Below are 57,671 nucleotides of genomic sequence, written 5' to 3' on the forward strand. Positions count from 1 at the left end.
TAGAAGTTGGGATATAAATACAAAGAACCTAAATTTAGCATCTTTTAGACAAGGTTTAATAAAAGTAGCAAAAGAGAAAAAACCTATTGTATCTATTGAATTAGGAGAGAGATTAAATATCAAAGCTATTTCTCCTATAATTGAAAACAATGAATATTTAGGTTCAGTTGAAGCTATTATAGATTTTGATTATTTATCACATGAACTTGCTAAAAAAGGTTATGAGCTATTTGTATTATTAGATAAAGAATACTTAAATATTGCAAGTGAATTAAAAAATAAAAAAAGAATAAAAGACTATATTCTTATAAATAAAGCTAATATTCATCACTTAAATAATTTAGATTTAGATAATATTAAAGATTATGGATATATTTCAAATGAAAATTACTCCTTTGCTTATTTCTCATATTATGGTTTAGATAATAAGCATTTAGGATATATTTTCACAGGAATTGATAATAATAAGCATTTAGATATCAGTAATGATTATAAATATGAAACTATATATATCAACTCTAAGGTTAAAATTAAATGAGACTTTTACTGCTAGAAGATAATTTAGATTATAAAGATACTATTAAAGAGTATTTAGAATCCTTAGGATATCAAATTGATGATTTTGAAGATGGCGAAGATGCATTAAATGCTATTTATATAAATAAATACCATTTATTAATTTTGGATATAAAAGTTCCATCTTTAAGTGGATATGAACTAGTAAAAACAATTAGAGAAGATAATAACAATACTCCTGTAATTTATATAACTTCTCTTACTGATATAAATAATCTAAGCTTAGGATATGAATTAGGTTGTAATGACTATATAAAAAAACCTTTTTCACCTAAAGAATTAAAATATAGAATTGAACAACTTATAAAACTATTTTATACTGATGAAAGTTCTGATCAAATCAAATTAAAACCTAATTTTACATATAACATTTTAAAAAGAGAACTTTTTATAAATAATACTTTGATTAACTTAACAAAAAAAGAAAAAAGAGTAGTTTTTTGTTTAGTATCAAATAAGAATCAATTTGTAAGTATAGATAAACTAAGAAATGACGTATGGGAAGATAAGTATATTTGTGAAGCAGATATTAGAGTTTGTATTAAAAAAATTAGAGATAAAACTTCAAAAGAATTTATTATAAACCAAAGAGGCATAGGATATAAAATTGATAGAGAAAAGTAAAAACTTTATTCTAAAAATTTCTATTTTTTATACTGGAATATTTTTTATATTTATTGCTATTCCTACATACTTTTATACTAATTTAGAATTAGAAAATTATAAAAATACTCAAAATAGACTATTAATAGAGCATGCTCAAATAATACAAAGAGCAATTTATGACTTCTCAAACTCTAAAAGTGATACTTTTATTTTTCCAAAATCTTTTAAATTTGAAGCAACTTTATTAACAAAAGATAAAAAAGTAATATATCAAACAAGAAATCTAAATGTAAATAGTAACTTGAAAATGTCTATAGAAGTAGAGCTCTCAAATAATAGATTAAATTCAAAATATCTTCAACTTAGCAAAAAAATCTCTTTTGATGAAGTATATTTCAAAATTCTTATCTTAAGTCTTGGTATTGGGCTTTTTATTTTCATTTCTATTTATTTTGTTATAAAAGCAAGTGTTGAACCTTATAAAAAAGCAAATGAATATTTAGATGCTTTTTTCAATGATGCAATGCATGAACTAAAAACCCCACTTGGAATCATACAACTAAATCTTGAAATACTTGAAAATAAGCAAAAAAAAGCAAAAGAACTTGAGCGTTCAATAAATGCTACAAAAAATCTTTTTTTAGTCTATGAAGATATTGAATATTTAATAAAACAAAAAAGAGTTCAATACAATAAAGAAGATATAGATTTTACAAATATATTAAAACAAAGATTAGATCAATTTGAAAGCTTAGCAAGTCCCAAAAGTATTAAATTCAATGTAAATATAGAAGAGAATATAAATTTAATAATAAATAGAACACATATTCTAAGAATTATTGATAATACACTTTCAAATGCAATAAAATATTCATTTAAAGAAACTATAATCACAATTAATTTAATAAAAAAAGAAAACCATATTATTTTCAGTGTCCATAATTATTCAAATCCAATAAAAAATAAGAAAAATATTTTTATGAGATATGAAAAAGAAAACCATATAAAAGGTGGTTTTGGAATAGGACTAAATATTATAAAAAATATTTGTCAAGAAAATAATATTAATATATTTTTAGATTCTACAGAAAAAGATGGAACAACTTTCAAATATATTTTTTTTAAATAAGACTTATTTTATACTTAATTATAACTTAAAACATACACTTTAAAATATACACTAAAGTAACTCTTTAAATGTAAAATAATTTTATATAAAAAGGAGTTACTGTGAAACTTAACAAAAAAAGATTAATTCTTATTTCAACTTTATTGACAACTGTTTTTTCTTCAAGTGTTTTTGCTTTTGATAAAAAAGAGTTACAAAAAAGAAGTGATAGAGGATTTGAACAACCTAAAATGGAATATGTAGTTCCAGATATGAAAGATTTACCTGATAATCAATATGGGAAATTAGTTAAATATGGTAAAGAACTTATTGTTCATACATATAAATATATAGGACCTGAAGTTGAAGATGCAAGTATGAGATATACAGGAAATAATAATGCATGTCAAAACTGTCACTTAGATGCAGGAACAAAAAAGTATTCTGCTCCTTTTGTAGGAACTTTTGGTGCATTTCCTCAATATAGACCAAGAGAAGATGGTATTGGAACTTTAAGTGCAAGAATAAATGGATGTATGCAAAGAAGTATGAATGGATACTCTTTACCAACAGAAGGTAAAGAAATGAAAGCCATGAAAGCTTATATGCATTGGTTAAGTCAAGCTTATCCTGTAGGAGGAGCAAAACTTGAAGGTAGAAGATTAACTAAAATTGATAGAGAAATGGTGAAAACTACTAAGGCAGATGTTGTAAATGGTGAAAAAGTTTATTCACAAAATTGTGCATCATGTCATGGAGCAAATGGTGAAGGAATTAAAAATCCTGGACGTGCAAATGGTTATATGTTCCCAAAATTATGGGGAAGTGACGATACTTACAATAAAGGTGCAGGAATGTATAGATTATTAAAATCTGCTGACTTTATTAAAGCAAATATGCCTCTAGGTGCAACAAAAGAAAACCCTATATTAACAGATAAAGAAGCATATGATGTTGCTGCATTTATGAATCAAGATAGTCATTATAGACCAGAAAAAATCAATAGAACTTCTGATTTTCCAGATGATATTGTAAAAGCTCCTGATGTTTATAGACCAAATATGGAAACTATAGAACATCAATTTGGACCTTTTGGTAAACTAATGAAATAAATAAAATAGCCAAGAAAATAGAAAAAACTATGAAAGTAAAATAGTTTTTCTATTTTTTGCTAAACTTCTTAAAATATTTACTAAAAAGTATTTCTCTCTAAATCATTTTCAATCTTAAAAAAATAATAAGTAATCATAAAATTCTCTAGAATAACTGTTGATAAATATATCTTTCTAGAAAGTTAGTTTTAAGTTAATAGATGTTACATTTAATTATATCTTTCTAGAAAGACAGTATTCAAAGGACGTAAATTCTATATTACAGCTTTTGCAGTTAAATATTATCAATTGTGGCTGTACTTTTAGGAATATACATGTTCTTTAATCCAGATTTTCAATTTGAAAATCCAAAAACAATAATTACTGAATATATATTTTCAGTGATAAATTAAAAAAGATTTAAAGTAAAAAAGGAACGAAGATGAAAATAAATACACTATCAATAGTAGTAGCACTATTAGTATCAGGAAGTGCAGTTTATGGACAAAGTGATGTAAATCAAGACCAAACAATTTATCAAATTGCAAAAAGATTAAATAATTATACTCGCCCTATAACTTTTACTCCTACAAAAGCAATAGCAGTAAATGGTTCAATTACAGAAAATATTGTTACAACAACACAAAATATAGTAAATAAAGAAGCACCTTTTCTTAAAAAAGGTATCGTAAAACCAGTAGGTGAGGATCAATTTAGTGCATGGGAAGCTGTAAGTGATGAAAGGGGAGCAGGTCATAATCAAACTGCTCCAAATCCTTTGACTTATTATGCAGCAGGATCAGCTTCAAGTTTATTAACTCAAGTTGAAAGAGCTATTCAAGTTATGGGTTTAGATGTGAAAGATGTAAAAGTAGAATCAGAAATATTTTTTAGATGGTCTGATACTATGAGTGATAAATGGTCTGGATACACAGATAAAGTTGTATCAAATATATTAATTTCAAGTAATGAACCAGCTTCAAAAATAAAAGAATTAAAACAAATGGCAATTAAAGCATGGGCAGTGGGAGAAGGTTTAGCAAATAAATCTACTATTGATGTAGGTATTCAAGTAAATACGGATAATTGGGCAGGATTACAAGCACACCTAGGAAAAGTAGGAACTCCACTATCAAAAGATAATGGTCAAATAATCACTAACATCACACCTGATTTAAATAATGTACTTCAAACAATTAAAGTTAAAGATGATTTCTCTATAGATATGCATAAATTTCCAAGTTCAATGGCATTTAGTGAAATTGTAATTGCGCAATCTGCAAATGATAAAACAAGACCATTTATGCATAAAATTAGAGCAAAATCATTAACTGAAAACTATGCAACTTGGGAACTTTATACTGATGATAGTCGTGGATATGAAGGAATAGATAAAGCACCAACGTCAAGAGATTACTTTACTTTAGGAACATCTTTTTGTTTAATGAGTCAATTAACTGCAGCTAAGGGTTACTATCATCAAAAAGGGATTAATATAGATAACTATAGAGTTGAACATCAATTTGATTATGTTCAAGATAATTTTATGACCCCTTCTATGAATGGTCATCTTGATAATGTTATTACAAAAGTTATTGTGACAAGTGATGCAAAAAAAGAAGAGTTAGTTAAATATGCTAAACAAGCACTTAGTATGTGTTTTGCAGGAGAAGGTATCCAAAATGAAACTGAGATGGAAACGAGTGTTTATTTAAATGGAAAAGTTGTCAAATAAATGAATAAAATATTAGATAACAAAACACTAAAAAAGATTTTTGTAATGATTGGGATGATGAGTCTAATAGGAGGTACTTTTATTGCTATTATGACTTATGCCAATATTGGATTTTCGAATAAGTTCTTCTTCACATGGTATAGCTCACTATTTTTTGCAATACTTGTAATGATGCCACTTGGTGCAATCATAATGATTATTTCAAATAAAATAGTTAAAATAAGTATCCCTAATCAAAAAGAAATTTTACAAAATATAGCCATTGGAATTCTTATGGCTTTATCAATGGAAGCAATAATGGCAGTAGTGACAACTATAAATATACATGGATACTCAGATTTCAATCTGTTTTCATCTTTTTGGTTAAAGAGTTATTTACTGGCACTTCCATTTGCTTTAGTAATGTCTCCAATGATGACCATTCTTGTTAAACCAAAATTAGATGCGTATTTAGCTAAATAAAAAATAAATATTAGGAGAAAGAATGAAAGGTAATTTATATAAGTTTACAATTGAGCATTTAGAAGATGCAAAAGGCAATGATCTTGAAGCAAATCCTTTAGTATTTGAAACAAAAAATCATGATGATATTTTTAAAATTGTAGAACAAATGGAAGGCAAGATGCAACTTGATAATCAAGATACAAAAGCATTACTTATTGGTTTAAAATTGTTTAGTGAAGTTATGTTGAAAAATAAGGATTCCAAACCTTTTAAAGAACTACTTCCCCACTTCAAAAACTTTATGAAAGAATTAAAAAAGAAATAAAAGGACAAATATATAATTATGCTCTTATGAAACTATAAGTGTATATGTACAAAAAAAATGGAAAAGTTATCAAATAAATTAAAATAAGAAGATAAAACTATCTTCTTATTATTAAGATAAAAAAGAATTAATCTTTCTAAAATATTTTTCAATTCCTACAAAAGAATGATTCCCACCCTCTTCTATTATCAAATTTGTTTCTTCAAGCTTTTCAGCGGCTTCTTCATAATCTAAAATTTCATCTTCATCTTGAAGTAAAGTTAAAAAGTTTTCAGGATTTTTGATAATCAAAACTTCATAATTTCGTAAAGATTGAGAATGAGAATGATTAAATTCAAACTTTGAATTATCATAATAAGATGTTGCTAATTCATATTCATCTTTTCTATAATTTTCTAATGTAATCCAAGGATAAACAGCAGGATTTATTAATACAGCTTTTAGATTATATTTATTTGCAAGATATAAACTATAAAAACCACCTAATGAAGAACCTATCAAAGATACCTTTTCACCTCTATTCAAAAAAGCCTCTATCAGCTGTTCTAGTGTAGCTATTGCTAAATTTGGTATTGTTGGAAGTGTTGGTGTAATTATCTCATCTTCAAAGTATTCTAAGAATTTTTGGGCTTTTACTCCAAAACCTGCACTTGCGAAACCATGTAAGTAAATTATCATTTAATTTTTTCCTAATTGTTTTATTATATAATTTTTCAATATTACTACAAAAAGGTTAAATATGAAATTATATACTTATTTTTTTATTGCAATTTTATTTTCAATAAACTTATATGCACAAACATTTACAATAAATTTAGAAAATGATGTCGTAGATGGAGATGACAATCATTATACAAATGGTACTTCATTTATGTATTTAAGCAATAAAGATACAAATGATTTAGAAAAATATGATAGTAAATTTTTTAAATACATTACTTCAATACCCACTTTTACACAAGATACAAAATACCAATCTTTTGGTATCGCCTATTCACAACTTGCATTTACTCCAGATGATTTAAAAAGAAGTGACAAAATAGTTGGAGATGTACCCTATGCAGGTGTTATAACTTTAGATTTTGCACTTTTTAAATGGAATGAAAATTTATTTCATCAATATATGTTAACAATAGGAATGGTAGGACCTAGTACAAAAACAGCAGAGTTTCAAAAAGGCTATCATGATATAACAGGAAATACAAAACCTGAAGGTTGGGATAATCAATTAAAAGATAATTTTTTATATAACTTTGCCTATTCATTTGGATATAAAAACTTCAAAAAAAGTTTTAGCTATGGAAAAATGGATATAATAAGTAGTGTTAGAATAGATCTTGGGAATTATAATAGAGCAGCAATGGTTGGAACTATGTTGAGATATGGGAATAACTATCCAGATACATTTAATACAGTAGGAAGACTTATAGGATCTAATGAGAATAATCTTTTAAATATAGACTCAAAAACAAATAAAGACTTTGGATGGGCGTTATCTTATGGTTTAGGGTACACATATACTGATTATTTTTATATAAATGATTATGATAAATCATATGAACTAGACAAAATAGAAGGTACACTTACACAACTAATTTCAATTGATACTTTTTATGATGATTTTTTATTATCATTCAATTTTAAAACTTCAAAATTAATTTTTACAAATGAAAATAGTACAAGAGAAAATTGGGGTGGAGTTAGCTTAACTTATATTTTTTAAATTTTATATACAAGGATAAATATTGAATACCAAAAGTAAATCATTTATTGAAGATACTTTAATTTTACTAGTAATAGGAGCTTTATTATATGGCTTATACTCTTTCTTTTTTGGATCTGAAGATATTACAGATAACTCATTTGAGAATCAAACTACTATTGAAAAGAAAATTGACATAAAGAAAAAAGAACCTGTAATAATAAATGAAGAACAAAAAATTATTACTACTACAGAAGATGAAAATCAAGAAGTAGAAGAAATAAAAACAATAAAATCTCTAGAAAATCTTCCAAAAGAAATAAAAGAGAAAGTAAAAGAAGTTCAAGAAGAAGTAATAATAGAGAAACTTCCAGAAGAAATCAAAGAAGAAATCTCAACTCCAATAACTATAGGAGAATTTTATAAATCAATAGAAGACAAAATCTATTCAAATATATCAAGAGATGTAGATAAAAGCCTAATAAACAATATAAGTGAAGTAAATATAAGATTAACTATCTTAAAAAATGGGAAATATCAACAATTAAAATATATGGATGGAAACAAACAATACTACAACTTGATTAAACCATCAATTTTAAAAGTATTTCCTCTTGAGATTGATGATTCATTAAAATATAAATTTCCAAGATATTTCAGAATGAAAGTAAAACCTTAAGTTTTACTCTCACCCCGTAAAGCAGTTCTAGCTGCTTTATCTACGATATTAAATACCTCATCAATATCATTTTTTAAGCTATTTTTTTTATGCCCTTTTACCTTAATAAACTCACAATTATATTTTTCTAAAAGCTTGAAAAAATCTCTATAAAGTTCACTATTGTTCAAAAGCTTACCCGAACTAGAATGATAATCCAAAGCTTGTAATTTTTCTTTTCTATGCAAAAGCCCAATAATATTTTGACAATCAGTATAAATCTCAATAGTAGAATCAATGATATTTATATCACTCAAAGCCCAAAGAAGTGTTTGTATTTCCAATTTTGTTGAAGAAGTATTTTCAAATCTTTTTAAAATAACATTTGATTTTAAATCATCTAAATTTTTCAAATTATCATCTGTAAGTAAAAGATAAGCACCAAAACCTATTTTTTTCTGAGGATTTACACTTCCATCTGTAAAGAGTTTTATTTTTTTCATATTATATATTATCCAATGTATTTAAATATTGTTTATTTGAAATTAGAGGAACAATTATAAGAAGGTTAATATATAGAAAAGAACTTTGGAGGAGTCGAACCTCCCTCTAGAATTACTTACAATTAATTTCTTAGTTCCCCGAAGCATAAAAGTTCATTATAAATTTAGTGCTTTATACCTTATTCTATCTAATACTTTTTGTTGTAAGATTAAAACATGTGATAATGCTTTATTATATCGTTTATATTCTTTAGTATTATTATTCATCTCTATTAACATATAACTAATTTTAATTTCTGCATTACTTAATAATATATGAATAGAATCATATTTTTTGATTTTCCCATATAATTTAACTAGCTTATCATATAAGTGTACAGATGTAGGATTATTTGCTGTAGCTAATAACAATATTTCAATTGAATCCTCCACTGAAATATTCTTTGTAAGTTGGTTTAATATTTCTATACTTTTTGATTTATGAAATTTTACATTTGATGCAAAACTCATGTTACTTCCAATATTTTTCTTTTTAGGTAAATGATCTTTACATATAATTTTATGATGAATAATACCATTTTTTTTATTTACAATTAATTGATTACCATTAGGCAAATATAAAAAAATAAACTTTTTTACTTTTTCACTTATAAAATTTGTATTCATTAGTTGCCAAATACTTAATCCAATTACAGATGAAAAACTAATTAAAAAAATTCTACGAGGTAAAATAGTTTTTAAGTTACAATATTTTTTAAATGAATTTTCTTTTTTAAATTGTAAAATAACATTCTTATTGACTAAAATAATAATCAATGTAGTAACTATTATTCCAATTGATGTAACTATTGAATTAACTGAATCTATAAAATCGTAAATTATCATATTGAATAAACAATATTTTTCATAGTATTATCTTCATAATGATTATTTCCTTTAATATAATTGTTCTAAATTTCTAAGTATCTGATAATAGCTATTTAATCTTCAATCTTGATTATTCCTTTTTTGTCTATTTACATTTCTTGCACTTATTATTTTAATAATTTCTTCGCCATCATCTGTAAAAAATAGATTAACAATGTCAATCATTAAAAATATTACATATTGAAATATTTTTAGATACATAAAAATATATTAGATATTATTTTAGTAAACCTTTTTTCATGAAATAACTAGGTAAATAATCTAAAGTCTTTTACTATCATTACCTATACAGTAAAAGAATTAAACAAAAATGATATAAAATCACCTTTAGATTTTTAAGGAAAATAAATGGCAAAGAAAAAAACATCACTATTTGAATGTCAACACTGTGGAGAACAAGCTACAAAATGGTTAGGAAAATGTCCTAGTTGTGGTTCTTGGGATTCTTTTATTGAGTTAAATCAAGACCAACAAGAAGTGATAAAACAAACTTCAAAAGTAAGAGATACAAAAACAAAAGCAACTCCAATTACTCAAATCAAACAAGATAATGTAGTTAGATTTTCTTCTAACAACGATGAGTTTGATTTAGTTTTAGGTGGAGGAATAGTTCCAGGAAGTCTTACTTTGATTGGGGGAAGTCCTGGGGTTGGTAAGTCTACTTTACTTTTAAAAGTTGCAGGTTCTATAGCAGCTGGTGGGAAAAAAGTTTTATATGTATCAGGTGAAGAAAGTGCTGGTCAGATAAAACTACGAGCTAATAGACTTGATGCAAATCACGATGATGTATATTTATTAAGTGAGATTAAACTAGAAGAGATACAAGACGAGCTTTTAAGAGTAGATTATGAAGTTGTGATTATTGATTCTATTCAAACAATTTATTCTTCAAATCTTACATCTGCACCAGGAAGTGTTTCGCAAGTGCGAGAGATTACTTTTGAGCTTATGAGAAAAGCAAAAGAATCAGATATTGCAATGTTTATAATAGGTCATATCACAAAAGATGGAAGTATAGCAGGACCTAGGGTTTTAGAACATATGGTTGATACTGTTTTATATTTTGAAGGTGAATCTTCAAAAGAGTTACGAATGCTTCGAGGTTTCAAAAATAGATTTGGTTCAACTTCTGAAATTGGTATTTTTGAAATGACAGCTGAGGGTTTAATATCTGCAAAAGATATTGCTTCAAAGTTTTTTGATAAATCAAAAGCTCAAAGTGGTTCAGCTTTGACAATTACTATGGAAGGAAGTCGTGCTTTAATACTTGAAGTTCAAGCTTTAGTAACAGAAAGTACCTATCCAAATCCAAAAAGAAGCGCAACAGGATTTGATGCAAATAGATTAAATATGCTTTTAGCCCTACTTGAAAAGAAAATTGATTTACCTCTAAATACTTATGATGTATTTATAAATATTTCAGGTGGTATAAAAATCAAAGAAAGTTCTGCGGATTTAGCTGTTGTTGCTGCTATTATTTCATCATTTAGAGATAGACCTATTTCAAAAGAGTCTGTATTTATTGGTGAAGTTTCACTAACTGGTGAGATTAAAGATGTTTATTCTATTGATATGAGATTAAAAGAAGCACAAGCACAAGGAATCAAAAAAGCAGTAATTGCTCAAAAAACAAAACTAAAACTTAATCTAAAAGAGTTTCCAGTAGATGAAGTTACAAAAATGATAGAACTATTTTAAAATAGTTCTATTATTTATTTTTAACTCTAATTTAACGTTTCTATTCTCTTTTTAGCACCACTCATTAGTCTTTCATTTGAAACTATTGCACGTGTATGAGTTCCTGTACCTACTTTTCCAGCTGAATCAACTACTTCAATAGAAAACTTATAAAGTTTTCCTTCCATTCCTTCAAATGTAGCAGTTGAAATTGCAGTATCACCCTCAAGTGTTGGTGCTAAATGTATAATATTTACTCCAACTCCAACAGATAATTCACCCTCTTTTAAAAAAGGAATTAATATTTTTGCAGCTGAACACTCCATAAGTGCCACCATTCTTGCAGTTGCAAAAACATCAGGAAAACCATCATCTGGTGATATATTTAAATTACTTGCTAAATCTGATTGTTTTACTTTAAATTCTATTTTATCTTGTGTTCCAATTTCTAAAGCCATAAAAAATCCTTTTAATTTATTTTGATAATTCTAACATATATTTAACATTAAATAAACTTAATCTAATTTTTTACTTAATCTACTAATATATAAAACTTTGCTACAATCGCGTAAATTAAAAGGTAAATAATGATTGATATTGAAAATAACACCTCTTTTGATGTACCAACATCGCTTATTGAAGATATAGCTTCATCTTTAACACAAAAAGATATTGAACTTATTATTGTACATAATGATGAAATTCGAGAATTAAATAGTGAGCATAGAAATATTAATAAAGCTACAGATGTTTTATCTTTTCCATTAGAATTTGATATGCCAAATATGCCTTTGGGTTCCATTGTAATTTCTTTAGATTTTGTAGAAGAAAAAGCAAAAGAGTATAAACATACAGACAAAGAAGAGTTTTGCCTTCTATTTATTCATGGTATATTGCATCTTTTAGGATATGACCACGAAGTTGATAATGGCGAACATAGAACAAAAGAAGAAGAATTAATCAAACAATTTAATTTACCAGATAGCTTAATAGTAAGGAACTCATAAAATGGACATTTTTATATTTATTGTTTCAATGGCTGCACTTATTTATGGTGCGGATTTTATCATTGAACAAAGTGAAAAGATTGCATTACATTATAAGATTTCAAGTTTTGTAATTGGTGCTACATTAGTTGCACTTGGAACTTCTCTACCTGAAATGGCAGTTTCAATGTCTGCTTCAATAAAAGGTAGTGGAGATATTGCAGTTGCAAATGTTATTGGTAGTACTATTTTCAATATTTCTTTAGTCCTTGGAGTTGTATTTTTAATTGCTAAAAATGTAAAACCAACAAGAGATTTATTTGCAAAAGATTCAGCTTGGTCTTTATTCCCTATTTTTGCATTTATTCTAATGGGGATAGATGGTGAAATAAACTTTGTTGATGGTCTTTTATTTCTAGCACTTATGGCTGGATATTTAATGTTCTTAATCTCTAGTAATGCAATGGAAGAAATAGATGAAGATATAGCAAAAGAAAAGTTTGCATGGGGAAAAACTGCCTTACTATTAGCAGTTGGATTTATTTTTGTTGTTGTAGGTGCTGATTTTGCAATAGATAGTGCTTCAAATATTGCAAGAAGTTTTGGTATTTCAGAATGGGTTATTGGATTATTTTTAATTGCATTTGGTACATCATTACCTGAACTTACTATTTCGATTAAATCAGCTCTTAACAATAACACTGATTTAGCAATTGGTAATATTATTGGTTCAAATGTTGCGAACTTTACTATGGTTTTAGGATTATCGTCATTGATAAATCCATTAAATGTTGATTTATCTGCTAACTTATTTGATATTACAGCTGCTGTTATTGCTTCTGTTATGCTTGTATTTATAACAGCTAATAAACTTTATAATAAATCTGCAGGAATTGCTTTAATGGTGATTTTAGCCTTAGTAGTACAAAATAGCCTAGCTTAAAAGCTAGACTATTTTTTTACTTATTACAGTGAGAACAAAGCCCTGTTAAAACTAAATTTGTTGAATCTATTTTAAACTTACTTAAAGAGTTAACCTCTTCTAATACACTACTTACATTCAAAGTTATATCTTCAATATTTCCACACGATGAACAAACTAAATGAGCATGTTCTGTTTTAACTAATTCAAAAACTGATTTAGTATTTGGAATTTTTACTTCTGAAAGAAAAACCTTTTCAAGCATTGCATTTATATTTTTATATATAGTTGCAAGTGAAATAGAAGGAAACTTTGTAAGTAACTTTTTGTATAAATCATCAATATTCATATGACCATTTAAATAAAGTTCTTCAACAATAGCAACTCTTTGAGGTGTTACTTTTAGATCATATTCCTTTAATAAACCTGTATAATTCGATATCATTACCTTTCCTTTCGTGAAATAATACAATATGTTATATTTAATTCACTAATATTTATTCTGGAATTATAGCATATATTTTATTAAAGGAAAATAATTTTCCTTTAAGTTTCTATATATTATAATTATCTATTGGAAAAAGATTTTCTATAACTAAATATTATTGTTAATAAACCGCCTTACTTAGGCTAGTTTAAGAGCAGTTTTATATGAATATCAATAGAATAAACATTAAAATTAAGAGGATTAAATATGAGACAATACGAAACGTACAGATGTAATAAATGTGGTAACGAAGTTGAAGTTCAAAAAGTTGGTGGTGGAGAATTACACTGCTGTGGTGAAGCTATGGAAATGATTACAGAAGATTTAACAGCAGTTAATTTAATGAAAGCATTTGCAGGCGAATCAATGGCTAGAAACAAGTATGAATATTATGCTAAAGTTGCACAAAAAGAAGGTTATAGAGATATTGCTGAACACTTCCAAAGAGCTGCTAATAATGAAAAAATGCATGCTAAACTTGAACTTAAAATGCATAATCAAATTGTATCAGGTAAAGAACTTGGAAATACTATTGAAAACCTTAATGATGCGATTAATGGTGAATCATATGAAAATGTAACAATGTATCCAGATTTTGCAGCTATTGCAAAAGAAGAAGAACATAAAGATGTTGCAAGAATTCTTGCAGGAATTGGTAAAATTGAAGTTGAACATGAAAAGATGTATAGAATGCTTCTTGAAAGACTTGAATCAGGGAAAGAACACGAAAGTGATGAAGAAGAAGAGTGGATCTGTGAAGTATGTGGACATATTCATAGAGGGAAAAAAGCTTTAAAAGTTTGTCCTGTATGTAAACACCCACAAGAGTACCAATCAAGATTAAATTCTAAAAAGTAATTAAAAAAAAGGATATCTTTGGTAATATAAGAAAAATTACCGGAGATAGCCTTGATTAAACTATTATTATTAACACTTTTTGCTTTATGTATTTATGCAAAAGATTTTACAATTGCATCTTATAATGCAGAAAATTTATTTGATTTAAAAAAACAAAATAGCGAATATAAAGAGTTTATACCCAACACTTCTTCAAAATGGAATCAAAAAAATTTCAATATAAAAATCAATAATGCAGTAAAAGTTATAAAGGCAATTGATGCTGATATTATTGGACTTCAAGAGATTGAAAATAAAGCGGTATTACAACTTTTATTAAAAAAGCTACCACAATATAAATACTCATCATTTATAAAATATTCTAGATCAGCAATTGGACTTGGATTTTTATCAAAAATAAAAATAAAAGACAGTAGACAAATAGATATAAAATTTACAAATAAAATATATAGACCTATTTTAGAAAGTACCTTTGTTTTTGATAATACAGAGTTTAAGGTTTTTAATAATCACTGGCCTTCAAAAAGAGTTGCAGAAAGTTATAGAGTTAAATTTGCAAAGAAATTACAAGATAGACTTTCAAAACTTCCAAGGGATTATGATTATATTTTACTTGGTGATTTCAACTCAAATTATGATGAAATGAGAAGTTTTAAATACAATAAAAAATTAAATAATACAAATGGTATAACAGGAATAAATCAAGTTTTAAATACAACTGTAAATGATAAATATATCACTTATGATGATGTTTTAAAATTAAAAAGAAAGGTACATTTTAACCTTTGGTTAGATTTACCATCAAATCAAAGATTTTCAAATAAATATAGAACACAAAATAATACTCCTGATAATATTATTGTTTCACCTGCTCTACTTGATACAAAAAATATTTCATATATTCATAATTCATTTAAGGTTTTTAAACCTAATTATCTATATAAAAACAATAAAGTTTTAAGATGGCAAATGAAAGGTTCAAGATATAACAAAGTTCATATTGGAGTTGGATATTCTGATCATTTACCAATTTATGCAAAATTCTCAACATCAAAAGAAAAAACAAATCCTATTAAAGAGATTAATAAAAATAGTAAAAAAGAGTTACATTCTATTTCTGATTTATACACAAAAATGAAACTAATCGAACCTGCTATTATAAAAAATGCTATTGTGATTTATAAAACAAAAAATGGTGCGATAATAAAACAAAAAAATAAACGAGCTATTTATATATATAATCATGCAAAAAACTTAAAACTTGGATATTCATATACTTTACAAATAAACCAAATTCTTGATTATAATGGATTAAAAGAAGTTGATTCTTTTTCTATTTTAGATGAAGATGGAAAATATAAAGATTATAAATCACTTTTATTAAATGCGAAGAAAAACAATATTTTAGAACCTATTTATCAAAATGAAATAGCCTTTAATCTAAAAGGTATTGTGAAAAATAAAAAGCTACATATTGAAAATTCTAAAGGAAAGTATATAAAACTATATGCAAAAAATAAAAAAGATTTACCAAAAGAAAACTCTATAATCACTTTTAAAAATGCACATATTGGAGAATATCGAGGTATTCCTCAAATACTTATTCATAATAAAAATGACTATAAAGTAGGTAAATAATGCTTTTAAAATCTATATTCACAAATAGTACAGGAATTCTAACATCAAGAATTTTAGGATTTATTCGAGATTTATTAACAGCATCAATTTTGGGAGCAAATATTTATTCGGATATTTTCTTTGTAGCTTTTAAATTACCAAATCTTTTTAGAAGAATTTTTGCAGAAGGTGCATTTACCCAAGCTTTTATACCAGCTTATGCAAAATCAAATCATAAAATTAGATTTTCTTCTGTAGTGTTTTTACAACTATTTGGATTTTTGATAATATTATCACTTTTAGTAACTCTTTTTTCATCACTTGTTGCAAAAGCAATTGCAATTGGTTTTGATCAAGAGACAATAGATTTAGCAGCACCATTATTTGCAATAAATTTCTACTATTTACCTATGATTTTTGTAGTTACTTTTATGGCTGCACTTTTACAATATAAACATCATTTTGCTACAACTGCATATTCAACAGCACTTTTAAATCTTACAATGATTTTATCTCTTTTGATTTCAAAAGATATGGATAAATATGAAATTACTTTTTACTTATCTTATGGAGTTTTAGCAGGAGGACTTTTACAAATACTAGTACATTTATATGCTATAAAAAGACTTAATTTATGTAAAATATTTCATTTTAAAAAACATAAGAAAAAAGAGGAAAATAAATTTTATAAAAACTTTATGTCTGCAACACTTGGTTCTTCAACTACACACCTTTCAGCTTTTATTGATACGTGGTTAGCATCATTTTTAATGACAGGTTCTATTTCATATCTTTATTATGGGAATAGAGTTTTTCAACTTCCTTTAGCCCTTTTTGCAATTGCTACATCAGTTGCCCTATTTCCAATGATTGCAAGAAGTATAAAAAATAAAGATGAAGAAAAAGCATTAAATCTAATGAAAAAATCATCATTAATTTTATTTGGATTATTAGCAGTTTCAACATTTATAGGAATAGTTTTTAATGAATTTATAATCTCATTATTATTTGAAAGAGGAGCATTTACCCAAACAGATACAGCAAATACTGCATTAATTTTATCTATGTATTTAATAGGTCTTATTCCTTTTGGAATTGGTAAAATATTTTCGCTTTGGTTATATGCAAAAGAACAGCAATTTTTAGCAGCAAAAATATCAGTTTATTCTCTTGGATGGAATATTGTATTTTCATTGATTTTAATACAACCTTTTGGAGCAGCTGGTTTAGCATTTGCTAGTACACTTAGTGGATTTATACTTTTTTTTCTAACTATTAAAGCTTTTGGTTTTAAAAAATTTAAACTTATGTTCAAAAAATAAAGAACTTGGATTTTTAGTAATTAATTACATTTTAGCTATAATCATCGCTTTAATAAATATTACTAGGATTTAAATGAAAGAATTTTTCAAACAATATTCACCATTTTATAAAAATTATAAACTAGAATTTTTTTATGCTTTTGTAGGAATTATATTAGTCGCAGGAGCAACTTCTGGAACGGCTTATGCTATACAACCTTTACTTGATGATATTTTTATCAATAAAGATGAAGAAATGTTATATATGATGCCCATCTTTGTAATCATTCTTTATGCTGCAAAAGGTTTTGGACGATATATCCAAGCTTATTATATTTCTTTTATTGGACAAGATATTACTAGAATTGTAAGAGATAGATTATTTGCACACGTTTTAACTTTAGATATTAATTTCTTTCAAAAAAAACATGGTGGAGAACTTGTTAGTAGAATTATAAATGATATAAATAGAATACAAAGTGCAATTTCAAACTATGTAGCAGAGTTTATACGTGAATCACTTACAATAGTTGGACTTGTTGCACTTGTAATTTATCACTCACCAGAACTTGCATTTTATGGTTTAGTCGTACTTCCTCTTGCAATTTATCCATTATCAAGACTTGCAAAAAGAATGAAAAAACTTTCATTTAAATCACAAGAATCAAATGCTGATATTACTACATCTTTAAGTGAATCATTTAATAATATAGAAATAATCAAAGCTAATTCAACAGAAGAGATTGAATCAAAAAAATTTTCAATTCATAATCTAAACTTCTTTAAATACAATATGAAAGCAGTTAGAACAAATGAACTAACTTCTCCTCTAATGGAAATAATAGGTTCATTTGCATTTGCAGCAGTAATATTAGTAGGTGGAACAAAAGTAATAAGTGGAGAATTAACAACAGGTACATTTTCATCTTTTATTGCAGCACTATTTATGCTTTATTCTCCAATAAAAAGATTATCAGCTTTATATAATAAAATGCAAGATGCGCTTGCAGCAAATGATAGAATTAATGAAATGCTAAATCAACAAGCAACTATTCTTTCAGGTAAAAATAAATTCCCTGATGAGATTAAAACTATTTCATTTAAAGATGTATTTTTAAAATATGATGATTTTACTGCTCTTTCAAATATTAGTTTTGAAACAAAAAGAGGTGAAACTATTGCTCTTGTAGGTGATAGTGGTGGTGGGAAATCATCATTAATTAATCTAATCATCAGATTTTATGATGTTTCAAAAGGTGAAATAAAACTTAATAACAAATTATTAAATGACTTAGATATTAAGTCTTTAAGAGAAAATATTTCAATAGTAACACAAAGAGTATATATTTTTAATGACACAATAAGTGCTAATATTGCTTATGGTTATGATATAAATGAACAAAGAGTTATCGAAGTATTAAAACAAGCTCACGCTTATGACTTTATACAAAAAATGCCAGAAGGTATTAATACAAAACTTGATGAATTTGGAACAAATTTAAGTGGAGGTCAAAGACAAAGAATTGCAATTGCACGGGCTTTATATAAAAACCCTCAAGTTCTTATACTTGATGAAGCTACTTCAGCACTAGATAATGAAAGTGAATCAATAATTTCAGAAGTGATTGATGAAGTAAGTGTAGATAAAATTACATTTATTATTGCACATCGATTAAGTACAATAAAAAATGCAACAAAAATAGCAGTTTTTAAAAATGGAAAGATAGTATGTATGGATACAGAAAAAAACTTATTAAAAACTTGTGAAGAATATAAAAGATTACATAATTTAGCAAATATGTAAGCAAAAAAAAGTTTTTTTTGCTTATTTCTTAACTTAATGAAATTAATAATTTCATTAAAACTTATATTTAACGACTTTTGGATAAAATATCTAAATTTTAAAAAAGGCACAAACTTGTTTAGCTATAATACACTTAAAAAAGTTCTATTTAAATTTGAACCAGAAACAGCACATAATATGGCTGAAATGGGATTGAGAATAGTTGGTAAATGTAAAATTATCCAAAACTACATGGAAAAAAAGAACTATATTAAGGATCATAAACTTTCACAAGAAATTTTTGGTCTTACTTTTGAGAACCCTGTAGGCCTTGCAGCTGGTTTTGACAAAAATGCGACAATGGTAAAAGCTATGCCTTCACTTGGATTTGGTTTTACAGAAATTGGAACAATGACACCAAGACCACAAGATGGTAACCCAAAACCTCGAATGTTTAGATATCCAGAAGTTAAAAGTGTTCAAAATGCAATGGGGTTTAATAATAAAGGTGCGCACAAAGTACTTAAAAATTTAAAAGAAGTTTACCCAGCTTCTATTCCTGTTGGAGTAAATATTGGTAAAAATAAATTAACTCCTGAAGAGTTTGCTTTAAGTGATTATAAAATGTTAATCAAAAAATTTGAACAAACTAGTGATTATTTAGTAATAAATATTTCTAGTCCAAACACTCCAAATTTAAGAGATTTACAAAATGAAAAATTTATTACTGAATTATTCACTATGGCTAAAGAATTTACAAAAAAACCAATTTTATTAAAAATTGCTCCAGATATGGAAGCACAAGTTGCAATTGATTTATGTAAAAGTGCAATAAATGCGGGTGCATCTGGAATAATAGCAACAAATACTACAATTGATTATGATTTAGTTCCAAATTGTCAAGATTTTGGTGGATTAAGTGGTGCTTGTTTAACTAATAAATCTTATAATATTTTTAAAGAAATTGCAAAAGAATTATTTGGAAAAACAATTTTAATATCAGCAGGTGGTATATCAACAGGGGAACAAGCATATGCTCGAATAAAAGCAGGTGCTTCATTGGTACAATCGTACTCAGGTTTAATTTTTGAAGGACCTTCAATGGTTCGAAAAATTAATGAAGAACTTTTAGAACTAATAGCCAAAGATGGATATGCAAATATCACAGAAGCTATTGGTGCTGATTTAAAATAGGAAATATTTAAAATGAATTTAATAAACCAAACAAAAACTAAAAAAACTTTTTTACTTTTTATTGTTTCATTATTCATTATCACAGGAGAATTAATGGCTAATAGCTTACCAAAATATTACACTAAAACATTAGAAAATGGATTACAAATAGTTGCAATTCCTATGAAAAATGACTCAAATGTAGTATCAACTGATATATTTTATAAAGTTGGAAGCAGAGATGAGAAAATGGGGAAAAGTGGAATAGCACATATGCTTGAACACTTAAACTTTAAATCAACTAAAAATTTAAAATCAGGTGAATTTGATGAAATAGTAAAAGGTTTTGGAGGAGTTAATAATGCTTCTACATCTTTTGATTTTACACACTATTATATAAAATCTGCTTCAAAGAATATGGATAAATCATTAAGTTTATTTGCTGATTTAATGGAAAATTTAACATTAAAAGATGAAGAATTTCAACCAGAACGTAATGTAGTTGCAGAAGAAAGACGTTGGAGAACTGATAATAGTCCTATGGGTTATTTACAATTTAGATTATTCAACAACGCATATATTTACCATCCATATCACTGGACTCCAATTGGATTTATGAGTGATATTAAAAACTGGTCAATTAATGATATAAAAGATTTTCATAGTACATATTATCAACCAAAGAATGCAATTATTGTAGTTGCTGGAGATATAGATAAAGATAAAATATTTGCTTCTTCTGAAAAATATTTTAAAGATATAAAAAATAAAAAAGAAATAATATCAGATATTCATACAGTTGAACCAAAACAAGATGGAGCTAAAAAAGTAACTGTCTTAAAAGATTCAGCAGTTGAAATGATAGCAATTACTTATCATATACCAAACTTTGAACATGAAGACCAAGTTGCACTTTCAGCTTTAAGCGAATTTTTTAGTTCAGGGAAAAGTTCGATTTTACAAAAAAGACTAGTTGATGAAAAAAGATTAGTTAACTCTGTTTATGCATATAATTTAGAATTAAAAGACCCTGGTTTATTTATATTTATGGCTGTTGCAAACGAAGGTATAAAAGCTAAAGACATTGAAAAAGAAATTTTAGCTATAATCGACGAAATCAAAAAAGGTAAAATTACAAAATCAGATATTGAAAAAATAAAAATTAATACAAAAGCAGATTTTATTTTTTCACTTGAAAGTTCATCTTCTGTTGCATCATTATATGGTTCTTATTTTGTAAGAGACAATATAAAACCTTTATTTAATTATGAAGAAAAAGTAGATAAATTAACTAAAAAAGATTTAATAGAAGTTGCAAATAAATACTTTACAAAAAATAATTCCACTACGGTAATACTAAAACAAGAAAAGCAGTAGTTCAATTATAAAAAATAAAAAATAGAAGATTTAGTAGTAAAAAAGGATAGATATGGAAATTATTACAGGTGCAATGACCGCACTAATTACACCATTTAAAAATGGAAAAGTTGATTTAGAGAAATATGAATCTTTAATTAAAAGACAAATAGAGCAAGGTATGGATGCAGTTGTTCCTGTGGGAACTACAGGTGAAAGTGCTACATTATCTCATGATGAGCATAGAGAATGTATTGAAGTTGCAGTTGCAACTTGTAAAGGTACTAATATTAAAGTTATTGCAGGAGCTGGTTCAAATGCAACGCATGAAGCAGTTAGTATTGCAAAACATGCACAAGCTGTTGGAGCTGATGGTCTTTTATCTGTAACTCCATATTATAATAAACCAACTCAAGAAGGTCTATATCAACATTATAAAGCAATTGCTACTTCTGTTGATATTCCATTTATGTTATATAATGTACCAGGAAGAACTGGTGTTGAAATAACAGCAGAAACTACAATTAGACTATTCGATGATATTCCTAATATTTATGCTACAAAAGAGGCAACTGGTTCATTACAAAATGCAATTGAACTATTATCACAAAGAAGTGATATTGTTGTTGTTTCAGGAGATGATGCTATTGATTTTCCTATGTTAGCTAGTGGATGTAAAGGAATTATATCTGTAACTGCAAACTTACTTCCAAACTTGAAATCTAGACTTGTTCATGCTGTTCAAGAAGGAAAATTTGCAGAAGCTAGAAAAATTAGTGAAGACTTATATTCTTTAAACTCTGTATTATTTTGTGAAAGTAACCCAATACCAATTAAGGCTGCTATGTATTTAGCTGGTCTGCTTGATACTTTAGAATATAGACTTCCTTTAACTGCTCCAAGTGCAGAAACAATGAAAAAACTTGAAAAAACTTTAATACAATATAAGGTAATTAAATAATGAGTGATTTTATGAAAAATAAAACTTTAGTAATTTCTGGTGGTACAAAAGGTATCGGTAAAGAATGTGTTTATAAATTTGCACAAAATGGTGTAAATGTTGCTTTTACATATAATTCTAATAAACAATTTGCAGAAGATATCTGTAAAGATATTGAAGAAAAATATGGAGTTAAATGTAGAGCATATCCTTTTAATATTCTTGAACCAGAACAATACAAAGAATTATTTTTAGAAATTGATAAAGACTTTGATAGAGTTGATTTTTTTATCTCAAATGCAATGATTTATGGTCGTGCTGTTGTTGGTGGATATGGTAAATTTATGAAATTAAAACCTCGAGGTTTAAATAATATTTATACTGCAACAGTAAATGCTTTTGTATGTGGAGCACAACAAGCAGCTAAAAGAATGCAAAAAGTTGGAGGAGGAGCAATTGTTTCTTTATCATCAACTGGTAATTTAGTATATATTCCTAACTACTCAGGTCATGGAACAAATAAAGCAGCTGTTGAAGCAATGGTAAGATATGCAGCAACAGAATTAGGAGAATTTAATATTAGAGTAAATGCAGTTTCAGGTGGTCCAATAGACACTGATGCACTTAAAGCATTTACAAACTATGAAGAAGTTAAACAAAAAACTATTGATTTATCAGCTTTAAATAGAATTGGTCAACCAAAAGATTTAGCGCAATCATGTTACTTCTTATGTACTGAAGACGCATCTTGGATAACTTCTCAAACTTTAGTTGTTGATGGTGGAACAACTTTCAGATAATGAAAGAAAAAATACTTAACCTTCCAAATATCTTAGCATTATTTAGAATAGCATTAGCTCCACTAATGCTATGGTTTTTTATAGATAGAGATAATTCTATTTTTTCTCATTGGCATCCTTCTTGGATGGATTATTTTGCTGGACTTATTTTCGTAATTGCATCAGTTACTGATTTTTTTGATGGATATATTGCAAGATCATGGAATCAGATAACAAAACTTGGTGGGATACTAGATCCACTTGCTGATAAAATGCTTGTACTAGCAGGATTTTTAGGTCTTATGGTAATTGATAGAGCATCTGCTTGGGCAGTATTTTTAATACTCTCGCGTGAATTTTTTATTACTGGATTAAGAGTAGTTGCAGTAAGTGAAGGTAAAGATGTAGCTTCTACAATGGCTGGAAAAATAAAAACTGTAATTCAAATGATTGCAATAGGTTTTTTAATTATGAATTGGCCATTTGCAACAGAACTTTTATGGTTAGCTGTTGTTTTAACAATGTATTCAGGATATGAATATATTAGAGATTATTTTAAAATATAGAGGTTTTTCTTGGGTACTATAACATTTTTACTGGTATTATCGTTTTTAGTTTTTTTTCATGAATTAGGTCATTTTACTGCTGCTCGTTATTTTGGAGTAAAAGTTCATGTTTTCTCAATTGGTTTTGGGAAACGTCTTTTTGCAAAAGAATGGAAAGGTACAGTTTGGCAACTTTCATTAATACCACTTGGTGGTTATGTAAAAATGAAAGGTCAAGATGATTCTAATCCTTCTTTAGTTGAAAGTGGTGATGATTCATATAATACGAAATCTCCTCTTCAACGAATAGTTATACTATTTGCAGGTCCATTTGCAAACTTTTTATTAGCTGCTATTTTATACTTTTCTATTGCTATTATAGGTGCTTCAGCACTTGCTCCTCAAATAGGTCAAGTTCAAGCTAATTCACCTGCTTTTAAAGCTGGAATTCAAAAAAATGATGAAATTGTAAGAATTAATAATACACAAATCACAACATGGAATGATCTTGGAAAAACAATTGTAAATACACAAGGTCCTTTAAAATTCTTCATTAAAAGAGATGGAAACCTAATAGCTAAAACTATAAACCCACATATCTCTGATGCACAAAATATGTTTAAAGAAGATATTAAAAAAAGAATGGTTGGGATTTCACCTTCTGGGAAAATTATAAAACTTGATTTATCTATTGGTGAATCTTTAGTATTTGCTTATGAAAAAACAGTATTTGCATCAACAATGATTTTTCAAGGTGTTCAAAAATTAATCCAAGGTGTAATACCAAGTAGTGAAGTTGGTGGAGTTATTACAATTGGAAAAGTAATCTCTGATGCAAGTCAATCTAGTATTATTGCATTGCTTACGATTACGGCACTTATTTCTGTTAATTTAGGTGTTTTAAACTTACTTCCTATTCCAGCACTAGATGGTGGACATATTATGTTTAATATATATGAAATGATTACAAAAAGAAAACCAAGTGATAAAGTTTTCATGATACTTACAATCGCTGGTTGGGTGATTCTTGGTTCTTTAATGTTACTAGGAATTTACAACGATATTAATAGAATTTTCTTAAAATAATAAAATATATAAAGAGTTAAAATGAATAAAATTATTGCAACACAAAATTTAGATGACATTATTACAAGAGTAGAAGGTGCTAGACTTAAAATATCTGAGCATCATATTGTAAAGATAATTGGTATTAGTAAATATTCTCCTGTTGAAGATGTTGAAATCTTATACAATGTAGGTCAAAGAGCTTTTGGTGAAAATAAAGTTCAAGACTTAAAAGCTAAAAGCGAAGCTTTAGAAGAATTACCAATTGAGTGGCATTTTGTAGGAACATTACAAAAAAATAAAATCAATAATTTAATTGATTTAAATCCAACACTTGTACAATCAATTGATTCATTAGAATTAGCACAAGAATTAAATAAAAAGCTTGGAGCTAAAAATAAAAAAATGAATATTCTTTTACAAATAAACTCTGCAAAAGAAGATACAAAATCAGGTGTAATGCCAGAAGTTGCAGTTGAAATTTATAAACAAATACTTGCTACTTGTCCAAACTTAAGACTAAAAGGTGTTATGAGTATTGGTGCACATGTAAAAGATGAAAAAATCATAAAAGATTCTTTTATTACTACTAAAAAAATTTATGATGAATTAGTTCCATTAGGTGCTAGATATTGTTCAATGGGTATGAGTTCAGATTATGAACTTGCAATTGCCTGTGGTTCAAATATGATTAGAGTAGGAACTAGTTTATTTAAAGATTAATACAAGTAACAGATATATTTAAACATATCTGTTACTTCTATAATACAATTTAAATATTTTTACTAGTACTTTTCAATATATGTTCTTCAATAACCCAAGAAGCAAAGGGTATTGAGCAAGTAAAAGCTGGACTAACAGCGTTTAATATATGTATTGAATTATCATCAGATTCAACAACAAAATCTTGAACTAATTCTAAAGTTTCTTTATTTAATAGTTGCGCTCTAATACCAGGTGTACTCCAAGAATCATATCCCTTATGATCCATATTTTTTGTTAACTTTTTAGCTAAACTTTTTAGATAATTTAAATTATATTTTTTAACTTCACTATATGCTAAGCTTCTAAATCCAAAAGCATTACTTATAAATAGTTTTAACTCATAATATGATATTTGCAAAAATTCTTTTAAAGAAAAATTATCAAATCCATTATAGTTTTCTCTCCAAAATGCAGGAATTGCAGTAGGACCTATTTTACTTTCATTATCAACAGTTAATGTGTAATGAACACCTAAAAAAGGATTATCTAAGTTTGGAACTGGATATACATTTGTTGTAAGATTTGAAATATTATTCTTATCTTTAAGATATATACCTTTAAAAGGAATTATCACATAATCTTTTGAAAAACCAAAATCTCTAGCAATATTATCAGCATATAAACCTCCACAATTTATAACTTTTACAGAATTATAATCACCTTGATTAGTATGAATTACATTTCCTTTAGATCCTAAATACTTACAATCTAAAATTAACTCAACTCCTAATTCTTCAATAGCTTTAGCAAATTCTTTTGTAACTTCTTTTGGATTAACAGTTGCAGTTGAAGGACATAAAAGTGCTTTTTTATAAGTTTTAATATTTGGATATAATTCTTCCAAATCTTTTTCATTAAGCCAATGAAGTTCTACACCATTTGCATCACCTCTTCTTTTTAATTCTTCTAAACCTTCAACTTCTTTATCATCAATTGCTACAACAACTTTTTTACAAGAATTTACAGTAAGATTTCTCTGTTTACAAAACTCTTTTAGTGCCTTATTTCCATCTTTAGTAAATTTTGCTTTTAATGAATCTGCACTATAATAGAATCCTGCATGTAAGACACCAGAATTTCTACCACTACTATGCATTGCAACTTCTTTTTCTTTCTCTAATACAATTATTTTACTATCAGGGAATCTTTCTTTTAGATTTTTTGCAATATTTAGGCCAATAATTCCAGCACCAATAATTAAATAATCATACATTTTCTAATATCCTAATTCTTCATTTACAATGATAATTGTTATTCTATCTTTTTCATCTGCTTTTATATAAGTAAATTTATTAGCAATGTTATCTAAGTTATGTCTTGGTGTTTTACCCATTTCAATAGCTTTTGAATTCATTCTATCAATATTTTTTACAGCACTAACTTCCATTAATCTTTTAAAACCCTCTTCTACATTTTCAACTATTTTATTAATACCTACTATTACTACAACTTTTTTAGGACCAAAAATCAAAGCTGCAACTCTGTTCCCACTACCATCAGCATTCACTAGTTTTCCATCTTTTGTAAGTGCATTAGTTCCACAAACAAAAACATCTGTTAGCATACCCTTTCTTCTTCTATCAAGGTTTTCACTCATTGGAATACCTTTTTCATATTGATTAAATAAAGTTATATCTTCTTTATTTACTAAATAATCTAATAATCCAATTTGATCTACACTTGTTGAACCACCTAAACCAACACTTATATTTGGTTTGATAAAAGTTTTTGCTAAAGTTAATGCTTCTTTTTTATTTTCAACAAAATGAGGATCGTATCCACAAGTCTTTAAAGTTTCTAAAAATTCATTCATATTTATCCTTTTTTTATTAATTAACTATATATATTTTTGCTTCACGAGATAACATCTTATGTAATCCCATTGATACAGCAAATATGATAAACCCTATAATATGTGTATTCTGAATAATACCAAAATAGCTTTCCATATTAAATACATTATCTGGACATAAAAGTAATATCGCTGCAATAAAGAATACAATTCTTTCAATTACATTTAACTTTTGATCCCAGTAACCTTCCATTACAATTGAGAACGATGCAATACCCATCATAGCAAAGGTAAATACTTCAAATCTTTCAAACCATGTTCCATTAATTAATGGAGTAAATGCAAATAATAAAGGAATTATATACATTCCTTTCCCTACTTTCCATGCAACTAATCCTGTTTTCATTGGAGGAGTTTTAGCAATTGCAGCTGCTGCAAAAGCTGCTAAACAAACAGGTGGTGTAAGATTTGAATCTTGTGATAACCAAAATATTATTAAGTGTGCGGATAATAAATACATTGCAACTTCAGGCATTTCAATTCCAGCATTAACCAATGCAGCCATTTCAGGACTTAACATTAAACCTACTAACGCAGGTGCTGATAGTACAGATAAAACAACATAAGATGCAGTTACAGGTAATCCCATACCAAGAACAAGTGAAGCAACAGCTATTAAAATAATTGCTATTAAAAGTGAATTACCTGACCATTCCATAATAAGTTGTGAGAATGTGATTCCAATACCAGAAATATTAATAACTCCAACAATAACACCAACAGCAATAAGTAAAACACCCGTTACTACCATATTTTGAGAACCTAATGCCAAAGCTCCGAAGATTTCTTTGATTCCCATTCTTTTATTTTTAGTTAAATACGATGAAAAAATAATGGCAAATATTGCAATACCTGCTGCATATGTAGGTGTAAAACCATAAACTAATAATCCAACAAGTGTACTTAAGGGAATAATAAAATGGAAACCTTCTCTTAAAATTGGAAGAATCTTAACATCACTATTCTCACCTTTAATATTATGTTCTTTTGCATGAATATTTATATAAAAAGCAATTGAAGCAAAATATAAAATTGCAGGTAAAATTGAAACAGTTACAATTGTTACAAATGGAATATGTGTCATTTGAGCCATAATAAAAGCCCCTGCTCCCATAATTGGAGGCATGATTTGTCCACCTGTACTTGCCGCTGCTTCAACTGCTGCTGCAAATGTACCTTTAAATCCCGCTTTTTTCATCATTGGAATTGTTATTGAGCCAGTTGAAACAGTATTTGCAACAGCTGAACCAGAAATTGTTCCCATTAAAGCAGATGAAAATACTGCAACATGTCCAGTTCCACCTGTATATTTTCCTGCAACTGCACTTGAAACATCAACTATAAAGTCTCCTGCTCCTGATTTTAAAAGGAATGCTGCAAATAAAATAAACATAAATACATATGTTGATGAAATAGTAGCAATTGGACCAAATAATCCTTCACTTGTATAGAACATTCTATAAAGGAATCGCTCAGGAGTCATTCCAGCAAAAGCAAAAATACCATCTATATGTTGACCTAAAAATAGTAAATATGCAATACAAGACAATATTATAAAAGGAATAATATATCCAGTTGACTTTCTAACCATTTCCACTGCTAAAACAATTGTCATTCCAGCAACTATTAAATCACTAGTTCTCATTTGTCCATTTGCTACTGCATATAAACTTTCTTCAAAAAGTACCATATAAGCAAATGTAAATAACGATAACACTGCTAAGAACAAATTAATTATACTTACTTCATTTTCATTTTTTGTTGCTTCATAAGTTAAAAAACCAAGAGATGCTAATAAAGCAAAATGTGCTGAGTTAAACCATAAATCACTAATTCCACCCCAAATATTTACACCAAAATGAAATAGTGATATAAGTATTGCGTAGACAAAAGTGATTTCTTTAAAATATTTTATTTTAATCATTTTTTATTCCTAGATATATATAAATTATATAAATAATTTTAAATTACTTATATATTTTATATATCAAAAGAAGATGAACTTCTTTTGATATGTTAGTTTATTTTCCTAATAACGACGCAGGTATAGTAATACCTTTTTCTTGATAGAATCTAATAGCACCAGGATGTAAAGGCATTGGAAGACCTGAAATAGCTTTTTCTAAAGACATTGCTTTTGTAGCTTTGTGAACAGAATTCAAAAAAGGTAGGTTTTCATAGATTGTTTTAGTTAATAAATATACATCTTCTTCAGGAGTATCTTTTGTAACAACTAGTAAGTTTGGTTGTGCAATTGTATTAATATCTTTTGTTTGACCAGGATAAGTTCCTGCTTTAATATTAAATGGAGTCCATACTGGATAGTTAGCATTAATATCAGCTAAATTTTTCTTAGAAAAATCTAATACTTTAATTTCGTCATTTCCAATAGAAGCAAAGGCATTTGTAACTGCAGATGTTGGAGGACCTGATGGAGTATTCATTCCTTGAACTTTTCCATCTTGAAGTGCAGTTGAACTTGGAGTATATCCTAAGTATTGAACATTCATTTTATTAAAATCAATTGAAAGTGAACTCATAATAGTTTCAGCAGAAACTCTTGAACCTGAAGATCTTCCACCAATTGCAAATCTTTCACCATATAGATTTTGTAAATCCATAATATTTCCAGTTTTTGCAAATTTATTTTTTATTGTAAATTGTTCAACATTTTGCCATAACATAGAAACAGATCTTAAGTTTTTTTTAGGATTTCCTTCATATTTTGCTTTTCCTTGCCATGCCATAGAACCAAAAAGTCCTTGCAAAATTGCAAAGTTAACTTCACCTTTTTGAAGCATATCAACATTTTCACCAGATCCAGCAGATGTAATAGCTGAAAATGTAGTTTTATGAGTTTTTGCTAATTTAATTGAAGCAATTGTAGCAATTCCAACTCCAACTGGATAATATGTTCCACCTGTACTTGCTGTTGCAATTACATATTTTGTTTCTTTTGTAGCTGCATTTGCACCTGTAATCATTGTAGCTGTGATTGCTGATGTAACTAATAGCTTTTTTAAAATCGATAATTTTCTCATTTTATTTTCCTTAGTTTTTAACTTAAGGAAAGTATAACACAGATTGAAACAAAATTGTTTCAAAATTGTTTCAAATTTGTAAATTTACTATTATTTGCCTATTTTATAGATCATGTAGATTACTTTATTATATAACCTAGACCTTTTTTTGAAACAATAAAGTCATTATCACTAATTTTATCTTTTACTCTTTTTATTACTGTACGCATTGTGGCATCTGAAGTTTTGGGATCATTCCAAATAAATTCTTTTAAAAAATCTTTGGACTTTATCTTTTTGATATCACTTATTAAAGCTTGAATTAGCAAAGTTTCTTTTTTTGATAAGTTAATTAATTCATCATTATTATACAAAAGATTTGTTTTTGTATTAAAAGTATAACTATCATTTAATCTTAATACCTCATCAATAGTTTCATTTTTAGATTTTTCCTCTAATACTTTAGTTTTTACTTTTTTTAACATTTCCATCATATTTTTAACTTCTAAAGGTTTTACAAAATATGAGATAACATTTAAATTAATTGATTTAAAAAGATACTCTTCATCTTTGTATGCAGACACGATAATAAACTTTTGATTATCATTGATTTTTGTAATATCTTCAATCATACTAAGACCATCTTTATTTGGCATTCTAATATCTGTAAGAACTAAATCAAATGCCTTTTTATCATCATAAGCTTTCTTATATATATCAAGACCTTGCTCTCCATCACATGCAATTGATACCTCATCAAAAACTGTATCAAGATAAAACTCAAGTATCTCCCTTGCATCTTCTTCATCTTCTACTAATAATACTCTTGTAATTAAATTATCCATATTTTTCCTATGTAGTTATATATCTAATGTGATTATAAACTTCACACCACTATTAATATTTACTACTTCTATTTTACCTTTCATATTTGTTTCAATAATAGCCTTTGTCATATAAAGACCAATTCCTGTACCTTGTGTTTCAAACTTTGTAGTAAAGTATGGTTCAAAAATTTTATCCATAATATCATTGTTAATGATACCACCATTATTTGAGATTTCAATTTTTACCTTATCTTCTACAAGGATTGTATTAATATTAATTATTGCATCAAATTTTTCTTTTTCTTTTCGTAATAGTATTGCATCTTTTGCATTGTTTAAAATATTCAATAAAGATTGTTTTAATTCATTTTCATAATTTATAATTTCAATATCTTCATATTTAAACTCTATTTTTATATTTTCTATCTCGTATTGATTTTTTACCATATATAATAAGGAGTCAATACACTCTTTAATTGAAAACTTATTTTTAACTTTTGATGGTTTATAAAAATTTCTAAAATCATCAATTGTTTCACTCATGTACTCAATATTCTTATTTGCTTTTCGCATAAATTTATCTAACTTTTCTTCACTTACTTTTTCATTTTTATAATTATCTCTTAAAAAATGAAGAATTAAAGATACATTGTTTAATGGTTGTCGCCATTGATGTGAAATATTTCCAAGCATTTCTCCCATTGAAGCTAATTTACTTTGCTGAATTAAAATTCTATCTTTTTGCCTATTTTTATTTACTTCTACTTCAACTTTTAATTTTAATTCTTCTTGGCTAACTTTTATTTTTGTAATATCATTTATATATCCATAAAAATGACTTACCTCCCCTGAATGATCTTTTATTAGTATTACTCTACTTGAAATCCACTTAATTTCATTTGCTGCATTTATTATTCTACATACAAAGGTAAAGTTTGACAAATCTTTTTTTAAGGCAGCATAAATAGCTACTTTTACTTTATTAATATCTTCTTTATAAATTAAATTCATAAAATTCAATTCTTTGTTTTCAAAATCTTTTTTATTAAAGCCAAAAGTTTTAATACTATTTGATATATACTTTATACTTAAGTTTTTGTCATTAAATAATTTAAAAATTACAATCTTTCCATCTTCTACTAATAACTCAATATCAAGAAGTTCTTTTTTCATTCTTTTATTTTTATCAATATCCATTGACATCATAAGCATACGATCTAAATTACCAGATTCATCATAAAATGATTTACCACGGGCTAAGACCCATTTAAAATCATCATTTTTTGTTTTAAGTCTATATTCACATACAATTGTATCATCAACTTTTGCAAATATTTTATCAAATAATTGTTCAACCTTATTTTTATCTTCATTATGAATTAAATTGAACCAATTAGCAAAAGTATGTATTTCATTTCTTTTATATCCAAACATTTCAAGCCATTTATCTGAAAAATAAATCTTCTTAGTTTTAAAGTTAATATCCCAAAGGCCATCATTTGACGCAATAATTGCCAACTCAAATCTTTTTTTCCAATGTTCTAATGATAAAGTTTTTGTTTTAAGTTCATCATTATATTCATTAAAAATTGTTTTAATGAAATTTGAAAATATATATGTAAATAATATAAGTATTGCACTAACTACCAAAATAATAATAAAAACTTTCGAGAATAAATTTCTATAATCATTTTTAATATCAAAGATAATATCTTTTAATTTATATTCGATAATTTTTTTATCATAAAATACACTTATTATAAAATTATATTTATTATAAAGGTATACATAGTTTTTAAATTTTTCATTATATTCATAATCGGTAAAATAATGTTCTAGTATTTCATAAGATTCATTATCTTCTTTATCTTTTAGTAAAACATTTGATTTTTCTATCTTTTTATTATTTTCAAAATTAAATGTATCTTGAGTTATTAAATCATAAAACCAAATATTAAACTTTTGTGTTTTAATTGAATCTATTATAGATTTTTTTGTAATCTCTTTTATTGAATTAATAATAGAAAATGAACCTATATAATACTCTTTATCATTAATTTTAACACTGTCAAAAAAACTAAGTCTAACTGTTTTCTTTACATCATCATTCCAAAATTGAAGATTGTTACTACCTTGAGAATATATATATTGTAAAGTTAAGTTTTTGTATTTATTCACTTGTTGTTTTTTATTAAATATTAATCTTTGTAAATATGAAATTGAAGTATCTCCATACAAGATATCTAAATTATCTTTTTTAAAAATAACTAATTCTATACTATTTTCTTTTTCAATATTTCTCAAATAATCTTCTAATAAACCAAAATTATTTAAAGAGTTTGATTCTATATATCCAATTGTTTTATATGTAATCTTTTTTAGTACTATTTCTTCCTTAGAAAAACTCTTTTTTACTTGATTATTTATATATACTTTAAATTTATTTAATTCTTCTTTTTTATCAAATTCATAATTTAATATATATTTTTGTTTTAATAAATCTATTTTTCTATTTTCTTTTGACTCTAATATAAAAAAGGTAATTGTTAATAAAATTATAGCAAGTAGCATTATAAAGATTATAGGTATTTGAGAAAATAAACGTTGAATATCATCTAAGTTATATTTCCTATTTTTAAAGAACATATATTCTTACCTTAAATTAATTTTTATATCTACTCTTTGTTTCAAAATTGTTTCATATTTATTATTGTATTAAAAAGAAACAAAGACTTAGCTTTTAGAATCCTCTCTTATTTTACTGACTGTTTTACCACCAATTGCATAGTTATCAGTGTTTATCTCTTCTATTATAACTACAGCACTAGAAGCACCTCGTCCATTAAAAATACTTGCAAATAGTTCTGTAATACCTTTTGAAAGCTGTTCTTTTTGTTCTTTTGTAGCTCCACCGTCTTCTTCTGTCATTTTTACGTTAATTACTGGCATTTTATTCTTCCTTGTTTATATTCATATTTATTCTTATGGTAGAGCTAATACTGCACTATTACATAAATCATCACTTTCAAATTTTGTAATATCACCCTCTTTTAAATCAGGAACAGGAAATAATCTAACTGTTAAAGGTTTATTTAATCTATAAGCCATAGTTCCAGTATCTCTCATTATTTGTTCAATTTTTTTATTTGTTGTATTTCCCTCAATTGGAACTGTATCTAATCCTATTCCACATATCGCACTATTTGTAAGTAGTGTTCTAATATCAAAATCTTTATTTATAGTTCCAAGAGCTAATCCTTCATCTTCAACAACTGCCAACATAAGACCGGAAAACCCAACTAAAGGAAGTTCTTTTACACTTTTAAATACCTTTGTTAATAAAGACGATATTTCAACTGTTCCACTTCTTCCAAAAGAGTCTAATCCCATTTGTTTATATACTTCTACCATTGATGAGCAATTTTTTGAAGGTGCTGCTGATGAATCAATTCCTTTAAATACAAATGATGTTTTATTTTCGTTTTTTTCTTCAAACTTATCTAAAATATTTTTTATATTTTTACAATGATAAGAGAGAGCTTCTTTTAAAATTCTTGAATATGAAGCCATTGCATCATTATGTGAAAGTCTAGGATTTTTTTCATTAAATTCTTTTAAAACTTCAACTAATAAATCAGGAGTTTCTAAACCTAAAACATAAGAGTTTTCTAAATTGCTATTATGATATGAAGCAGGGAAATATGGAATAAAAGGTTTACAGTTAAAATTAACAGTAAAGTTAAAGTTACCCTCACCTCTTGGTGTAATTTTTGATATTTTTTTCACTGCTTTTACTGATTGAACAATTAAATCATTATCTAAAATTTCATTTTCATCTAATGATATATTTACACAAGCATTCGCTAAATCTCCAAAGGCTAATATCAATTCAGGAAGTAAATCTACCTCATCAAAAGTTTTTGCTTCACCTATTGCAAATCTAATTCGTAAACTTGTACGACTTTTATCTAAAATACTTGAAATCAATTCTAAATCTTTTTTAGCACTTGAAATACTAGATGTATCTAAATATTCTCCAAAAGCATTTGTTACAATTCTAATAGATTGAACTACATATTTTTCTTCTATAAATTTTGTGCTTAACTCTTCGCAAAAATCACAAGCTTCAAGAAGTTCTTTTTCCCATGTATTTTTATCTTTTTGTAAAGTAAGAAAAGTTGTAATTGTTCTTACTTTACATAAATTTTTATTTTTGTAAATCTCGTTTGACATTATTAACTCAATACTCTTTTAGATGTATCATAAACCATTTCATAATATCTATTATTGTTAAATTCAAACTCTTGAATAACATCAAGACCAAGTTTTCTTTTGTGTGCTTGATATGAACGCTCATTGATTACATTTACAAAAGTTACAAGGATTTCATATCTCTTTGACATTGAATCCAATGCAAAATCAAAAAGTTTTTCAAGTAATCCACTACCTCTTACACTTTTATCAATACAAACAGGTCCATATTGGTATGAATTATCTATTGTCAGAGTTTTTCCTAAGTAGTTTAGATTTGGTAAGTCTTTTACCATAAAAGCAAACATAGGCCATTTTGACCAATACTGCCAAGAAGCAGACATTACATATCCTTGAACCTCATCGTTTTCTACTGCTATAAATATTCCTTGCTCTTGTTCAATAATATCAGCTAACTGTTCTTTTTCAAAAGCAGTTGTTACAAAACCATCTTTTTTATCTTCTTCTTTTATAGTTGCTAATTGGTATTTTGCATGTAATTTTAATATATTTTCAATATCTTTAGTTTGGGCTATTTTTAGTTCCATTATAAACTTCCTTAAATTAATGATGTAGTATATAATGTTTTATAAAAAATGTCATTAACCTATGTTAATTTTCATCTCTTTTCGTATTCTTGATAGTGCAACACTTGTAATTCCTAAATATGAAGCAATATGATAATTGGGAACAACATCTTCTATCATAGAATAGTCTTCCAAGAATTTTTCATATCTTCCTCTTGCATCTAAAAGTAAAAAATCAGCTTCTCTTTTTTCTTTTTTAATAATTAAGTCTTCATATATTCTCAAAAGTAAATCATTCCATTGTGCATTTTCCTTTCCTAATTGCAATAAATCTTTATATCCAATATATAAAGTAGTGAAATCAGATAAAAGTTCAACACTAAAAGGAGAACCTATTCCATATGAGACAGAAGAAATACTGCTTAATAAATGTCCTTGTTTTTCTGCAAAGGATTTATTAAATTCTTTTCCATCAACTGTTAGATAATAATATCTGGCAAGTCCGTGAATCAAAAAGTAAAAATCTTCAACTTTATCTTCCATTAAAAAAAGATGTTCACCTTGTTTTAAAGTTTTAGTTTTAAAATATACTTTTGCTTTATTCCATGATTCTATTGAAAGTGGGGATTTATTATTTAGTATTGGATATAAGATATCAAATTGTTTTTCTATGTTCATATTGAAGTATATTACTTTGACTATTAATCTCAACTGATAAGCAACAATTAAGAAAGAATCACTCTATCTCGTATAGCTTTTTTAAATTTTTATAAAAACTTCGATAATATTAGTACATGAATTTAGAAAAATTAGAAGAAGTATTATTATCAAAAAATAAAGCTACAAAAGAATTTCCTTTTGATGATAAAGTTATGGTCTTTAAAGTGAAAAATAAAATGTTTGCTCTTTTACTTTGGAAAGAATCTCCACTTAGAATAAATCTAAAATGCGACCCAATCGATGCACTTGCTTTTAGAGAAATTTATGACTGTGTAAAACCTGGATACCATATGAATAAAAAACATTGGAATACTATACATATTGATGGAAGCATGGAAGATAGATTTTTAATTGATATGATAGATGATTCTTACAACTTAGTTGTTTCAAAACTTACAAAAAAAGAGAAATTTGAATTAGGAAATATATAAAAATTAATACTTATAACTAATTTTTATATATTAGATATTGTTAGTTTAAAGAATTTTTAAACTTTCTAACTTCATCTTCAATAGAGTCTTGTCTCATAAAATGCTCACCAATTAGAAAAGCATCCGCACCAATTCCTGAAAGTCTTTTAATAACATCTACATTTGAAACACCTGATTCTGCAACTATTATTTTTCCGTTTGGTATCATTGGAATTAACTTATTACAAAGTTCCATATCCATTTCAAAAGTATCAAGATTTCTATGATTTATTCCTATAATACTTGCACCACATTTAATAGCTTTTGTTAAATCTTCTTTATCATGAATTTCTACTAAAACTTCTAAACCTAAGTATAAAGCATAATCATAAAGTTCTTTTAACTCTTTTGTTCCTAAAGCTTTTGCAATAAGTAAAATAAAATCAGCTCCATAAACTAAAGCTTCAACTATTTGATATTTATCAACAATAAAATCTTTTCTCAAAAGTGGAGTTGGTACATATCTTCTAATTGCTGTTAAGTATTCTAAATCACCTTGAAAATAATGAGGTTCAGTTAATACAGAAATTGCATTTGCTCCACTATTACTATAAGCTTGTGCTATTTCCATAGGATTAAAATCTTCTTTGATTACACCTTTTGAAGGACTTGCTTTTTTTACTTCTGCTATTATTCTAATTGGTTCTTCTTTTGTTGATGTTAAAAAAGGTTTTACATCTCTTGGAGCAAAAGGATTTGAAGCTAGTGTTCTTCCTAATAAATCTAATGTAATATCTTTTTTTCTAATCTCTAAATCTTGTTTTGTTTTTTCTATAATTTCATCTAATATCATTTACTACACTCCTTAATTTTTTCCCAATGTAATTTTATTTCATCATCATCAAATTTCACATTATCAATGACTTTTTTCATATTTATATAAGCATTTTTGCAATCATTATCTTTATATTCACCCCACGCTAAAGTATCAATAAATGCTAGATTCTCAGGTTCTACTGATAATGCTTTTTTAACTAATACTAATCCTCTTTGAATATCTAAATCATAATCGATTAAAATATATGCAAGATAGTTCTCATAAAAAGGATTTGATATTTTAGCTAATACCTTATCTAATTTAGCAATAACAGAAGTCAACACAGTTTTTTTGTTTTTTGCTAATTCAAATTCTATAATAGCTTGTTGTGCTAGAAAATCTAAGTTATTAGTTTCCTTATATAATCCATTTAAAAGTTCACTTGCTTTCTTTAATTCATTTGTATTTTTGTATAAAGTTAATAATAATGTACTCTCAATATTATTCTCTTCTAAAAATTTTATTGCTTTCTTTTTATCTTCTTTAACTAAATATCGAATTAATAAATTTTGAGTTTCCCATAAAGAGGGTTGAATATCATTCTTTTTATAATAATCATGCATTTTTTCTAATAGAGGAAGAATTTTTTCTTTTTTATTATCTTTTTCATAAAAAGATAATAATTGTAAAGATAAAGTAAAAGGATAAAAATTTTTCTTTATATATTCTTTTATGGTTTTTTCAGATTGTTCTTTTTTATTAGTATAATAATATTGTATATTTGTAATAGTTTGTAAAGTATTTATTGAATTATCAATTTTATATGACTTGATAAATTCTTCTTCAGCTTTCATATACTCTTTTAAATCAAAATAAACACTAGCTAATAAATTATGATTACTATTGTGATGAAATTTATTTACTAATTTTTTAGCATATTTTAGAGTTTCTTCTTTTTCATTAAGTTTCAATAATGAAAATGTATATAATCTTAACATTTGTTCTTCTTCTTTTATATCTTCAATCATATATAAAGAAACATATTTTTTTACATTTTCATAATCTTTAAGAATAAATGATAAATTTAAATATTCTACTAAATATTCATATTTATTTGTATTCTCAAAAAGTTTAAGAAATATTTTTCTAGAAGATTCATAATCTTCTTGATTTTCATATTCTATTGCATACATTATATATGGATCTTCTAAATTAAAATATTTAACTTTAGGATTCACTACAGTTTTTTTTACAAAATCATTTTCTATAGATTCAATATTTGCAGAATTAGCACAACCCGCAAGATATAAAAATAAGGTACTTATTATTATATAGTTTTTATAGCTGGACACTCTTTGTATACCTCTTGTGTATTTTCTTTAAAGTATTCCCAAAATGGAAAAGTACGACATTGTGTTGGTCTAGCCTCATAAATTGAGCATTGTCTTTTTTCTAAATCAAAAAATACACATGCATAGTTATTTTCTGCTAATTTTACCTCTTTTATACTGTATTTATAACTTTTTTTATTTAAATACTTTGTTCTAACTTCTTCAGCTGATAAATTAAGATGCTTTGCAAGAAAATCTATTTCTTGTTTATTAATCCAAATATAACCAGGTTCACCTATACAACAATTACCAGCACACGTATCACAAGCACTTGCTTCAAAAGCATAAGGGAAACCCTCTTTTTTAATTAAATTACTCAATATTAACCTTTATACTATGAGTTGATGATTTCTCATATATTTTATTTACTTCATTTGTAAAATTAAGATTGTCAAAGACAATCAATGGCTTTAAGATTTTACTTAATGATTTAGAGTTTTTTCTAGCATAAACTAAAATTAATGTAGCATCTTTTGATGCCTTAGGATGTACAAATTGTAAAGCTTCCAAATTTAGTTTGTATTTACTCAAAAAAAGCAGTATTTCATTGATTTGTTTCACATCGTAACAGAAAAATAGCTTACCAGAATCTTTTAATATTGAAGAACTTTTTTTGATAAAATCCTCTAAAGGCATTGAATCATTGTATCTAGCAATCTTAAGATTTTCATTTTCACTCTTAATTACACTTGAATGATAAAAAGGTGGGTTAGAAATACACATATCAAATTTCTTATCAAAGTCCATTTCTAAATAAGAACCTTTATATAAATTAGCACTTAGATTATTAGTCTTGGCATTCTTTGAAGAAAAAAATTGAAATGCTTTTTGAACTTCACATTGATTCAAATTTAAATTAGGATATTCTCTAGAAACAAGTAACCCTAGTATTCCACTACCACTCCCAATATCTAGAAGCTCTCCTTTTATATTTTTAAATTTTTGCAAATTTTCTGTTATAAAATTATATAAGAAGTGTGTATCACTATTATAACAATAACCATCTATTGGTTGATATAAAACCAAGTATATTCCTTTTATATTTTAGGTATTGTATCTAAGCTTACCCTACATATGATTTAAATATATTTTAAATATTTTCTTTCATTAAAATATTAATAAATTTACTTAAGTTTATTTATAGTTTAGAAGACACAAAAAGCACACTTTATAGCACTAGTGTAGCAAAATGTAACAAGAGAATAATTAACAGATTAAAATGAAAGTTTTACATAATCTTTGATGTATTATAGGTTATTATTCAATCATAATAATTGAGTTTATTCAAATATTGATTAATAAAAATTTTAAGGGGAAATTATGTCTAATATGGAAGCTCCTGCAAACACACCTGTTTGGGTGAATGAAGCTAGATGTAAAGCATGTGATAAGTGTGTATCAGTTTGTCCTGCTGGTGTATTGGTTATGAGACAAGAAGTTCATTCAACTTTAGGGTCAATGATAAAAGTAGCTAATCCTGATTCTTGTATTGGTTGTATGGATTGTGAATTAGCCTGTCCAGACTTTGCAATATATGTAGCAGATAAAAAAGAATTTAAATTTGCTAAGCTATCAGAAGAAGCAAAGATGAGAAAAGAAGCAATTGTTAAAAATAATTATAGAGAATTAGAGGCTTAAGGAGAATTAATGTCAAGAGAATTAATATCAACAGGTAACGAATTAGCAGCAAAGGCTGCGCTTGACTCTGATGTTGAGTTTTTTGGGGGATACCCTATTACACCTTCAAGTGAAATAATGCATATATTATCAACTGCATTACCAGCTAGAGGACATGCATGTATACAAATGGAAGATGAAATTTCTGGAATTTGTACTGCATTAGGTGCAGCTATGTCTGGGAAAAGAGCTATGACAGCTTCATCAGGACCTGGTATTTCACTAAAAGCAGAAAATTTAGGTGTTGGATATATTTCAGAAATACCTTTAGTTGTTATCAATGTAATGAGAGGTGGTCCATCAACTGGTTTACCTACAAGAGTTGCACAAGGTGACTTATTACAAGCAAAAAATCCTACTCATGGTGATGTTAAATCAATCACTTTAGTACCAGGTAACTTAAGAGAATGTTATACAGAAGTAGCTCGTGCATTTAACTTAGCAGATAGATTTATGCAACCAGTATTTGTTTTATTAGATGAAACAATTGGTCATATGAGTGGAAAAGCAAGTATTCCTGATTTAGAAGAAGTTCAAGCAGAAAAAATTTCAAGAAAAAAATTCACTGGTGATAAAAAAGATTATAAACCTTATGCTTGTGAACCTGATCAACCAGCTGTATTAAATCCAATGTTTGAAGGATATAGATATCACTTTACTGGATTACATCATGGACCTACAGGTCATCCAACTGAAGATGCTGATTTATGTGATGCTTTAATGAAAAGATTATTCAATAAAGTTGATGCACACTTAGATGAAGTTGAATCAAATGAAGAATATATGTTAGACGATGCAGATATTATGATTATTGCTTATGGTTCAGTTTCATTAGGTGTAACAGAAGCAATTAACAGAATGAGAGCTGAAGGTATAAAAGTTGGTATGTTTAGACCAAAAACTATTTGGCCAAGTCCAGCAAAAAGAATCAAAGAATTATGTGATAAATTTGACAAAGTATTAGTTACTGAGTTAAACATGGGACAATTCGCTGATGAAGTACAAAGAGCAAGTGGAAGATCTGACTTTGATACATTATTTAAAGTTAATGGAAGACCTCTATCTCCACTAGAAATTATTGAAAAAGTGAAGGGAATGTAAGATGGCTTTTAATTATGACGAATATTTAAGAACTGATAAAATGCCAACACTATGGTGTTGGGGATGTGGTGATGGAGTTATTTTAAAATCTGTTATTCGAGCGATTGAAAAAACTGGTTGGAATATGGATGATGTTTGTGTTGTATCTGGTATTGGTTGTTCAGGAAGATTTTCTTCTTATATCAACTGTAATACTGTTCATACAACTCACGGTAGAACATTAGCATATGCAACTGGAATTAAATTAGCTAATCCAGAAAAAAAAGTAATCGTAGTTGGTGGAGATGGTGATGGTCTTGCTATTGGTGGAAACCATACAATCCATGCATCAAGAAGAAATATTGATTTAAATTATATTATTATCAATAACTTTATTTATGGTTTAACTAACTCACAAACAAGTCCAACTACTCCTCAAGGTATGTGGACAGTAACAATGAGTAAAGGGAATATTGACCCTACTTTTGATGCTTGTAAATTAGTTGAAGCAGCAGGAGCATCTTTTGTTGCAAGAGAAACTATGTTAGACCCTAAAAAACTAGAAAGAATTTTAGTTAAAGGTTTCCAACATACAGGATTCTCATTTATTGAAGTATTCTCTAACTGTCACGTTAACTTAGGAAGAAAAAATAAAATGGCTACAGCTATGGCTAACTTAGAATGGATTAAATCTATTTCTGTTGGTAAAGCTAAATTTGAAAAACTAGAACCAGAAGAACAAGTTGGAAAATTTCCATTAGGAATTTTAAAACAAGATGAGAATGCACAAGAGTATTGTATAGCTTATAATAAAGTAAAAGAAGCTAACAGAACAAATACAATGATTCAATTTTAAGGAGAACATCATGGCTAAAACTTTAATGAGATTTACAGGAGTTGGTGGACAAGGTGTACTTCTAGCAGGTTCAATTTTTGCAGCTGCAAAAATTAATGATGGTGGTTATGGTTTAAAAACTGCAACATATACATCTCAAGTAAGAGGTGGTCCAACAGTTGTTGATATTACTTTACAAGATGAAGAGATTTTATATCCTTATGCAAATGATGGTGAAATTGATTTTATGTTATCAGTTGCTCAAATATCTTATGATCAATTCAAAAAAGGTGTAAGAGATGGTGCTACAATTGTAATTGAGCCAAATCTTGTAACTGCAACTGAAGAAGATAAAAAAAGATGGCATATTGTTGAGATTCCAATCATTACTATTGCTAAAGAAGAAGTAGGAAATGTTATTACTCAATCAGTATTAGCATTAGCTATTGCCAATTATTTTACAGGTGAAACTGTTGATAATGAAGTACTTAGATCTACTATGCTTTCTAAAGTACCTGCAAAAGTACATGATATTAATAATAAAGCGTTTGACTTAGGTCTTAAATACGCAGCCCAAGCTTCAAAAGCTTCATAAAAAAAGAGTAGTCATTATGACTACCCTTTTTTATTCTAAAAAACTAATTAAGATAAACTTTTAATCACAATACTTTTTATAATTTTCAATTTTTTCTTCTAATCTACTAGATAAATATATATTTGAGTTTTTTAAACATGAAAGAATAAAACTAGCTTCTTTTAAATAAGCTTTCTTTTTATCATTATCCCAATGTTTTGGAGGAGTTGATAGATTTGTAATTCTATCTGCTAATTTAACCATTTGAACTTCATATGGTTGTTCTAAAAGCATTTCAATACTTCTTTTCATCTGTTCTTGTTTTGAAGATAATGATTTATCTTTACTAAGTGATTCTACACCATTTGCAATTGCTTCAGAAAAATCTACATATAAATCATCATAAGTAATATTTGTATCTTCAATTACATCATGTAAAAGTGCGCAAGAAATTGCCAAATTTGCCTTTTCTTTTTCTAATTTAGACTGTTCACAGGCATTTATAACCTCCATAGCTACAGAAGTTATATGAACTATATAAGGTAAACCTTTTGGTGTTTTTTGCTCACCATGTGCCACGGCTGCATATTCTAAAGCTTTTAAATATTCTTCTTGAGAAAACATTAATTATTCTCCTTATCTATTATTTCTTTTTCCTTTGCTTCTTTTTCTTTTATAGAAGCAATTGTTTTTGAAGATTTGGAAAAGCTTATTAATTTCTCTACATTTGAAATTTTATCTCGTGAGAGTACACTAAGTGATTTTTCAAAAATCTGTGAAGTTGCTAAGGCATCATAATAAGCTCGATGATGATTATCAAGTTCAATATCTAGTACTTCAATTAAGAATCCTAAACCATATCGTGGAGAATCAATTGTTCTTTTTGCCAAATCTATGCTACATATTTTTCTATTTTCTAATCTTCCTAAATCATATTTTTCAAATGATTCAGAAATATAATTATAATCAAATTTAATATCATGTGCTACAAAAACATCATCTTCTAAAAAGAGTTTAAACTCTTTTAATACAGATTCTAAATTAGGTGCATCTTCAAGCATAGAAGGAGTTATATTTGTCACAGTTTGGATGTAAGGAGGTATTTCCTTTGCGTAAACTAGGGATTCAAATTTATCAATTATTTCACCATTTTTATATTTAACAGCACCAAGTTCAATGATTTGATCTCCTTTTTTAACAGAAGAACCATTTGTCTCAATATCAACAATACAAAAACATTGCTCATCAATAGAGGTTTTATTTGTCTTTAAATATACCTTATCTTCATCAAATTCTAAGGGTAATCCATTTGCTAATAAAAGTTCAAATTCTAATTCTGGAGTATCAAAAAAAGTATCACTTGCTTTATCAAGAAGAGTAAGAAACTCATCATATTCAATAGACTCTTTTAATAAATTATCAAGTATATTTGATAATTTAAAAGAAGGTTTTATAATTCTTCTTCTAGATTTCATGTACTGCTTTTACGAAATTAATCATTTTTTGTTTATCTTTTTTCCCTTTGTGAGCTTCAACACCAGAACTTACGTCTACTCCGTAAAATCCATAACCAGCTAATTGGCTTAAATTATTTTCATTTAAACCACCAGCTAAAATTATTTTAGAACAATCTGTATATTTAAACCATTCTAATTCTAATCGTTTTCCTTCCCCTCCAAAATTATCAACAAAAGCATCTACTAAAACATAATCATTTCTTAGATTTAAAATATCTTCTTGTGATTTTGCTCGTAAAACTTTTATATATCGACAATTTAAGGTTTTAAAATCAGTATAAGCATCATCATCAATAATTTGTGCTGATTGCATTTTTGCATTAACACAAACTTGGTTTATATAGGCATTTGACTCATTTACAAATAATCCAATTGTTTGAATAAAAGGAGGTAGTCTTTCAACAATAATTCTAGCTTTAAAAGGTTCTATATATCTAGGAGAATTTTCATAAAAAACAAAACCTAAAGCATCAGCACCTGCATCAATAGCATCTAAGGCATCTTCGAGATTAGTAATCCCACAAATTTTAATTTTCATAATTAAACTTGTAAACTCTTAATAGCTTTTGAATAATCATCATTACCAAATACAAAAGACCCTGCAACAACAACATCTACTCCTGCACTTTTAAGTTGATGAATATTTTTATCATTTACACCGCCATCAACTTCAATTAAACAATCTGGATTTATCTTATTAATCATTTCTTTTAGTTTAGTCGCTTTTTTAACTACACTAGAAATAAACTTTTGTCCACCAAAACCAGGGTTTACAGACATTAATAAAACCATATCTAAATCTTCTAATAAATACTCAATTAATTCAGGTGGAGTATGTGGATTTAAAACTATTGCAGGTTTAATTCCATAAGACCTTATTTTCTGGATAAGTCGATGTGGGTGTTTCTCACTTTCAATATGAAATGAAATATATTTAGGTTTCAAAGGAGCAAAAAGTTCTACAAAAAATGTATTATTCTCAACCATTAGATGTACATCTAATGGTTTTGTAGAAACTTTAGCAACTGGATTTACTACAACTGGACCTAAAGTCATATTTGGAACAAAATGTCCATCCATTACATCAACATGAACTAAATCACAGCCACCATCACAAATAGCTTTTATTTCTTCATTTAATTTTCCAAAGTCTGCTGATAATATCGAGGGAGCAACTAGCATTATATAACCTTTTTTGTTAGTTTTAGCCGATTATACCATTAATTATCTTTCATACAAAGTATATTAAAACAAAATTTATTATAAAATAGATTTTTAAATTAAGGAACAGACAATGAAATATATTTTGACTCTTTTATTTAATTTTATACTATTAAATGCAGTTGACAATTTTACAAATATTTATGAGCAAGCACAAAAGTATGAAAATGATGGAAATTATAAAGAAGCTATGCTTCTATATAAAAAAGCAGCAAATTTTAAGATATCAAAAGAGGATGAATATATTATTGATTTATCTAAAAATCAACAATATAAAGTTGAAACTTTTACAAAAATGAAAAATGAGTTTTATCAGAAATATATTAACAAAACTGATGATAAAGAAACAAATTCAAGTTTAAAACAGATGATTACTGGTGACTTTGGATTATATCCATATAAAAAAAATTACCTACTTCCTGCAACATTTGATTTAAATAAAACTGAAGATAGAAGTTCTTTTGAAACAAGTTTTCAAATTAGTATAGAAAAACCAATTTCATATAATTTTTTTAAACTAGGAGAATCAATATCTGCTGCATATACACAAAAATCATTTTGGCAAACAAATTCTGATTCTTCACCATTTAGAGAGACAAACTACAAACCAGAAATTTTTGCACAGTTTCCATATAAGAATAGTGAAACAATAAAAGGATTTAAAGTTTCATTAATGCATGAATCAAATGGAAGGAATAATGAATATTCAAGATCATGGAATAGAATATATTTAGAAAGTTACTTACAATTCTCAAATTTTTTTATAGTTCCTCGAGTTTGGTATAGAATCCCCGAAAAAAATAGTGATGATGATAATCCAGATATAGATAAATATTATGGATATGGAGATTTAACACTTCTTTATCCATATAAAAAACATACCTTTGAATTAATGTTAAGAAATAATATGAGAATAAATTCACAAAATAAGGGAGCTGCTGAATTAAATTGGACTTTTCCACTTCCAGATTTTTTATCAACTCCTAATTCATATGGTTTTGTACAAATATTTTCAGGATATGGAAATAGTTTAATTGATTATGATAGAGAAAGTCATAAGATAGGATTTGGAATAGCTTTTTCTAGATAAAAGCTATTTTTTCTTTAAATTCTTAATATAATAATAAATAGCATTTATTTCTTCATCAACTAAAAAATATGTAGGCATAATACTAGCTCTATAAATTAATTTTTCGCAAACTTGATCTTTTTCAAAATGTTTTTTTGGATTTTTTTTTGAATTAACTTTCTCAAAAAATTTTTGGTATTCTACATTTTTAATATTTGGAACATCTAAAACACAATTATATTTTTTTTTATTATAAGTATGTGAGAAAGAAACTATTCTTTTCCCTTTTGCATTATCTCCATGACATGTTTCACAACCAATTCCACGTGGATTGTTATAAAGCATTTCACCATATTCATATTTAGTAATAAAAGAGTTATCAACTTTTAATGAATTTGAATCTTTTCCAAATAAATCTAAACAAAATAATATAATTAAAAAAACTAAACTCTTCATTTTTTATTAATACCTTTATTTTTCATAAACCAATAAAAAGAGAACATTAAACCAGGAGTTTTAGCTTTACTTTCATCATAAATAAATTCATCAATTTTATCTATGGATAAAAACATCAAATCGATTTCTTCATTATTAATTCCTCCACCCTTATGTGCTTTCATTGACTCATTTATTTTTGCATAAAAAAGAGTTTGACAAGATCCACTAACACCTACATTTGTATAACATGAAGTAATCTTTTCAATTGATTCTAAAGGCACATCATATCCACATTCTTCATCAATTTCTTCTTTAATAATTTGTTCTAAAGATGCTTTTTTATCTATAATTCCAGCACATAATTCATATGTACATAAATGTTTATTATCATTTAAATATACAGGTGCTCGAAATTGTTTTACGAGTAAAAATGCATTTTTATCTTCATGATAAAGTAATATAGAAACAGAATCAAAACTCCTAACTGCTTCCCACGATTTTTCTTTCCCATTTTGTTCATATGTAAGTTTAACAGGATGAACAAATTTTGTATCTTTTAATTTATCTGTTTTAAACTCTTTTATTATATTTTTCAAATTAACTCTCTTTATTTAAATCACACTTAGAACCATTTAAAATTGAAGAAAAATCTACATAGAAAGTTGAACCAAGTTCAAGTTCTGATTTCAAATCTAATTTTAAATCATATTCTTCTGATATTCTTTTTACAATATCAAGACCAATACCAAATCCACCTTCAATATTCGTTCCTCTTTTATATCTTTTAAATATCTCTTTTTGTTCTATTTTACTAATACCAATACCAAAGTCTTCAACACTTAAGATATTGTTTTTAAGACAAACATTAATTATTGAATTATTATGACTATATTTTATTGCATTAGAAATAAGATTATTTACAAGTTTTTGCGTTTTTGTTTTATCCATTAGAATAATACAATCATCTAAATCATTATGTATTGTAATTTGTTTAGTAATTGAAATATCATTAAAATACTCAACACTATCTTTTACTAAAACTTTTAAATTAAATTTTTCAAAGACATTTTCATTTTTTTCATTAAAAGCAGAAAAATGTATATCATTATAAATTTGAGATATTTGCTTTGAACTACTTAAAATATATCTCATCATTTTATCAGGATTTTTTCCTTTTTTTAACATTGATGTAGATGTCATTAAAACAGCTACAGGAGTATTTAGTTCGTGAGCGGAATCTTTTATAAACTTATCCATATGCTCGATTCTTTCTCTCACTGGTTTTAATAAAATTTTTGCTAATAAAAAGCCTATAAAACCTATAAAAATTCCACTTAATATCAATTTTATTATTACATAGACTTTTAAATTATTTCTATTATCAATTCCGATACAAGTTTCAACTGCAATATATTTAATTGGAATTGTTTCTTCATTCATTTTTGTTATATAAAATTCAAATGCAGAACTTTCATACATATTTTTTGAAAAATCTACAGACTGAGATTCTTGTAAGTCAGAGTAAATCACTTTTTGATCTTTATCATACAAAGCATAATTTATATCAGAATTTTCTAATCTCTTAGGAATATATTTTTTATGTTTCATATAAGAGTTTAAAATATCTGATTCTATTTGCATAGAAGCATTACTCATTTCCATACTACAAGATTCTGCAACAGCTTTTAATTCATCGTTATAATAAATATATAATAAAATAGAAAGTAAAAAAATAGTAGAACCTACATAAATAGATAAAAAACTAAATAATGCTTTTGTTTCGTCTTTATTCAAACTTATATCCTATTCCCCTAATTGTTGTAATTCTTTCTTTCCCAATAATTTCACGTAAATTTTTAATATACACTCTAATAGTCGCATCTGTTGGCATTTCTTCATAAGCCCAAATATTTTGTAATAACTCTTCACTTGATATTACTCTTTTTTTATGTGTACAAAAATATTTTAAAATATCTCTTTCTTTTTGTGCAATACTTACAGTCTTATTTTCTAAATTGATTTTACATAATTCTGGTTCAAAAGTTATAGTGGAAGTTATTTGAATATCACTATTTTGTTCAATTGAAAATTGTCTACATAGTCTTAATATTCTTTGGTCTAATTCTTCTAAATCAAAGGGTTTTTTAATATAATCATCAACACCATTTTCAAAAGAATCTTTTAAAGTCTTAGTATCTTGATAAGCTGTAAGCATTATCACAGGAGTTCTATTTTTATACTCTTTCCTAATTGTTTTAAGAACTTCCAATCCTGATATTATTGGCGTATTTATATCTAAAAGAGCTAAGTCAAATTTCTCATCTATTAAATATTCTAAAGCATCTTGTCCATTTAGACATAAAGTAACATCATAACCCTTGTCTAATAAATGGTCATTAAGCAAATCACTTAATAAATTGTCATCTTCTAATAATAAAACTCTCATAGTATATTCCTAATTTCTAATTTGATGATTATATAATAAGTTTGTTTATGAAGCGTGTATAAAACTTATTTGATTAAATTTAGTGCTTTTAAAACTTTTCCTTGAACTAATACATATAAAAGTGAACAAGCTAAAGCGATAATTGTTCCAAGAGCTATTCCCCATCTTCCATAAGTAAAATATACTACCAAAGAATAAATCACAACAGAACTTAAGCCAAATGGTGTGTTTTTTATTATTGTTCTTGCTTGTAAATTACTATGTCTAAAGTGAATGATTAAAAGTAATGGAAGTAAAACACTTGGAAAAGCAGAAAAAATACCAGCTATATTTGATGGTACATATTTTGGTAAACTTGTTACTATTAAAAAAATTGAAATAGTTAAAAATATTCTAAAAAATATATCAGATACTGATGTTTTTATTTTTTTATCTATTGAGAAATTTTCTTTTTTAGAAAAATAAATAGTAGCTATTATCATTAAAGAAATCACGATTAAAGGTGTAAAAATAATATGAGGAGGCACATATGCTAAAATAAATGCAATAATTAAATATGATAAAAAAGAGATAATTAAACTCAAAAATACTTCAAATTTACCTTTATAAAAAGTACTAATATAATAACCAATTGAAAAAGCCAAAGCAGCAAATAAACCATGAATATTATAAAGTGCTACTTTGGTTACATAATCAACTCCATTTTCTAAAGCAAAAAATAATAAAGTTATAGAACTTCCAACAGGAAGACCCGCTAATATACCTGAGATTTTAGGATTTAATTTTTCAGCAATATAAGAAAGCAATAATACTAAGCTTACTACTGTAATTGATTTTATTATTATAAGTTCTATAATCCATCCTTTTTAAAAGATGAATTATATATAAATCATATAAAAGTTATATAAAAAATTAATTTTTATCTAAAGTTATCAAATACTAAAGGAGCCTTTAGTTCTAGACCTTTTAAATGTTTCATTACTGCTTGTAAATCATCTAAATTCTTACCACTTACTCTAATCTCATCACCTTGATTTACAGCTGTTACTTTTAGTTTTAAGCTTTTAATTTCAGTTTGAATAGTTTTCGCTTCATCTTTTTCAATACTATCTATGATTTTATAAGTAAACTTTCTATTTCCACCACTTGAATCTTCAGTTTTTAATTCTTCTAATGAATTGATTGAAATACCTCTTTTATTCATCTTAGAGATTAAAATATCTTTTATTGCATCAATTTTATTATCACTTGCACTTGTTAATACTAAAGTTTTAGCACCAATATTTAAATCTATATCTTTATCAATACCTTTAAAGTCATATCTATTATCAACTTCTTTTTGTGATTGAATTACTGCATTTTTCATCTCTTGCATATCTAATTTTGCAGAAATATCAAATTGGTGTTCTTTTGATTTAGCCATTTGTTTCCTTTTTTAATTTAATTATAAAATTTACACCCTTATATGAAATATTATCAATAAGTGTATTTTTATTATTTACTGTAATTGTACCATTAACTTTTTCAAGAATAGTTTTAGTCATATATAAACCTAACCCTGTACCATCATTTTTATCTTTTGTAGTAAAATATGCATCAAAAATTTTATTTTTAATTTCTTCATCAATTCCACCTGCAAAATCAAGAATACTAATTATTAATTCATCTTTTTGCACTTTACAATTTATTTCAATTACTTTTATATCACTGTTATTCATTATTACAGCATCTCTTGCATTATTTAAAATATTAATAATCACCTGAATTAATTCATTTTCATATCCAAGAGTTAAAGCTTTGTCAAACCCCTCTTGTTCTTTATATTTAATAAATATTCCTTGGTAATTATAAATATTTTGTATTAAATTAATAGATTTTTGAATCATTTTTGAAACCATATATTCATTTTTAACATTATTCTTAAAGAAATTTCTAAAATCTTCCATAGTTGAAGACATTAATTCTATTTGCTTTTTAATTGCAATATTATCTTTTTTAAGCTCTTCCTTCGTATTATCACCTATTAAAGCACGTAATTCTTGTGATGAATTAATCATACTTATTGCATTTAAAGGTTGTTTCCATTGATGAATTATCATTGAAATCATTTCACCAATTGATGCCATTTTATTATTTTGAATTAATTGAGCATCTTTTTGTCTATTTTTTCTAACTACTTTTGAAATTTTTTCTTCTAATCCTTCATTAATCTTGATTAATTCTTTTGTTTTTTCTTTTACACTTTCTTCTAAATGTATATTTAATTTATTCTGATGATTAACTAATTTATTTATTTTTGATGCCATATCATTAAATGATTTTTCTAAATCTCCAATCTCATCCTCAGATTCAACATTAATCCTATAGCCAAATTCATTATTTGAAAATTTTTTCGTACCCATAATAAGTTTTTCTATTTTTGAAGATATATATCTAGACATCAAAAGTGCTACAATAATAACAATTATAATCATAATAAAACTAACAAATGTTAATTGTTTTATCATATCATTTATGTATATATTTATTTCAGATTTATTATCATCAACAATATCTTTTACAATATTATTCTGTATTTTTAATATTTCATCAATATTTTCTTTTGTTCTATTTGCCGCAGAATGAAATTCTTCAACATTTGCACCAATACTAACAAAACCAAAACCTCTTTTTGAATTTTTATACTTGCTAGTATCATACTTAATTACAGCAGCAGTTACTAATTTTTTTACCCCACCCCAAAAAATAATAAAAGATCCATGTCCTCCATTTTTTGTAAGTTCCATCCAACCTGTACATTGTGGTGCAAAATTAAGATATCTACAATCTAAAGGAATTTGACCTTTTTGTATTACTTGAGACATATTTGCTTTTTGTTTTAATGACTGATTTTTAAAAGGTGGGTATGTCTTTAGAAACTTGCTTAAACTTTTTTCTTTTGATTCTAAAAACTCCTTATTAATATCTTCACTTATCCATCCAGGAACTCTTTGTCCTGTTTTTTTATCAAATCCAACTATAAAGTAATCCCTTGGATGTGAAATATTTCTACCTAAATAATCCCACATAAAAGCATAATTCCCCTTACTAGCATCAATTATTTGACTCTTTGAATATATTCCTATAGGATTTAAATTATCTGTATATTCCATGATATGTCTATGATCTAGTGCCATTGACAAAAAACCTATTTTTATATCATTCTTAAAAACAGGAGTAATAAATCTAACTATAGCTTCAAATCTTTTTCCATTAGGATTTTCTAAACCTGCATACGCACTGTTTTGAGCAATAAATGGAATATTTGCTGCTTTAGCTTTTTCTTTTGTAAATATGCCTAAGATATTACTTCCTACATATTCACCAATTACATCTGAAACATAAATTTCACCTTTTTTTAAATGATTTATCTCTTCAAAATAAGTTTCAGAATTAATATAAGTATTACTTTTTATTGAAATATCTAATTTCTTTTTATTAATTGAAGAAATTTTATTTATTTCCATTCCCTTTAAATCAAAAAAAGTTATCTCTTTATAAAGTGGTATAATTTTAGTATTTACTAAAGATTCAGGATTATAATTAAAAGCAGTTTTATTATCTTCAAGTATTTTAGGAAGATTTTTATTTGTTTTATTAATATTTTTTACTACCCATTTTTGATTATTCTCATCATAATTATATTTATGATGAGATACCACTTCTTTTTTTTTACTGTTATAAAAATCATTAAGTGTTTTATCACTAATATCTAATTTAGATAATAGTAAAAGATCAGAATCTCTTTGTTTTAAGAATTCTGAAACTCTATTTGCTATTTCTAAAGTTAACCTTTCTAATGATTTTTGTGATTTTTTATTCAAATTATTAATACTATTATCTATTGATTCATTTGCAGTATTTTGTATGATTTCTTTACTTTGATTATATAAATAAGTAGTACTAGAATTCATATATGCATCTAAATTCTTTATACCTTGATAAGATATATATGTGATTATCATTAAGGGAAGTATTTTAATAACAATAAATAGTAAAATTAGTTTGATTTTTATAGATAATTTATTCATTAATTAAATACTCTTTTCTTTAAATATTATAATTATAACAAATAAATTTAAAACATATCACAAGACTAACTAAAAACCTAGTTAGTCCATATTTTATTATTTCGCAGCTTGTGGTAAAACTAAGTTTAAAAAGATTCCTATAATTGCACCTAAACCAATTCCAGAAAATGGCACACCACCAAAATTAAATGTCATTCCACCAATAGAAAATACTAAAATCATAGAAACAATTATCATATTTCTAGGACAAGTAAAATCTGTATTAGCTTTTATAAGCGTAGAGATACCTAATGTTGCAATAATTCCAAATAATAGCAACATAATTCCACCCATAATAGGTGTTGGGATTGTGGATAATGCTCCACCTATTTTTCCAATAAATGCTAAGGCAATAGCAAAAATAGCTGACCATGTCATAATTGCGGGATTATATGCTTTTGTAATAGTAACAGCGCCAGTAACTTCTGAATATGTAGTATTAGGAGGACCACCAAATAAAGCTGCAACAGATGTTGCTAATCCATCACCTAGTAATGTGTTTTTTAAACCTGGCTTTTTAAGATAATCTTCTTTTGTTACATTTGAAATTGCTAACATATCACCAATATGTTCAATTGCCGGAGCAATTGCAATTGGTAAAATAAAAATTATAGCTTGCCAATTAAATTCTGGTGTTGTAAAATTTGGAATAGAAAACCAAGCTGCTTTTGAAACTGCAGTAAAATCAACAATTCCATATATTAAAGCAACAATATATCCAATAATAATACCAGCTAAAATTGGAATTAGTTTAAACATTCCTTTTCCTAATAAAGAGAAAAATACAGTTACAAATAAAGAAATCATTGAAACAACAATTGCCACTTCAAAAGGCACTAAAACAAGTGAACCATCACCAGTTTTACCCATTGCCATATTTACAGCAACGGGTGAAAGAATTAAACCAATAGACATAATAACAGGACCTACTACAACAGCTGGTAATAACTTATGTATAAAATTATCACCTTTTATTCTAATTAGTGTACTAAGTACTACATAAAGTAAACCAGCGGCAACAAGTCCAGACATTGTTGCTGCAATTCCCCAAGTTTGCACACCATAAGAAATTGGTGCAATAAAAGCAAAAGATGATGCTAAAAATATAGGAGGTATTGCACCTCTATTAACAAATTGAAAAACTAATGTTCCAATTCCTGCTGTAAATAATGCAACACTTGGATCTAATCCTGTTAAAATAGGCACAAGAACAAGTGCACCAAAAGCTACAAATAAAAATTGTAAGCCTAATATAGAATCTTTAGCTCTAAAATTGTAATCTGTGGGTTTCATACTACCTCTTATATATCAAAAATTTTTATATCATATCTAAATACGAGTTAATAAAAATTAAATTAATGTATGATTTATAAGCAATTTTTTAGTAATATATAACGTTTAAAATGTAAAATGATTTTTAGACTTATAAATCAATAAATAGGAACAAATATGTATAAAGAAAGTACAAATGTTGTTGTAAAACATCTTGTAAATAGATTAAGAGATGTAAGAACTACATCAAATGAATTTAGATTAACAATCGAAGAAATTTCAAGAATTGTTGCTTCTGAGGCTTTAAATGACTTTGAAACAGTAAGCCAAAATATAAATACATGGCAGGGTCCATTAGATGTAGAAATGATTGAAGTACAAAAACTTGTATTAGTTCCTATTCTAAGAGCAGGTGAGCCTATGCTTACTGGTATTTTAAAAACTTTACCATATGCAAAAAGTGGTTTTTTAGCAATGAAAAGAGATGAAGAGACATCATTAAGTAAGCTATTTTACGAAAATATTCCAAAACTAGAAGGAAGAACAGTTTTATTACTTGACCCAATGGTAGCAACGGGTGGTTCTTTAATAGATGGTATTGATTATTTAAAAAGTAAAAATCCTAAGAGAATTATTTGTCTAAATGTTTTAGGTTCACCATTTGGTGTACAAAAAGTTCAAGAAGCACATCCTGATGTTGATATTTATATTGCACAAATTGATGAAAGATTAGATGAAAACAATTATATTAGACCTGGACTTGGTGATGCAGGGGATAGAGCCTTTAATACACACTAAACTAAAACTCAAAAGGGTTTGGATATTTATATTCAAATCCAAGACTCTCAATTTTACTTCCATCTATTATTCTATTGTTTAAAGCTTTTTCATCTTTGAATATTGATTCTTTAAAATTAAATTTTTTCGCATTATGTAAATAAATTTTTTCTTTTGTAGGATGCTCTTTTACACATAGATTAAATATTCCATTTATATTATTTTCAATTACAAAAGCTGTAGCATTTATAACATCATCTCTATGAATATAATTTATTTTTATATCTTTATCATTTACAATTTTTGAAGAAGAACGTTTTCCTGCAATTCTATTGTATCCCATAAGACCAGAACATCTAAATATTACATCTGTTTTATCTTTTATTAACATTTCAGAATCATAAACTTTTGGTGATTTTTCATTTGATATTTTAGAATCTTCATTAAAAATATCATTTTCATTTGGATAAATCGAAGTGGAACTAACAAATATAATTTTTTCTATATTATTAATTTTTTTATGTGAATAAATCTTTTCTAAAAATTTTGAATAATCTTTAAATTTAGAAGGTGGAAAATTAATAAAAAGATAATCAGTCTCAAGTAAATCATCTAAAAAAGTAAAATCTTCTTCATTTAATAAAAAAGGAAGAAACCCCTCTTTTAGAAATATTTCTTCTTTTTTATTATCTCTCATTGATACTTTTATTTTATAAGTTTTTTCTAACTCACATCCAAGAGCAAAGCCAAGCCACCCTGCTCCTAATATTGTAAATGTTTTCATTTATCTTTTTCTTTTAACTCTTTAACTTCAGTTCTTAGTGATTTTATTTCTTCAAGTAAAAGATCTAACTTTAAACTATCTTCATGCATTTCATCTTTCATATCTTCTTCTTGAAGTTTTTGCATTTC

General features: G+C 26.4%; 63 protein-coding genes (2 of these 63 cut by a window edge). 30 read left to right on the forward strand and 33 right to left on the reverse strand.

The genetic code is table 11. The annotated features are described in order from the left end of the window. From D9T19_RS02315 to D9T19_RS02345, 7 genes are all read left to right on the forward strand, one after another. Positions 1–538, forward strand: the 3' portion of a protein-coding gene (locus D9T19_RS02315; protein ID WP_121626579.1) for a cache domain-containing protein. 353 nt of this gene lie to the left of the window's left edge; 538 of the gene's 891 nt are visible here — the last part of the coding sequence; its start codon lies beyond the left edge, outside the window; it ends in the stop codon at positions 536–538. Next, positions 535–1,200: a response regulator transcription factor gene (locus D9T19_RS02320; protein WP_121626580.1), complete on the forward strand. Its 666-nt coding sequence runs from the start codon at positions 535–537 to the stop codon at positions 1,198–1,200. The genes D9T19_RS02315 and D9T19_RS02320 overlap by 4 nt, the downstream gene beginning before the upstream one ends. Then, positions 1,184–2,311, forward strand: coding sequence for a sensor histidine kinase (locus D9T19_RS02325; protein ID WP_121626581.1), 1,128 nt, complete (start codon positions 1,184–1,186; stop codon positions 2,309–2,311). The genes D9T19_RS02320 and D9T19_RS02325 overlap by 17 nt, the downstream gene beginning before the upstream one ends. Before the next feature lie 101 nt (positions 2,312–2,412). Next, entirely contained in the window at positions 2,413–3,402 is a 990-nt protein-coding gene (locus D9T19_RS02330; protein WP_228197947.1) for a c-type cytochrome, read from the forward strand. Positions 3,403–3,823: 421 nt separating this feature from the next. Continuing rightward, positions 3,824–5,116, forward strand: a complete 1,293-nt coding sequence (locus tag D9T19_RS02335; protein ID WP_121626582.1) for an OsmC family protein — start codon at positions 3,824–3,826, stop codon at positions 5,114–5,116. After that, the gene (locus tag D9T19_RS02340) at positions 5,117–5,578 is read left to right on the forward strand and encodes a DUF2798 domain-containing protein (protein ID WP_121626583.1); all 462 of its coding nucleotides are present in this window, start codon (positions 5,117–5,119) and stop codon (positions 5,576–5,578) included. Positions 5,579–5,600: 22 nt separating this feature from the next. Further along, positions 5,601–5,885 carry a DUF3861 domain-containing protein gene (locus D9T19_RS02345; protein WP_121626584.1) on the forward strand — a complete coding sequence of 95 codons (285 nt, stop codon included), beginning with the start codon at positions 5,601–5,603 and terminating at the stop codon, positions 5,883–5,885. Positions 5,886–5,996: 111 nt separating this feature from the next. On the opposite strand, the gene D9T19_RS02350 is transcribed toward D9T19_RS02345, so the two are convergent. Next, positions 5,997–6,563, reverse strand: coding sequence for a YqiA/YcfP family alpha/beta fold hydrolase (locus tag D9T19_RS02350; protein WP_121626585.1), 567 nt, complete (start codon positions 6,561–6,563; stop codon positions 5,997–5,999). A gap of 61 nt (positions 6,564–6,624) precedes the next feature. Here D9T19_RS02350 and D9T19_RS02355 point away from each other — a divergent pair, with 61 nt between their 5' ends. Both D9T19_RS02355 and D9T19_RS14485 read left to right on the forward strand, forming a co-directional pair. After that, positions 6,625–7,608, forward strand: coding sequence for a lipid A deacylase LpxR family protein (locus D9T19_RS02355; RefSeq protein ID WP_121626586.1), 984 nt, complete (start codon positions 6,625–6,627; stop codon positions 7,606–7,608). Positions 7,609–7,630: 22 nt separating this feature from the next. Beyond that, the gene (locus D9T19_RS14485; RefSeq protein WP_162984525.1) at positions 7,631–8,266 is read left to right on the forward strand and encodes a hypothetical protein; all 636 of its coding nucleotides are present in this window, start codon (positions 7,631–7,633) and stop codon (positions 8,264–8,266) included. On the opposite strand, the gene D9T19_RS02360 is transcribed toward D9T19_RS14485, so the two are convergent. Further along, a complete protein-coding gene (locus D9T19_RS02360) occupies positions 8,263–8,748 on the reverse strand; it encodes a ribonuclease HI (protein ID WP_121626587.1) in 486 nt (161 codons plus the stop codon). The genes D9T19_RS14485 and D9T19_RS02360 overlap by 4 nt on opposite strands. A 156-nt stretch (positions 8,749–8,904) precedes the next feature. Continuing rightward, a complete protein-coding gene (locus D9T19_RS02365) occupies positions 8,905–9,633 on the reverse strand; it encodes a hypothetical protein (protein WP_121626588.1) in 729 nt (242 codons plus the stop codon). Between the two features lie 390 nt (positions 9,634–10,023). Here D9T19_RS02365 and radA point away from each other — a divergent pair, with 390 nt between their 5' ends. Beyond that, positions 10,024–11,373 carry a DNA repair protein RadA gene (gene radA, locus D9T19_RS02370; protein ID WP_121626589.1) on the forward strand — a complete coding sequence of 450 codons (1,350 nt, stop codon included), beginning with the start codon at positions 10,024–10,026 and terminating at the stop codon, positions 11,371–11,373. Between the two features lie 26 nt (positions 11,374–11,399). Here the strand turns inward: radA and D9T19_RS02375 are convergent, their stop codons facing one another. Continuing rightward, positions 11,400–11,810, reverse strand: a complete 411-nt coding sequence (locus D9T19_RS02375; protein ID WP_121626590.1) for a thioesterase family protein — start codon at positions 11,808–11,810, stop codon at positions 11,400–11,402. A gap of 129 nt (positions 11,811–11,939) precedes the next feature. On the opposite strand from D9T19_RS02375, the gene ybeY reads away from it, so the two are divergent. Next, a complete protein-coding gene (gene ybeY / locus D9T19_RS02380; RefSeq protein WP_121626591.1) occupies positions 11,940–12,359 on the forward strand; it encodes an rRNA maturation RNase YbeY in 420 nt (139 codons plus the stop codon). Between the two features lies 1 nt (position 12,360). Beyond that, positions 12,361–13,281, forward strand: coding sequence for a calcium/sodium antiporter (locus D9T19_RS02385; RefSeq protein ID WP_121626592.1), 921 nt, complete (start codon positions 12,361–12,363; stop codon positions 13,279–13,281). 16 nt (positions 13,282–13,297) lie between these two features. On the opposite strand, the gene D9T19_RS02390 is transcribed toward D9T19_RS02385, so the two are convergent. Beyond that, the gene (locus D9T19_RS02390; RefSeq protein WP_228197948.1) at positions 13,298–13,705 is read right to left on the reverse strand and encodes a Fur family transcriptional regulator; all 408 of its coding nucleotides are present in this window, start codon (positions 13,703–13,705) and stop codon (positions 13,298–13,300) included. A 249-nt stretch (positions 13,706–13,954) separates the two neighbouring features. On the opposite strand from D9T19_RS02390, the gene D9T19_RS02395 reads away from it, so the two are divergent. The 11 genes from D9T19_RS02395 to D9T19_RS02445 all read left to right on the forward strand — a co-directional run bounded on the left by D9T19_RS02395 (position 13,955) and on the right by D9T19_RS02445 (position 25,887). Then, positions 13,955–14,605 carry a ferritin family protein gene (locus tag D9T19_RS02395; protein ID WP_121626593.1) on the forward strand — a complete coding sequence of 217 codons (651 nt, stop codon included), beginning with the start codon at positions 13,955–13,957 and terminating at the stop codon, positions 14,603–14,605. A gap of 51 nt (positions 14,606–14,656) precedes the next feature. Next, positions 14,657–16,243, forward strand: a complete 1,587-nt coding sequence (locus D9T19_RS02400; protein WP_121626594.1) for an endonuclease/exonuclease/phosphatase family protein — start codon at positions 14,657–14,659, stop codon at positions 16,241–16,243. Then, positions 16,243–17,544: a murein biosynthesis integral membrane protein MurJ gene (murJ, locus tag D9T19_RS02405; RefSeq protein WP_121626595.1), complete on the forward strand. Its 1,302-nt coding sequence runs from the start codon at positions 16,243–16,245 to the stop codon at positions 17,542–17,544. The genes D9T19_RS02400 and murJ overlap by 1 nt, the downstream gene beginning before the upstream one ends. 73 nt (positions 17,545–17,617) lie before the next feature. Continuing rightward, positions 17,618–19,327, forward strand: coding sequence for an ABC transporter ATP-binding protein (locus tag D9T19_RS02410; RefSeq protein WP_121626596.1), 1,710 nt, complete (start codon positions 17,618–17,620; stop codon positions 19,325–19,327). 114 nt (positions 19,328–19,441) lie between these two features. Next, complete coding sequence (locus D9T19_RS02415; RefSeq protein WP_121626597.1) at positions 19,442–20,500, forward strand: quinone-dependent dihydroorotate dehydrogenase; 1,059 nt, start codon at positions 19,442–19,444, stop codon at positions 20,498–20,500. 93 nt (positions 20,501–20,593) lie between these two features. Beyond that, a complete protein-coding gene (locus D9T19_RS02420; RefSeq protein WP_205588670.1) occupies positions 20,594–21,856 on the forward strand; it encodes a M16 family metallopeptidase in 1,263 nt (420 codons plus the stop codon). A 46-nt stretch (positions 21,857–21,902) separates the two neighbouring features. Then, positions 21,903–22,796 carry a 4-hydroxy-tetrahydrodipicolinate synthase gene (gene dapA / locus D9T19_RS02425; protein ID WP_228197955.1) on the forward strand — a complete coding sequence of 298 codons (894 nt, stop codon included), beginning with the start codon at positions 21,903–21,905 and terminating at the stop codon, positions 22,794–22,796. Further along, positions 22,796–23,575, forward strand: a complete 780-nt coding sequence (locus D9T19_RS02430; RefSeq protein WP_121626600.1) for an enoyl-ACP reductase — start codon at positions 22,796–22,798, stop codon at positions 23,573–23,575. Before dapA ends, D9T19_RS02430 begins: the two co-directional genes overlap by 1 nt. Further along, positions 23,575–24,120 (forward strand): CDP-diacylglycerol--glycerol-3-phosphate 3-phosphatidyltransferase, encoded by a 546-nt coding sequence (gene pgsA / locus D9T19_RS02435; protein ID WP_121626601.1) that lies wholly within the window; start codon positions 23,575–23,577, stop codon positions 24,118–24,120. The genes D9T19_RS02430 and pgsA overlap by 1 nt, the downstream gene beginning before the upstream one ends. Before the next feature lie 9 nt (positions 24,121–24,129). Beyond that, positions 24,130–25,185 (forward strand): RIP metalloprotease RseP, encoded by a 1,056-nt coding sequence (gene rseP, locus D9T19_RS02440; RefSeq protein ID WP_121626602.1) that lies wholly within the window; start codon positions 24,130–24,132, stop codon positions 25,183–25,185. A gap of 21 nt (positions 25,186–25,206) precedes the next feature. Further along, positions 25,207–25,887: a YggS family pyridoxal phosphate-dependent enzyme gene (locus D9T19_RS02445; protein WP_121626603.1), complete on the forward strand. Its 681-nt coding sequence runs from the start codon at positions 25,207–25,209 to the stop codon at positions 25,885–25,887. Between the two features lie 49 nt (positions 25,888–25,936). Here the strand turns inward: D9T19_RS02445 and lhgD are convergent, their stop codons facing one another. The 10 genes from lhgD to D9T19_RS02495 all read right to left on the reverse strand — a co-directional run bounded on the left by lhgD (position 25,937) and on the right by D9T19_RS02495 (position 37,084). After that, the gene (lhgD, locus tag D9T19_RS02450; protein ID WP_121626604.1) at positions 25,937–27,142 is read right to left on the reverse strand and encodes an L-2-hydroxyglutarate dehydrogenase; all 1,206 of its coding nucleotides are present in this window, start codon (positions 27,140–27,142) and stop codon (positions 25,937–25,939) included. A gap of 3 nt (positions 27,143–27,145) precedes the next feature. Further along, the gene (locus tag D9T19_RS02455; protein WP_121626605.1) at positions 27,146–27,742 is read right to left on the reverse strand and encodes a lactate utilization protein; all 597 of its coding nucleotides are present in this window, start codon (positions 27,740–27,742) and stop codon (positions 27,146–27,148) included. A gap of 16 nt (positions 27,743–27,758) precedes the next feature. Further along, complete coding sequence (locus D9T19_RS02460; RefSeq protein WP_121626606.1) at positions 27,759–29,705, reverse strand: TRAP transporter permease; 1,947 nt, start codon at positions 29,703–29,705, stop codon at positions 27,759–27,761. A 97-nt stretch (positions 29,706–29,802) separates the two neighbouring features. Further along, on the reverse strand, positions 29,803–30,822 hold the full coding sequence (locus D9T19_RS02465) for a TAXI family TRAP transporter solute-binding subunit (RefSeq protein ID WP_121626607.1): 1,020 nt from the start codon (positions 30,820–30,822) through the stop codon (positions 29,803–29,805). Between the two features lie 119 nt (positions 30,823–30,941). Next, positions 30,942–31,646, reverse strand: coding sequence for a response regulator transcription factor (locus tag D9T19_RS02470; RefSeq protein ID WP_121626608.1), 705 nt, complete (start codon positions 31,644–31,646; stop codon positions 30,942–30,944). A gap of 15 nt (positions 31,647–31,661) precedes the next feature. Beyond that, entirely contained in the window at positions 31,662–34,274 is a 2,613-nt protein-coding gene (locus D9T19_RS02475) for a PAS domain-containing sensor histidine kinase (protein ID WP_121626609.1), read from the reverse strand. Between the two features lie 87 nt (positions 34,275–34,361). Continuing rightward, positions 34,362–34,577 (reverse strand): tautomerase family protein, encoded by a 216-nt coding sequence (locus tag D9T19_RS02480; protein WP_121626610.1) that lies wholly within the window; start codon positions 34,575–34,577, stop codon positions 34,362–34,364. A 33-nt stretch (positions 34,578–34,610) separates the two neighbouring features. Further along, positions 34,611–35,861, reverse strand: a complete 1,251-nt coding sequence (locus tag D9T19_RS02485) for a DUF711 family protein (protein WP_121626611.1) — start codon at positions 35,859–35,861, stop codon at positions 34,611–34,613. A gap of 2 nt (positions 35,862–35,863) precedes the next feature. Beyond that, entirely contained in the window at positions 35,864–36,427 is a 564-nt protein-coding gene (locus D9T19_RS02490) for a GNAT family N-acetyltransferase (protein ID WP_121626612.1), read from the reverse strand. Positions 36,428–36,481: 54 nt separating this feature from the next. Continuing rightward, the gene (locus D9T19_RS02495) at positions 36,482–37,084 is read right to left on the reverse strand and encodes a Crp/Fnr family transcriptional regulator (RefSeq protein WP_121626613.1); all 603 of its coding nucleotides are present in this window, start codon (positions 37,082–37,084) and stop codon (positions 36,482–36,484) included. A gap of 116 nt (positions 37,085–37,200) precedes the next feature. On the opposite strand from D9T19_RS02495, the gene D9T19_RS02500 reads away from it, so the two are divergent. Further along, complete coding sequence (locus D9T19_RS02500) at positions 37,201–37,557, forward strand: MmcQ/YjbR family DNA-binding protein (RefSeq protein ID WP_121626614.1); 357 nt, start codon at positions 37,201–37,203, stop codon at positions 37,555–37,557. Between the two features lie 40 nt (positions 37,558–37,597). Here the strand turns inward: D9T19_RS02500 and trpC are convergent, their stop codons facing one another. Genes trpC through D9T19_RS02520 form a run of 4 tightly spaced genes read right to left on the reverse strand, consistent with a single transcriptional unit; the run spans position 37,598 to position 40,770 of the window. After that, on the reverse strand, positions 37,598–38,389 hold the full coding sequence (gene trpC, locus D9T19_RS02505) for an indole-3-glycerol phosphate synthase TrpC (protein WP_121626615.1): 792 nt from the start codon (positions 38,387–38,389) through the stop codon (positions 37,598–37,600). Continuing rightward, positions 38,386–39,705, reverse strand: coding sequence for a tetratricopeptide repeat protein (locus D9T19_RS02510; RefSeq protein WP_121626616.1), 1,320 nt, complete (start codon positions 39,703–39,705; stop codon positions 38,386–38,388). The genes trpC and D9T19_RS02510 overlap by 4 nt, the downstream gene beginning before the upstream one ends. Continuing rightward, entirely contained in the window at positions 39,681–40,064 is a 384-nt protein-coding gene (locus D9T19_RS02515; RefSeq protein ID WP_121626617.1) for a YkgJ family cysteine cluster protein, read from the reverse strand. The genes D9T19_RS02510 and D9T19_RS02515 overlap by 25 nt, the downstream gene beginning before the upstream one ends. Beyond that, a complete protein-coding gene (locus tag D9T19_RS02520; protein ID WP_121626618.1) occupies positions 40,057–40,770 on the reverse strand; it encodes a tRNA1(Val) (adenine(37)-N6)-methyltransferase in 714 nt (237 codons plus the stop codon). Before D9T19_RS02520 ends, D9T19_RS02515 begins: the two co-directional genes overlap by 8 nt. Positions 40,771–41,064: 294 nt before the next feature. Here D9T19_RS02520 and D9T19_RS02525 point away from each other — a divergent pair, with 294 nt between their 5' ends. The 4 genes from D9T19_RS02525 to D9T19_RS02540 are packed head-to-tail and all read left to right on the forward strand — an operon-like array spanning position 41,065 to position 43,931. Continuing rightward, the gene (locus D9T19_RS02525) at positions 41,065–41,382 is read left to right on the forward strand and encodes a 4Fe-4S dicluster domain-containing protein (protein ID WP_121626619.1); all 318 of its coding nucleotides are present in this window, start codon (positions 41,065–41,067) and stop codon (positions 41,380–41,382) included. Positions 41,383–41,391: 9 nt separating this feature from the next. Beyond that, positions 41,392–42,522, forward strand: coding sequence for a 2-oxoglutarate synthase subunit alpha (locus D9T19_RS02530; protein WP_121626620.1), 1,131 nt, complete (start codon positions 41,392–41,394; stop codon positions 42,520–42,522). Between the two features lies 1 nt (position 42,523). Beyond that, positions 42,524–43,357 (forward strand): 2-oxoglutarate ferredoxin oxidoreductase subunit beta, encoded by an 834-nt coding sequence (locus D9T19_RS02535; protein WP_121626621.1) that lies wholly within the window; start codon positions 42,524–42,526, stop codon positions 43,355–43,357. A 10-nt stretch (positions 43,358–43,367) separates the two neighbouring features. Further along, entirely contained in the window at positions 43,368–43,931 is a 564-nt protein-coding gene (locus D9T19_RS02540; protein ID WP_121626622.1) for a 2-oxoglutarate:acceptor oxidoreductase subunit OorC, read from the forward strand. Positions 43,932–43,991: 60 nt separating this feature from the next. On the opposite strand, the gene D9T19_RS02545 is transcribed toward D9T19_RS02540, so the two are convergent. From D9T19_RS02545 to rpe, 4 genes are read right to left on the reverse strand one after another with little or no spacing between them, the layout of a single operon-like run. Continuing rightward, a complete protein-coding gene (locus tag D9T19_RS02545; RefSeq protein ID WP_121626623.1) occupies positions 43,992–44,534 on the reverse strand; it encodes an HD domain-containing protein in 543 nt (180 codons plus the stop codon). After that, positions 44,534–45,385: a 3'-5' exonuclease gene (locus tag D9T19_RS02550; RefSeq protein ID WP_121626624.1), complete on the reverse strand. Its 852-nt coding sequence runs from the start codon at positions 45,383–45,385 to the stop codon at positions 44,534–44,536. Before D9T19_RS02550 ends, D9T19_RS02545 begins: the two co-directional genes overlap by 1 nt. Beyond that, entirely contained in the window at positions 45,375–45,965 is a 591-nt protein-coding gene (locus D9T19_RS02555; RefSeq protein ID WP_121626625.1) for a phosphoribosylanthranilate isomerase, read from the reverse strand. The genes D9T19_RS02550 and D9T19_RS02555 overlap by 11 nt, the downstream gene beginning before the upstream one ends. Before the next feature lie 2 nt (positions 45,966–45,967). Then, complete coding sequence (gene rpe, locus D9T19_RS02560) at positions 45,968–46,609, reverse strand: ribulose-phosphate 3-epimerase (protein ID WP_121626626.1); 642 nt, start codon at positions 46,607–46,609, stop codon at positions 45,968–45,970. A gap of 112 nt (positions 46,610–46,721) precedes the next feature. Here rpe and D9T19_RS02565 point away from each other — a divergent pair, with 112 nt between their 5' ends. Continuing rightward, positions 46,722–47,738, forward strand: coding sequence for a phospholipase A (locus D9T19_RS02565; RefSeq protein WP_121626627.1), 1,017 nt, complete (start codon positions 46,722–46,724; stop codon positions 47,736–47,738). A 3-nt stretch (positions 47,739–47,741) separates the two neighbouring features. On the opposite strand, the gene D9T19_RS02570 is transcribed toward D9T19_RS02565, so the two are convergent. The 8 genes from D9T19_RS02570 to D9T19_RS02605 all read right to left on the reverse strand — a co-directional run bounded on the left by D9T19_RS02570 (position 47,742) and on the right by D9T19_RS02605 (position 56,003). After that, complete coding sequence (locus tag D9T19_RS02570) at positions 47,742–48,173, reverse strand: c-type cytochrome (protein WP_121626628.1); 432 nt, start codon at positions 48,171–48,173, stop codon at positions 47,742–47,744. Then, positions 48,170–48,751 carry an NUDIX hydrolase gene (locus D9T19_RS02575; protein WP_121626629.1) on the reverse strand — a complete coding sequence of 194 codons (582 nt, stop codon included), beginning with the start codon at positions 48,749–48,751 and terminating at the stop codon, positions 48,170–48,172. Before D9T19_RS02575 ends, D9T19_RS02570 begins: the two co-directional genes overlap by 4 nt. A 1-nt stretch (position 48,752) precedes the next feature. Next, on the reverse strand, positions 48,753–49,949 hold the full coding sequence (locus D9T19_RS02580) for a sensor histidine kinase (RefSeq protein WP_121626630.1): 1,197 nt from the start codon (positions 49,947–49,949) through the stop codon (positions 48,753–48,755). Beyond that, the gene (locus D9T19_RS02585) at positions 49,942–50,601 is read right to left on the reverse strand and encodes a response regulator transcription factor (protein WP_121626631.1); all 660 of its coding nucleotides are present in this window, start codon (positions 50,599–50,601) and stop codon (positions 49,942–49,944) included. Before D9T19_RS02585 ends, D9T19_RS02580 begins: the two co-directional genes overlap by 8 nt. A gap of 65 nt (positions 50,602–50,666) precedes the next feature. After that, positions 50,667–51,407, reverse strand: coding sequence for a DUF3147 family protein (locus D9T19_RS02590; protein ID WP_228197949.1), 741 nt, complete (start codon positions 51,405–51,407; stop codon positions 50,667–50,669). A gap of 113 nt (positions 51,408–51,520) precedes the next feature. Then, positions 51,521–52,024, reverse strand: a complete 504-nt coding sequence (locus D9T19_RS02595) for a YajQ family cyclic di-GMP-binding protein (RefSeq protein WP_121626633.1) — start codon at positions 52,022–52,024, stop codon at positions 51,521–51,523. Then, complete coding sequence (locus tag D9T19_RS02600) at positions 52,017–54,671, reverse strand: ATP-binding protein (protein ID WP_121626634.1); 2,655 nt, start codon at positions 54,669–54,671, stop codon at positions 52,017–52,019. The genes D9T19_RS02595 and D9T19_RS02600 overlap by 8 nt, the downstream gene beginning before the upstream one ends. A gap of 96 nt (positions 54,672–54,767) precedes the next feature. Beyond that, positions 54,768–56,003, reverse strand: a complete 1,236-nt coding sequence (locus D9T19_RS02605; RefSeq protein WP_121626635.1) for a uracil-xanthine permease family protein — start codon at positions 56,001–56,003, stop codon at positions 54,768–54,770. 156 nt (positions 56,004–56,159) lie between these two features. Here D9T19_RS02605 and upp point away from each other — a divergent pair, with 156 nt between their 5' ends. Beyond that, positions 56,160–56,780, forward strand: a complete 621-nt coding sequence (gene upp, locus D9T19_RS02610) for a uracil phosphoribosyltransferase (protein ID WP_121626636.1) — start codon at positions 56,160–56,162, stop codon at positions 56,778–56,780. 1 nt (position 56,781) lies between these two features. On the opposite strand, the gene D9T19_RS02615 is transcribed toward upp, so the two are convergent. Next, on the reverse strand, positions 56,782–57,543 hold the full coding sequence (locus tag D9T19_RS02615; protein WP_121626637.1) for a Rossmann-fold NAD(P)-binding domain-containing protein: 762 nt from the start codon (positions 57,541–57,543) through the stop codon (positions 56,782–56,784). Further along, positions 57,540–57,671, reverse strand: the 3' end of a protein-coding gene (locus D9T19_RS02620; RefSeq protein WP_121626638.1) for an ion transporter. The gene runs 672 nt beyond the window's last position; 132 of the gene's 804 nt are visible here — the last part of the coding sequence; its start codon lies off the right edge, out of view; the stop codon is at positions 57,540–57,542. The genes D9T19_RS02615 and D9T19_RS02620 overlap by 4 nt, the downstream gene beginning before the upstream one ends.

The sequence above is a fragment of the Poseidonibacter antarcticus genome, from assembly GCF_003667345.1.
GTDB classification, from domain to species: domain Bacteria; phylum Campylobacterota; class Campylobacteria; order Campylobacterales; family Arcobacteraceae; genus Poseidonibacter; species Poseidonibacter antarcticus.

What these genes read in the sequence shown, in the direction of transcription:
- D9T19_RS02320 (WP_121626580.1), top strand. Translation starts at nt 535, where the DNA reads ATGAGACTTTTACTGCTAGAAGATAATTTAGATTATAAAGATACTATT.
- D9T19_RS02335 (WP_121626582.1), top strand. Translation starts at nt 3,824, where the DNA reads ATGAAAATAAATACACTATCAATAGTAGTAGCACTATTAGTATCAGGA.
- D9T19_RS02340 (WP_121626583.1), top strand. Translation starts at nt 5,117, where the DNA reads ATGAATAAAATATTAGATAACAAAACACTAAAAAAGATTTTTGTAATG.
- D9T19_RS02345 (WP_121626584.1), top strand. Translation starts at nt 5,601, where the DNA reads ATGAAAGGTAATTTATATAAGTTTACAATTGAGCATTTAGAAGATGCA.
- D9T19_RS02350 (WP_121626585.1), bottom strand. Translation starts at nt 6,563, where the DNA reads ATGATAATTTACTTACATGGTTTCGCAAGTGCAGGTTTTGGAGTAAAA.
- D9T19_RS02355 (WP_121626586.1), top strand. Translation starts at nt 6,625, where the DNA reads ATGAAATTATATACTTATTTTTTTATTGCAATTTTATTTTCAATAAAC.
- D9T19_RS02360 (WP_121626587.1), bottom strand. Translation starts at nt 8,748, where the DNA reads ATGAAAAAAATAAAACTCTTTACAGATGGAAGTGTAAATCCTCAGAAA.
- D9T19_RS02365 (WP_121626588.1), bottom strand. Translation starts at nt 9,633, where the DNA reads ATGATAATTTACGATTTTATAGATTCAGTTAATTCAATAGTTACATCA.
- radA (WP_121626589.1), top strand. Translation starts at nt 10,024, where the DNA reads ATGGCAAAGAAAAAAACATCACTATTTGAATGTCAACACTGTGGAGAA.
- D9T19_RS02375 (WP_121626590.1), bottom strand. Translation starts at nt 11,810, where the DNA reads ATGGCTTTAGAAATTGGAACACAAGATAAAATAGAATTTAAAGTAAAA.
- ybeY (WP_121626591.1), top strand. Translation starts at nt 11,940, where the DNA reads ATGATTGATATTGAAAATAACACCTCTTTTGATGTACCAACATCGCTT.
- D9T19_RS02385 (WP_121626592.1), top strand. Translation starts at nt 12,361, where the DNA reads ATGGACATTTTTATATTTATTGTTTCAATGGCTGCACTTATTTATGGT.
- D9T19_RS02390 (WP_228197948.1), bottom strand. Translation starts at nt 13,705, where the DNA reads ATGATATCGAATTATACAGGTTTATTAAAGGAATATGATCTAAAAGTA.
- D9T19_RS02395 (WP_121626593.1), top strand. Translation starts at nt 13,955, where the DNA reads ATGAGACAATACGAAACGTACAGATGTAATAAATGTGGTAACGAAGTT.
- murJ (WP_121626595.1), top strand. Translation starts at nt 16,243, where the DNA reads ATGCTTTTAAAATCTATATTCACAAATAGTACAGGAATTCTAACATCA.
- D9T19_RS02410 (WP_121626596.1), top strand. Translation starts at nt 17,618, where the DNA reads ATGAAAGAATTTTTCAAACAATATTCACCATTTTATAAAAATTATAAA.
- D9T19_RS02420 (WP_205588670.1), top strand. Translation starts at nt 20,594, where the DNA reads ATGGCTAATAGCTTACCAAAATATTACACTAAAACATTAGAAAATGGA.
- D9T19_RS02430 (WP_121626600.1), top strand. Translation starts at nt 22,796, where the DNA reads ATGAGTGATTTTATGAAAAATAAAACTTTAGTAATTTCTGGTGGTACA.
- pgsA (WP_121626601.1), top strand. Translation starts at nt 23,575, where the DNA reads ATGAAAGAAAAAATACTTAACCTTCCAAATATCTTAGCATTATTTAGA.
- D9T19_RS02445 (WP_121626603.1), top strand. Translation starts at nt 25,207, where the DNA reads ATGAATAAAATTATTGCAACACAAAATTTAGATGACATTATTACAAGA.
- lhgD (WP_121626604.1), bottom strand. Translation starts at nt 27,142, where the DNA reads ATGTATGATTATTTAATTATTGGTGCTGGAATTATTGGCCTAAATATT.
- D9T19_RS02455 (WP_121626605.1), bottom strand. Translation starts at nt 27,742, where the DNA reads ATGAATGAATTTTTAGAAACTTTAAAGACTTGTGGATACGATCCTCAT.
- D9T19_RS02460 (WP_121626606.1), bottom strand. Translation starts at nt 29,705, where the DNA reads ATGATTAAAATAAAATATTTTAAAGAAATCACTTTTGTCTACGCAATA.
- D9T19_RS02465 (WP_121626607.1), bottom strand. Translation starts at nt 30,822, where the DNA reads ATGAGAAAATTATCGATTTTAAAAAAGCTATTAGTTACATCAGCAATC.
- D9T19_RS02470 (WP_121626608.1), bottom strand. Translation starts at nt 31,646, where the DNA reads ATGGATAATTTAATTACAAGAGTATTATTAGTAGAAGATGAAGAAGAT.
- D9T19_RS02475 (WP_121626609.1), bottom strand. Translation starts at nt 34,274, where the DNA reads ATGTTCTTTAAAAATAGGAAATATAACTTAGATGATATTCAACGTTTA.
- D9T19_RS02480 (WP_121626610.1), bottom strand. Translation starts at nt 34,577, where the DNA reads ATGCCAGTAATTAACGTAAAAATGACAGAAGAAGACGGTGGAGCTACA.
- D9T19_RS02485 (WP_121626611.1), bottom strand. Translation starts at nt 35,861, where the DNA reads ATGTCAAACGAGATTTACAAAAATAAAAATTTATGTAAAGTAAGAACA.
- D9T19_RS02490 (WP_121626612.1), bottom strand. Translation starts at nt 36,427, where the DNA reads ATGGAACTAAAAATAGCCCAAACTAAAGATATTGAAAATATATTAAAA.
- D9T19_RS02495 (WP_121626613.1), bottom strand. Translation starts at nt 37,084, where the DNA reads ATGAACATAGAAAAACAATTTGATATCTTATATCCAATACTAAATAAT.
- D9T19_RS02500 (WP_121626614.1), top strand. Translation starts at nt 37,201, where the DNA reads ATGAATTTAGAAAAATTAGAAGAAGTATTATTATCAAAAAATAAAGCT.
- trpC (WP_121626615.1), bottom strand. Translation starts at nt 38,389, where the DNA reads ATGATATTAGATGAAATTATAGAAAAAACAAAACAAGATTTAGAGATT.
- D9T19_RS02525 (WP_121626619.1), top strand. Translation starts at nt 41,065, where the DNA reads ATGTCTAATATGGAAGCTCCTGCAAACACACCTGTTTGGGTGAATGAA.
- D9T19_RS02530 (WP_121626620.1), top strand. Translation starts at nt 41,392, where the DNA reads ATGTCAAGAGAATTAATATCAACAGGTAACGAATTAGCAGCAAAGGCT.
- D9T19_RS02535 (WP_121626621.1), top strand. Translation starts at nt 42,524, where the DNA reads ATGGCTTTTAATTATGACGAATATTTAAGAACTGATAAAATGCCAACA.
- D9T19_RS02540 (WP_121626622.1), top strand. Translation starts at nt 43,368, where the DNA reads ATGGCTAAAACTTTAATGAGATTTACAGGAGTTGGTGGACAAGGTGTA.
- D9T19_RS02545 (WP_121626623.1), bottom strand. Translation starts at nt 44,534, where the DNA reads ATGTTTTCTCAAGAAGAATATTTAAAAGCTTTAGAATATGCAGCCGTG.
- D9T19_RS02550 (WP_121626624.1), bottom strand. Translation starts at nt 45,385, where the DNA reads ATGAAATCTAGAAGAAGAATTATAAAACCTTCTTTTAAATTATCAAAT.
- D9T19_RS02555 (WP_121626625.1), bottom strand. Translation starts at nt 45,965, where the DNA reads ATGAAAATTAAAATTTGTGGGATTACTAATCTCGAAGATGCCTTAGAT.
- rpe (WP_121626626.1), bottom strand. Translation starts at nt 46,609, where the DNA reads ATGCTAGTTGCTCCCTCGATATTATCAGCAGACTTTGGAAAATTAAAT.
- D9T19_RS02565 (WP_121626627.1), top strand. Translation starts at nt 46,722, where the DNA reads ATGAAATATATTTTGACTCTTTTATTTAATTTTATACTATTAAATGCA.
- D9T19_RS02570 (WP_121626628.1), bottom strand. Translation starts at nt 48,173, where the DNA reads ATGAAGAGTTTAGTTTTTTTAATTATATTATTTTGTTTAGATTTATTT.
- D9T19_RS02585 (WP_121626631.1), bottom strand. Translation starts at nt 50,601, where the DNA reads ATGAGAGTTTTATTATTAGAAGATGACAATTTATTAAGTGATTTGCTT.
- D9T19_RS02595 (WP_121626633.1), bottom strand. Translation starts at nt 52,024, where the DNA reads ATGGCTAAATCAAAAGAACACCAATTTGATATTTCTGCAAAATTAGAT.
- D9T19_RS02600 (WP_121626634.1), bottom strand. Translation starts at nt 54,671, where the DNA reads ATGAATAAATTATCTATAAAAATCAAACTAATTTTACTATTTATTGTT.
- D9T19_RS02605 (WP_121626635.1), bottom strand. Translation starts at nt 56,003, where the DNA reads ATGAAACCCACAGATTACAATTTTAGAGCTAAAGATTCTATATTAGGC.
- upp (WP_121626636.1), top strand. Translation starts at nt 56,160, where the DNA reads ATGTATAAAGAAAGTACAAATGTTGTTGTAAAACATCTTGTAAATAGA.
- D9T19_RS02615 (WP_121626637.1), bottom strand. Translation starts at nt 57,543, where the DNA reads ATGAAAACATTTACAATATTAGGAGCAGGGTGGCTTGGCTTTGCTCTT.